The organism is Arthrobacter sp. NPDC080086, assembly GCF_040702285.1.
In genome coordinates this window covers 1-57,671 of record NZ_JBFBKP010000013.1, presented here as the reverse complement: position 1 = coordinate 57,671, position 57,671 = coordinate 1, and the positions used below count along the sequence as shown (strand labels likewise).

The 57,671-nt window shown below is 66.3% G+C and carries 46 protein-coding genes and 3 tRNA genes (1 of these 49 running past the window's edge); 27 read left to right on the top strand and 22 right to left on the bottom strand.

What is annotated here, in order from left to right:
* Positions 1-513, bottom strand: the beginning of a protein-coding gene (locus tag AB0305_RS07275; protein WP_364138096.1) for a CCA tRNA nucleotidyltransferase. It extends 954 nt beyond the left edge of the window; the window shows 513 of its 1,467 coding nt (coding positions 1-513); its start codon is at positions 511-513; its stop codon lies off the left edge, out of view.
* A 171-nt stretch (positions 514-684) separates the two neighbouring features.
* Here AB0305_RS07275 and AB0305_RS07270 point away from each other — a divergent pair, with 171 nt between their 5' ends.
* The 5 genes from AB0305_RS07270 to trxA all read left to right on the top strand — a co-directional run bounded on the left by AB0305_RS07270 (position 685) and on the right by trxA (position 6,626).
* Positions 685-1,236 (top strand): NUDIX hydrolase, encoded by a 552-nt coding sequence (locus AB0305_RS07270; RefSeq protein ID WP_290257121.1) that lies wholly within the window; start codon positions 685-687, stop codon positions 1,234-1,236.
* 59 nt (positions 1,237-1,295) lie between these two features.
* Positions 1,296-3,422: a murein biosynthesis integral membrane protein MurJ gene (murJ, locus tag AB0305_RS07265; protein ID WP_364138093.1), complete on the top strand. Its 2,127-nt coding sequence runs from the start codon at positions 1,296-1,298 to the stop codon at positions 3,420-3,422.
* Between the two features lie 169 nt (positions 3,423-3,591).
* The gene (locus tag AB0305_RS07260) at positions 3,592-5,142 is read left to right on the top strand and encodes an ABC transporter substrate-binding protein (RefSeq protein ID WP_364138090.1); all 1,551 of its coding nucleotides are present in this window, start codon (positions 3,592-3,594) and stop codon (positions 5,140-5,142) included.
* A gap of 161 nt (positions 5,143-5,303) precedes the next feature.
* A complete protein-coding gene (trxB, locus tag AB0305_RS07255; RefSeq protein ID WP_364138087.1) occupies positions 5,304-6,263 on the top strand; it encodes a thioredoxin-disulfide reductase in 960 nt (319 codons plus the stop codon).
* 36 nt (positions 6,264-6,299) lie between these two features.
* Entirely contained in the window at positions 6,300-6,626 is a 327-nt protein-coding gene (trxA, locus tag AB0305_RS07250; RefSeq protein ID WP_290257117.1) for a thioredoxin, read from the top strand.
* A gap of 5,425 nt (positions 6,627-12,051) precedes the next feature.
* Here the strand turns inward: trxA and AB0305_RS07245 are convergent.
* The 8 genes from AB0305_RS07245 to rpmH form a co-directional block, all read right to left on the bottom strand.
* Positions 12,052-13,320, bottom strand: a complete 1,269-nt coding sequence (locus AB0305_RS07245) for a ParB/RepB/Spo0J family partition protein (RefSeq protein ID WP_364138084.1) — start codon at positions 13,318-13,320, stop codon at positions 12,052-12,054.
* Between the two features lie 68 nt (positions 13,321-13,388).
* Positions 13,389-14,456, bottom strand: coding sequence for a ParA family protein (locus AB0305_RS07240; RefSeq protein WP_364138081.1), 1,068 nt, complete (start codon positions 14,454-14,456; stop codon positions 13,389-13,391).
* 85 nt (positions 14,457-14,541) lie between these two features.
* Complete coding sequence (gene rsmG / locus AB0305_RS07235) at positions 14,542-15,192, bottom strand: 16S rRNA (guanine(527)-N(7))-methyltransferase RsmG (RefSeq protein WP_290257309.1); 651 nt, start codon at positions 15,190-15,192, stop codon at positions 14,542-14,544.
* Positions 15,193-15,209: 17 nt separating this feature from the next.
* Positions 15,210-15,824: a R3H domain-containing nucleic acid-binding protein gene (locus AB0305_RS07230; protein ID WP_364138078.1), complete on the bottom strand. Its 615-nt coding sequence runs from the start codon at positions 15,822-15,824 to the stop codon at positions 15,210-15,212.
* Positions 15,824-16,798: a membrane protein insertase YidC gene (gene yidC / locus AB0305_RS07225; RefSeq protein WP_290257113.1), complete on the bottom strand. Its 975-nt coding sequence runs from the start codon at positions 16,796-16,798 to the stop codon at positions 15,824-15,826. The genes AB0305_RS07230 and yidC overlap by 1 nt, the downstream gene beginning before the upstream one ends.
* Positions 16,799-16,814: 16 nt before the next feature.
* The gene (gene yidD / locus AB0305_RS07220; protein WP_364138452.1) at positions 16,815-17,177 is read right to left on the bottom strand and encodes a membrane protein insertion efficiency factor YidD; all 363 of its coding nucleotides are present in this window, start codon (positions 17,175-17,177) and stop codon (positions 16,815-16,817) included.
* A gap of 37 nt (positions 17,178-17,214) precedes the next feature.
* On the bottom strand, positions 17,215-17,625 hold the full coding sequence (gene rnpA / locus AB0305_RS07215; protein WP_364138074.1) for a ribonuclease P protein component: 411 nt from the start codon (positions 17,623-17,625) through the stop codon (positions 17,215-17,217).
* 40 nt (positions 17,626-17,665) lie between these two features.
* On the bottom strand, positions 17,666-17,803 hold the full coding sequence (gene rpmH, locus AB0305_RS07210; protein ID WP_003800212.1) for a 50S ribosomal protein L34: 138 nt from the start codon (positions 17,801-17,803) through the stop codon (positions 17,666-17,668).
* 465 nt (positions 17,804-18,268) lie between these two features.
* On the opposite strand from rpmH, the gene dnaA reads away from it, so the two are divergent.
* From dnaA to AB0305_RS07150, 12 genes are all read left to right on the top strand, one after another.
* Complete coding sequence (gene dnaA / locus AB0305_RS07205; RefSeq protein WP_290257109.1) at positions 18,269-19,690, top strand: chromosomal replication initiator protein DnaA; 1,422 nt, start codon at positions 18,269-18,271, stop codon at positions 19,688-19,690.
* A gap of 570 nt (positions 19,691-20,260) precedes the next feature.
* Positions 20,261-21,385 carry a DNA polymerase III subunit beta gene (gene dnaN / locus AB0305_RS07200; RefSeq protein WP_290257108.1) on the top strand — a complete coding sequence of 375 codons (1,125 nt, stop codon included), beginning with the start codon at positions 20,261-20,263 and terminating at the stop codon, positions 21,383-21,385.
* A gap of 44 nt (positions 21,386-21,429) precedes the next feature.
* Positions 21,430-22,314: a phosphogluconate dehydrogenase (NAD(+)-dependent, decarboxylating) gene (gene gnd, locus AB0305_RS07195; RefSeq protein WP_290257107.1), complete on the top strand. Its 885-nt coding sequence runs from the start codon at positions 21,430-21,432 to the stop codon at positions 22,312-22,314.
* 22 nt (positions 22,315-22,336) lie between these two features.
* On the top strand, positions 22,337-23,569 hold the full coding sequence (gene recF, locus AB0305_RS07190) for a DNA replication/repair protein RecF (protein ID WP_364138070.1): 1,233 nt from the start codon (positions 22,337-22,339) through the stop codon (positions 23,567-23,569).
* Positions 23,562-24,119: a DciA family protein gene (locus tag AB0305_RS07185; RefSeq protein ID WP_364138067.1), complete on the top strand. Its 558-nt coding sequence runs from the start codon at positions 23,562-23,564 to the stop codon at positions 24,117-24,119. The genes recF and AB0305_RS07185 overlap by 8 nt, the downstream gene beginning before the upstream one ends.
* Positions 24,120-24,555: 436 nt before the next feature.
* The gene (gene gyrB / locus AB0305_RS07180; RefSeq protein WP_364138064.1) at positions 24,556-26,643 is read left to right on the top strand and encodes a DNA topoisomerase (ATP-hydrolyzing) subunit B; all 2,088 of its coding nucleotides are present in this window, start codon (positions 24,556-24,558) and stop codon (positions 26,641-26,643) included.
* Between the two features lie 59 nt (positions 26,644-26,702).
* On the top strand, positions 26,703-29,411 hold the full coding sequence (gyrA, locus tag AB0305_RS07175) for a DNA gyrase subunit A (RefSeq protein ID WP_364138061.1): 2,709 nt from the start codon (positions 26,703-26,705) through the stop codon (positions 29,409-29,411).
* Positions 29,408-30,049 (top strand): DUF3566 domain-containing protein, encoded by a 642-nt coding sequence (locus AB0305_RS07170; RefSeq protein WP_290257102.1) that lies wholly within the window; start codon positions 29,408-29,410, stop codon positions 30,047-30,049. The genes gyrA and AB0305_RS07170 overlap by 4 nt, the downstream gene beginning before the upstream one ends.
* A 98-nt stretch (positions 30,050-30,147) precedes the next feature.
* Positions 30,148-30,221: transfer RNA gene (locus AB0305_RS07165), tRNA-Ile, on the top strand.
* Positions 30,222-30,278: 57 nt separating this feature from the next.
* On the top strand, positions 30,279-30,395 hold the full coding sequence (locus AB0305_RS07160) for a DLW-39 family protein (protein ID WP_290257101.1): 117 nt from the start codon (positions 30,279-30,281) through the stop codon (positions 30,393-30,395).
* A 23-nt stretch (positions 30,396-30,418) separates the two neighbouring features.
* Positions 30,419-30,494: transfer RNA gene (locus AB0305_RS07155), tRNA-Ala, on the top strand.
* Positions 30,495-30,605: 111 nt separating this feature from the next.
* Positions 30,606-31,520, top strand: coding sequence for a DMT family transporter (locus AB0305_RS07150; RefSeq protein ID WP_364138057.1), 915 nt, complete (start codon positions 30,606-30,608; stop codon positions 31,518-31,520).
* Between the two features lie 22 nt (positions 31,521-31,542).
* Here AB0305_RS07150 and AB0305_RS07145 read toward each other — a convergent pair whose 3' ends face one another.
* Together AB0305_RS07145 and AB0305_RS07140 are read right to left on the bottom strand one after the other, a co-directional pair.
* Positions 31,543-32,418 (bottom strand): glycosyltransferase family 2 protein, encoded by an 876-nt coding sequence (locus tag AB0305_RS07145; protein ID WP_290257099.1) that lies wholly within the window; start codon positions 32,416-32,418, stop codon positions 31,543-31,545.
* 138 nt (positions 32,419-32,556) lie between these two features.
* The gene (locus tag AB0305_RS07140; RefSeq protein ID WP_290257098.1) at positions 32,557-33,555 is read right to left on the bottom strand and encodes a hypothetical protein; all 999 of its coding nucleotides are present in this window, start codon (positions 33,553-33,555) and stop codon (positions 32,557-32,559) included.
* Positions 33,556-33,709: 154 nt separating this feature from the next.
* Here AB0305_RS07140 and AB0305_RS07135 point away from each other — a divergent pair, with 154 nt between their 5' ends.
* Together AB0305_RS07135 and AB0305_RS07130 are read left to right on the top strand one after the other, a co-directional pair.
* Positions 33,710-34,255 carry a peptidylprolyl isomerase gene (locus AB0305_RS07135; RefSeq protein WP_290257097.1) on the top strand — a complete coding sequence of 182 codons (546 nt, stop codon included), beginning with the start codon at positions 33,710-33,712 and terminating at the stop codon, positions 34,253-34,255.
* A gap of 8 nt (positions 34,256-34,263) precedes the next feature.
* Positions 34,264-35,160, top strand: a complete 897-nt coding sequence (locus tag AB0305_RS07130) for a rhomboid family intramembrane serine protease (RefSeq protein ID WP_364138052.1) — start codon at positions 34,264-34,266, stop codon at positions 35,158-35,160.
* Between the two features lie 1,337 nt (positions 35,161-36,497).
* On the opposite strand, the gene AB0305_RS07125 is transcribed toward AB0305_RS07130, so the two are convergent.
* Complete coding sequence (locus tag AB0305_RS07125) at positions 36,498-37,130, bottom strand: DNA-3-methyladenine glycosylase I (RefSeq protein WP_364138049.1); 633 nt, start codon at positions 37,128-37,130, stop codon at positions 36,498-36,500.
* Positions 37,131-37,270: 140 nt separating this feature from the next.
* A complete protein-coding gene (locus AB0305_RS07120) occupies positions 37,271-37,522 on the bottom strand; it encodes a cell division protein CrgA (protein ID WP_290257094.1) in 252 nt (83 codons plus the stop codon).
* A gap of 273 nt (positions 37,523-37,795) precedes the next feature.
* Between AB0305_RS07120 and AB0305_RS07115 the strand changes: the two genes are divergently transcribed.
* Together AB0305_RS07115 and AB0305_RS07110 are read left to right on the top strand one after the other, a co-directional pair.
* Positions 37,796-38,503, top strand: a complete 708-nt coding sequence (locus AB0305_RS07115; RefSeq protein ID WP_364138046.1) for a class E sortase — start codon at positions 37,796-37,798, stop codon at positions 38,501-38,503.
* Positions 38,504-38,673: 170 nt separating this feature from the next.
* On the top strand, positions 38,674-39,315 hold the full coding sequence (locus AB0305_RS07110; RefSeq protein WP_364138043.1) for an aminodeoxychorismate/anthranilate synthase component II: 642 nt from the start codon (positions 38,674-38,676) through the stop codon (positions 39,313-39,315).
* A 27-nt stretch (positions 39,316-39,342) separates the two neighbouring features.
* Here the strand turns inward: AB0305_RS07110 and pknB are convergent, their stop codons facing one another.
* Genes pknB through AB0305_RS07075 form a run of 7 tightly spaced genes read right to left on the bottom strand, consistent with a single transcriptional unit; the run spans position 39,343 to position 48,994 of the window.
* Entirely contained in the window at positions 39,343-41,304 is a 1,962-nt protein-coding gene (pknB, locus tag AB0305_RS07105) for a Stk1 family PASTA domain-containing Ser/Thr kinase (RefSeq protein WP_364138041.1), read from the bottom strand.
* A gap of 6 nt (positions 41,305-41,310) precedes the next feature.
* Entirely contained in the window at positions 41,311-43,110 is a 1,800-nt protein-coding gene (locus AB0305_RS07100; RefSeq protein WP_364138039.1) for a protein kinase, read from the bottom strand.
* The gene (locus tag AB0305_RS07095; protein ID WP_364138037.1) at positions 43,107-44,564 is read right to left on the bottom strand and encodes a penicillin-binding protein 2; all 1,458 of its coding nucleotides are present in this window, start codon (positions 44,562-44,564) and stop codon (positions 43,107-43,109) included. The genes AB0305_RS07100 and AB0305_RS07095 overlap by 4 nt, the downstream gene beginning before the upstream one ends.
* Positions 44,561-46,024 (bottom strand): FtsW/RodA/SpoVE family cell cycle protein, encoded by a 1,464-nt coding sequence (locus tag AB0305_RS07090; protein WP_364138035.1) that lies wholly within the window; start codon positions 46,022-46,024, stop codon positions 44,561-44,563. Before AB0305_RS07090 ends, AB0305_RS07095 begins: the two co-directional genes overlap by 4 nt.
* Entirely contained in the window at positions 46,021-47,715 is a 1,695-nt protein-coding gene (locus tag AB0305_RS07085; RefSeq protein WP_364138449.1) for a PP2C family serine/threonine-protein phosphatase, read from the bottom strand. Before AB0305_RS07085 ends, AB0305_RS07090 begins: the two co-directional genes overlap by 4 nt.
* 59 nt (positions 47,716-47,774) lie before the next feature.
* Positions 47,775-48,257: an FHA domain-containing protein gene (locus tag AB0305_RS07080; RefSeq protein WP_290257087.1), complete on the bottom strand. Its 483-nt coding sequence runs from the start codon at positions 48,255-48,257 to the stop codon at positions 47,775-47,777.
* Positions 48,254-48,994 (bottom strand): DUF3662 and FHA domain-containing protein, encoded by a 741-nt coding sequence (locus AB0305_RS07075; RefSeq protein WP_364138033.1) that lies wholly within the window; start codon positions 48,992-48,994, stop codon positions 48,254-48,256. The genes AB0305_RS07080 and AB0305_RS07075 overlap by 4 nt, the downstream gene beginning before the upstream one ends.
* 420 nt (positions 48,995-49,414) lie before the next feature.
* On the opposite strand from AB0305_RS07075, the gene AB0305_RS07070 reads away from it, so the two are divergent.
* Positions 49,415-49,497, top strand: a tRNA-Leu gene (locus AB0305_RS07070).
* Between the two features lie 75 nt (positions 49,498-49,572).
* Here AB0305_RS07070 and AB0305_RS07065 read toward each other — a convergent pair.
* Positions 49,573-50,118: a hypothetical protein gene (locus tag AB0305_RS07065; protein WP_364138031.1), complete on the bottom strand. Its 546-nt coding sequence runs from the start codon at positions 50,116-50,118 to the stop codon at positions 49,573-49,575.
* A gap of 496 nt (positions 50,119-50,614) precedes the next feature.
* On the opposite strand from AB0305_RS07065, the gene AB0305_RS07060 reads away from it, so the two are divergent.
* A complete protein-coding gene (locus AB0305_RS07060) occupies positions 50,615-52,177 on the top strand; it encodes a CehA/McbA family metallohydrolase (RefSeq protein ID WP_364138029.1) in 1,563 nt (520 codons plus the stop codon).
* A gap of 19 nt (positions 52,178-52,196) precedes the next feature.
* On the opposite strand, the gene AB0305_RS07055 is transcribed toward AB0305_RS07060, so the two are convergent.
* Positions 52,197-52,883, bottom strand: a complete 687-nt coding sequence (locus tag AB0305_RS07055) for a TetR/AcrR family transcriptional regulator (protein WP_290257084.1) — start codon at positions 52,881-52,883, stop codon at positions 52,197-52,199.
* 181 nt (positions 52,884-53,064) lie between these two features.
* Between AB0305_RS07055 and AB0305_RS07050 the strand changes: the two genes are divergently transcribed.
* The 4 genes from AB0305_RS07050 to AB0305_RS07035 all read left to right on the top strand — a co-directional run bounded on the left by AB0305_RS07050 (position 53,065) and on the right by AB0305_RS07035 (position 57,540).
* Positions 53,065-54,438 (top strand): NAD(P)/FAD-dependent oxidoreductase, encoded by a 1,374-nt coding sequence (locus AB0305_RS07050; protein WP_364138027.1) that lies wholly within the window; start codon positions 53,065-53,067, stop codon positions 54,436-54,438.
* Between the two features lie 67 nt (positions 54,439-54,505).
* Positions 54,506-55,456: a universal stress protein gene (locus AB0305_RS07045; RefSeq protein ID WP_364138025.1), complete on the top strand. Its 951-nt coding sequence runs from the start codon at positions 54,506-54,508 to the stop codon at positions 55,454-55,456.
* Entirely contained in the window at positions 55,453-56,991 is a 1,539-nt protein-coding gene (locus tag AB0305_RS07040) for an APC family permease (RefSeq protein WP_364138023.1), read from the top strand. Before AB0305_RS07045 ends, AB0305_RS07040 begins: the two co-directional genes overlap by 4 nt.
* 66 nt (positions 56,992-57,057) lie before the next feature.
* Positions 57,058-57,540 (top strand): pyridoxamine 5'-phosphate oxidase family protein, encoded by a 483-nt coding sequence (locus AB0305_RS07035; protein ID WP_364138021.1) that lies wholly within the window; start codon positions 57,058-57,060, stop codon positions 57,538-57,540.
* Positions 57,541-57,671 lie beyond the last annotated feature (131 nt).

Genomic DNA, 57,671 nt, shown 5'->3' with positions numbered 1-57,671 from the left:
GTCGTCCGAGAAGGAATCCTCGGGCGACCCGGGCGTGGACAGCGTGGAGGCGTGCAGGTCCCGGACCCCGCCGAACGGGTCCACCAGTTCCATCGAGGGCAGCCGGAGGGCCATGGCGTTGATGGTGAAGTCGCGGCGCAGCAGGTCATCGGTCAGGGAGGATCCGAACGCCACCACAGGTTTCCGTGACTCGGGGTCGTAGGCCTCGGCGCGGTAGGTGGTGATCTCGATCTGGAAACCGGCCTTGCGCATCCCGATGGTCCCGAAGGCGCGTCCGATCTCCCAGAAGTTGTCGGCCCATTTCTTGATCAGCGCGACGGTCTGGTCCGGGGTGGCGTCGGTGGTGAAGTCCAGGTCCGGCGATTCACGGCCCAGGAAGAGGTCCCGGACCGGGCCGCCGACCAGGGAGAGTTCGTGGCCGGCGTCGGCAAAACGCCGCCCCAGCTCAAGGACCACCGGGTCAACCTGGAAATCGACGGGGTGGGACTCGGTCTGGTGATGTGGGTGCGACATAGTCTCTTAAGCTTGTCAGAAATCCCCGCCAGCACCACACCGGGACGGACCGGGGACACCGGCCCGTCCGCGGCGGCCCGCGGGGGCGGGCCGAATCCGATTTTCCCGCCGTCCACTTTCCCGTCACGTTTAGGTCATCAAGTCCGGGCAAGAGTAGTTAGAGTGGACTTTATGGCCCACCCCGTACCGAGCGCTCCCGGCAGGAGGACGAACGCACCGTTGCCCTCGGCAATCGGTGGCAACGTCGCGCCGGCGCAGCAGCACGCGGGCCAGGCCTCCCTGCCTACCGTGGAGGAAGTTTCCGCGGGCGGCGTCGTGGTGGATACATCCGACGCCGAACTGCGCGTGGCGATCATCGCCCGGCTCAACCGCGGCGGCCGCCTCGAGTGGTGCCTGCCGAAGGGCCACCCGGAAGGCAAGGAAAGCAACGAGGAAGCGGCCGTCCGCGAGATCGCCGAAGAGACCGGCATCGAGGGCAAGATCCTCGCCCCGCTGGGAAGCATCGACTACTGGTTCACCGTCAGCGGGCACCGGGTCCACAAGACGGTCCACCACTATCTGTTGCAGGCCACCGGCGGCGAACTGACCATTGAGAACGATCCCGACCAGGAAGCCGTGGACGTGGCGTGGGTGCCGCTGACGGAACTGGCGCGGAAATTGTCCTTCCCCAATGAGCGCCGCATCGCCGACCTCGCCCGCGAAGTCCTTCCCGACCACCGCTAGGACCACGTCCGTACGGGCCGCGGTTGCGCCTATTCGGCCGCCCGGGTGAGACGATGAGAATGATGTCTGCCGCCCAGCCCCAGCCCGAGAAGTCCGCACCCTCCGAAGCCGCCGCCCCCCAGGCCGCCCGCGCCGGAGAGGCCCGGTCCAGCGCCGTCATGGCCGCCGGGACCCTGGTCTCGCGGTTCCTCGGATTCGCCAAGACCTGGATGCTGGCGCTGGCCCTGGGCCTCGGCTCGACGGTCACCGACACGTTCATCAATGCCAACAACCTTCCCAACTTGATCTTCCTGTTGGTGGCCGGCGGCGTCTTCAACGCCGTCCTGGTCCCGCAGATCATCAAGGCCAGCAAGGGCCCGGACCGCGGCGCCGACTACATCAGCCGCCTGCTCACCCTGGCCGTCGTCGTGCTGTTGTCCCTGACGCTGGTGGTGACGCTGCTGGCGCCCACCGTGATTGACCTGACCACCCAGGGGTATTCACCGCAGCAGAAGTCCCTGGCCGTGGCGTTCGCGTTCTGGTGCCTGCCGCAGATCTTCTTCTACGGCCTCTATGCCCTGCTGACCCAGGTCCTGAACGCCAACGGCGCGTTCGGGCCCGCCATGTGGGCACCGATCCTGAACAACGTCGTCGCCATCGCCGGCCTCGGTATGTTCATCTGGATCCTCGGCACCAACGAGGCCAACCCGCACACGCTGGACAACTGGGGATCCTTCCAGACGTTGCTGGTGGCCGGGTTCTCCACCATCGGCGTCGTGGCGCAGACGGCCATCCTGATGATCCCCGTGCTGCGGCTCCGGCTGGGGCTGCGTCCCCGTTTCGGCTGGCGCGGGGTGGGGCTGGGACAGGCCGCCAAGCTCAGCGTGTGGACGCTGGCGACGGCGGCTGTGGGGCAGCTGGCCTTCCTCTACATCATGCGCATCGCGACCATCCCCGGCGCCGAACGCCTCCGGCTCCAGGCCGAAGGACAGACCGAGGCGGCCGCCACGCTTCCCGGCAACGCCGTGCTGGAGGTGGCCAGCCAGCTGTACCTGCTGCCGCACTCGATCATCGCCCTCTCGCTCGCCACGGTGCTCTTCAACCGGATGACCCGCGCCTCCCAGGACGGGGACCGGGCCGGACTCCGCCGCGCGCTCAGCCACGGCCTGCGCACCATGGCGGTGGCGACAGTCTTCGGTGCACTGGCCCTCTTCGCACTGGCCGGCCCGCTGGGCATGTTCTTCTCCGGCGGTGACCGGCAGGACGGGGTCATGCTGGCCCAGACCCTGACCATCCTGGCCCTCAGCACCCCGTTCATGAGCGCCAACTTCATGATGTCGCGGGTGTTCTACGCCAACGAGGACGCCCGCACCCCCTTCTACATCCAGCTGGTCCTGGCCCTGGTGAACGTGGTGGCGGCCTTCTTCATCCAGTTCCTGCCCTTCGACCGGATCATCTTCGCCATTGCACTCCTCTACACCGGCGGCAACATCCTCTCCGTGATCGTCAGCGCCGGCTTCCTTCGGCGGCTCCTGGGCCACCTGGACGGCCCGCGCGTCGCCAGTTCCTACATCAAGATGGGCTACGCGGCCCTCGGTTCGGCTATCGCCGGGACCGGCGCCCTCTGGCTGCTGGGCAGCTACAACCCGGACGGCTTCGCCTGGAGCGGCCGGATCGCCGCACTGGCGACCGTCGCCGTCGTCGGCCCCATCATGCTGGCCGTCTACTTCGTGCTGCTGCGGGTGCTGCGGGTGAGCGAGCTCCAGGACCTCCTGCAGCCGCTGCTGGGCAGGCTGCGCCGCCGCCCGGCCGCCGCGGGTGCGGCAGGCGCCGCAGGGACAGGGGCGGACGCCACGGGCGAGGCTGGTTCCGGCTCGGGCGAGGAAGTAGCCGGGGAGGTTCCGGCGGCACGGACCGCACCGGTCCGGACGGTCCCCCAGCGGGCCACCACCTCCCTGGACACCGGTCTCATCCCGCGGATCTCGGGAGAGTTCGATTCGGCGTCCTTCCGCGTGGGTCCGGACGTCCGCGAGGAGGACACCAGTGGCTGGGGCCCCGACGGCGGCTACCTCCCCGAGGAGGAACGGCCCGCCACGTCTCGGGGCGGGGCGGGCCAGACGGAGATTCCACTGCCGGGCCGCCGCACCTACCAGGGCGACCCCGGACGCAACCCGTACTTCCCGGACGGGCAGGGCAACAAAAAGTAAGCCGCACCCCGAACGGAGGCCGTGGTCACCGGGCGCAACACCAGCATCAGTTAGGATCGAAGACTAACAAGGGGAGTTGCAGACCTGGGGTCCACCGGCTTTACCGGGGGCCGGCGTTGACCGTTAACGTCACCGGGGCCGGCAGTTCCGGACAGCCTAGGAGGAACACGTGTCCCACCCGATCGATGTCGGATCAGTACTCGGCGGCCGCTACAAGGTGACCGCCACGGTTCTGACCTCGCATGACGAGGATCTGGTGCTGGACGGCGTGGACCAGGTGCTGAACCGTCCCGTGAGCATCCTCGTTGCTGGCCCGGGAAACGCCGACCAGGTGGCCCAGAGCGCCCGCGAGGTGGCCACCGGCGAACGCCCCGGACAGGTGCAGATCCTGGACCTCGGAGTCAGTGACGACGCCACCTACCTGATCACCAACCACACCTCCGCGGCGGACCTGCTGGACCTCGTGGTCAGCTCCAACCCGCCCTACGTGGAGCCGTTCTTCACCGACACGCTGGGCAGTGAGATCTTCGGCCAGGCCCGGTCGAACGAGCCCGAAACCTATGACGGCCTCTACGACGACGAGGAAGTCGACGCCGGCTACATCAACTACGGCGACCAGCAGCAGCGGCCAGCCACCCAGCCGGTGGTTCCGCCGCGGCAGGCCCCCGCCCCGCCGGCAGCAGCGCCGAAGACGGAGCACCGGGGAGCCGGAGCGGCCGCCGCCGCAGGTGTTGCCGGAGCAGCCGCAGGCGCGGCCGCCGCGAAGGCAGCGAAACCGTCGAAGGCCCCGAAGACCGCACCGCAGGACGCCGCGCCGCAGCCGACCGTGGCCAACCCGGTCCAGCCGGCACAGTCCGCGAAGTCCGCTCCGACGCCGTCGAACCCCAAGGTTTCCCTGTGGCAGGACGACGATTACGACGACGCCGTCCCGGACCAGCGCACGATGGCACGGGAGAAGTCCTCCGGCCCCGCAGCCGGCCGCGCCGCCGCAACCCTGCCCGCCTTTGCCCGCAAACCCGCCACGGACGGCCCGGGGGACTACGACGACGATGACGATGACGCACCTCGCCGCGAGCCCCGCTCCATGCGGTGGCTGGTCGGCGCGTTGCTGGCCGCCGTCCTGGTCATCGGCCTGATCTTCGCGGTCACCAACCTGGGCGGCCTCTTCAAGGGCGGCACACCGCAGGCAGCGAAGACGACCTCGACTTCCACCGGTACCCCCGAGCAGTCCGGCACGCCATCGACGAGCCAGAGTGCCCCGCCGGCCGCGGTTCCGCCGGCGATCGAATCCGTGTCCCGCCAGGGCAACTTCGACTTTGCGGCCACCTACGACGGCGACCTGGTCAAGACGTACGACGGCAACGCCGCCAGCTACTGGTCCGACATGGAATTCGCCACCGACGCCTGGGGCGGCTTCGCTCCGGACGGCGTCCCGCTGGTGGTCAAGCTCAAGGGCCAGGCCAAGGTCTCCTCCGTCACGCTCAGCCAGCTCGGTGCCTCCGGCGGCAACATCAGCGTCTACACCGCCGACCAGCCCTCGCTCGACGGCGCCAAGCTGGTGGGCAGCAACAGCTTCACCTCGCCGGAGTTGACGCTGCCGTTGCAGGAACCGGTGACCGCGCAGTACGTCATCATCCAGATCAAGAACCTGCCGAAGCTGGCCGCCCCGAAGACCCGCTACGGTTTCGGCCTGCGGCTCGCGGAGATCAAGGTCCAGTAGCCGTTCCGGGCCGTCCCGGCGGCTCCACACCGGTACCCTAGAAGGACGGGGCTAGGCCCCGTCCAAAGGCGTGCGCGGAATATTCACCCGGTGCGCTTAGTTGTGCCATGTGGCCGGCCAACCTGGCGGGTGCATCGACAAAGGAAGAGGTTCACCGTTCAGTGAGCAACGCAGAAAACACCGCGTCCGAAGTACGTGATGTCATCATCGTCGGCTCGGGGCCGGCCGGCTACACCGCCGCGGTGTACACGGCACGCGCCAACCTGAAGCCGCTGCTCCTGGCGGGCTCCGTCACCGCCGGTGGCGAACTGATGAATACCACCGACGTCGAGAACTACCCAGGGTTCCCCGAGGGCATCATGGGTCCTGACCTGATGGAGAACTTCGAGAAGCAGGCTGCCCGGTTCGGCACGGAGATCCAGTTCGAGGACGTCACAGAGCTGGACCTCGACGGCGACATCAAGACCGTCACCATTGCGACGGGGGAGACCTTCCGCGCACGGGCCATCATCCTGTCCACCGGGTCTGCCTACCGCGAACTGGGCCTGGCCAACGAGAAGCGCCTCTCCGGCCACGGCGTCAGCTGGTGTGCAACCTGCGACGGTTTCTTCTTCAAGGATCAGGACATCGCCGTGATCGGCGGTGGCGACTCCGCCATGGAAGAGGCTCTCTTCCTCACCAAGTTCGCCCGCTCCGTGACCGTGGTTCACCGCCGCGATACGCTGCGCGCCTCCAAGATCATGGCCGACCGAGCCCTGGCCCACGAGAAGATCAACTTCGTCTGGAACACCGGCGTCGAGGATGTCCTCGGCGGTGACAAGGTCACCGGACTCCGGGTGAAGAACCTGCTGGACGGCACCGAGTCCGAGCTGGCCGTTACCGGCGTCTTCGTCGCGATCGGCAACGATCCCCGCACTGACCTGGTCAAGGGCAAGCTGGATCTCACCCCGGAGGGCACCATCGCCGTCGAGGGCCGGTCCTCGAAGACCAGCGTCAAGGGTGTCTTCGCCGCCGGCGACGTCATCGACCCGACCTACCGCCAGGCCATCACCGCCTCCGGTTCCGGCTGTGTCGCGGCCGTCGACGTCGAGCACTACCTCGCAGACCTCCCGGTCGCCTAGAACAGCACGCTACCCCTCCACGAAAAGGACAAGGTTATGAGCAACGCAAAAGACGTAACAGACGCAAGCTTCAGCACTGATGTGCTCGCTTCCGACAAGCCAGTCATCGTCGACTTCTGGGCCGAATGGTGCGGCCCGTGCCGCAAGCTGGGCCCTATTCTGGACGAGATCTCGGTCGAGTACAGCGAAAAAGTCGACGTGGTCAAGGTTAACGTCGATGACAACCCGGCCATCGCGGCCGAATACGGCATCACCTCGATTCCGGCCGTCTACCTCTTCCAGGGTGGCGAAGTGAAGGGCAGCGTCATCGGCGCCCGCCCGAAGCAGTACTTCGAGAAGGAATTCGCGGACGTCCTGTCCTAGTTTCTCCTGACCGGCACTGGCCGGTCTCAGCACGGCGACGGCGGCTCTCCCCACTAGGGGAGCGCCGCCCTTTCGTTTCTGTTCCGATGAGAGAGATATCGCGGTTCGCGCGACTGTTTTCTCCTGGCTGCTTGGTTTCACTCAGCAGAGTGAGCGTTCTACCGGTTGGATATCAACCGAATACGAAGGTATATGCAGAGTAAATTTCCTTAGAGCCCCAGAAACCCAATGTCACGGGGGCTGCGTACTAGAGTCACCAGGAGTACCTCGACAAGCAGGTCAATTTTTTCGGTGAATCAAGGAATTGATCCATTTAGTTGTCCAACGCCTTGGCGTTATTACCCGTCCTGCGGAGTGCCGACACCGTCGTGTTTCACGTGAAACGTGCAGTAGCAGCACTGGGCTCCGGCGGATGAAAACCGACTCACCGCAACTGAAATTAGATTGCTGCGACCTTTCGGAGGAACCACTCGCCCGGAACTGGAGTGCCCATCCACTGTTTCACGTGAAACATGACATGTGCGTTCGCCTACTTTTCGAGACACCCTGAACTAGCTGTTGGCACCCTTGGCGGCATTCTCTGAGTCCCGCATCCCAAGGGAGAGTTCGCCGCAGAATGGATTCACGCTCAGCTGCCCTTGCGGTGAGGGCCCTGGATCGAAACGGCTGGACCGAATACGTGCATCTTGATCGGATTCGAAAGCCACCAGGAGGAGTGCTGATGCGGTTCCATCTGCTCCAGTCTCTAAAGAGATGATCAGGCCTCACAAAGAAGTGAAGCCGTGATTCAGCGACCGCAAACACTGCCAAGTCAACCACATTCAAAACACGGATCATCCCTCTTCTAGCTATTACGGTTTACATTCTTCTCTATCAGCTCTTGGACGCTCGACATTTCTCCCTAGTTCTTGCGTCAAGAGGGTAACCACCACCCATCTCCTCACACACGGCCAGTGTGTGCATCGCGGTTGCTTGCGCGGAGAGACGAGCCAATCCCTCTCAATAAACCTGTTTCACATGAAACGTTCAATGCCGGTAGCGGGATGCCTATGGAGGTAAACCTCCGGAGGCATGACATCAAAGCAACCAGATCGCGGTCGCAGGTACCGGGGATCAGGTTCCGGAGTGACGATGCTATTCAGACCAAGGCCTATCCTTGTTTCATGTGAAACCCTCACAACCCCTCCCAGTCTCCACCTTCACCCCAACCCTATGCCCAGGGGGGCGACGAGAGCGGCGGAACGAGCCTCCCAGCAGACGACGAGGGTGATGCGAGGCTCCTAGGCTTCGGATCCGCCTGTCGGCCTCGAAGCCGAAGGAGCAAGGAGGCCCATGGAGGCATGGCAGGGCGCTACCCAGGCTGAAGAGCCCATCCTCTACCTTGCCTCGGGTGCTACACCCATCCAGGCCCGATACTTCCCAGGGACCGTTAAAGTCGCGAGTTGTGGGCCGCCTCGACCTACAACGGTTCGCACATGACACCGGCAGTCAGGTGGAAGTGATCAGGTATTCAAACCGACAGCGGTAATGGTCAATTACGGGATGATCAGGTGAATTTGGGGAACTCCGGAGAGACCAGGTCAGAAGGACGAGTACGCCCAGGCACTTCGCGAATGGCGCCGGATCGGGGATTGGGAGGCATGAGCATTCGCGGCCGTCCTCCGCTGTTCCCGCCCTGCTGCGATGTAAAGGTGTTCGATGGACCCAAACATCTTCGTATCGATACCTAGCCTGTAGAGCCCTAGAGCCGATGGCGTCTATGAGTTCCTTGGGTACCCGATTCCCACCGGGGACCCACCTGACCATAGGGACCTACGCGAAAAATCCTGCTACGCGCCCGATTCAGGGAATGAACGGAACCACAGTGCGCTCTGGGGAGGACTGCAGGATGGTTCCATTCACGCCGAGCCGAGGTCGGTCGCTTGTCATCCCACCTGGGTGCCCATCACTCCCAAGGGTCGGCTGCGCCAGTTGGGCACGTAGTGTTCTCCTAGCGGCATCAGTGTGGGCCTGGCGCCCGCGCGAGGCACTCGTCCGTAGGGCCAGATCATCCTGAGCAACACACGACAAGCCCCCATGAGAGCGGCCGACTGCCATTCCGGGGAAGCCCGTCCTGGTCGTGGCTAACCCGAAGCGCCATGAACCTCAGCAGGACCGGCGCATCCCAACGGAACTTGCCTGAGCCCCAACGCACCGAACTGAGTATGCCGTCCCATATTAGGGGCCAAGCCTAACCACCTGGTGCTGGTCACTCTGGGACGCAGAGGAACCAGTTCGACCAATTGGCCTCAGAATTCATGGACATTGCCGTTACCAACTAGATTGCCGTCGCTCAGTCGACGGTACTGGCAACTCCCAACATAGACACAGGGGGAGTGCCGGTGCAGTTCCACCGGCAGCCCTAGCTGCGGATCCCTCAGCCCCGTGGAACAAAACCCTACGGCGCAAGTCGGCACATCAGCCCGCTGGCGAGGTGACAACGGTGGACATCACCCCGGACAGGGGCCAGCCTTCAATCACGATGTCCGTTCTCGAGCCTCTCCAAACGTGGATATCCACTGTGGCTATCCACAGCGATATCCACAGTCCATCGAGAGATTGCACACAGTCTTATCCACAGCCTCGCGATGCCTCATCAACAGTTCCCCTCGAGGGCGGGTCGGCCCGGATCAATCTCGCAGATGAGGAGAGGGCCGTCTCGTGGAGAAACGGAGTTGTTGGTTTTGTTAGATGGCCGGGCCACCGGCGGAAAGTTAACCCATTTGTGGCGAGATTTCGGCCAGTTCTGGGGATATTCGCCGGCACTCTGCCCGGCGGCAGTGTTTCACGTGAAACAAGCGCTGTCGCGCCTACTCCCACCGCTTACTTCACCCCAAGCAATATTCTCGGGTGCGCACATCTGAGACCATCTAGACCACGATGACCGCCGATCTTTCCACAAAGTTATCCACAACAATATCCACCGGCAAATTGGCTCTCAGAACCTGTGGTGATGGCTGCGAAGTTCGCTCTCGGCCGGTACCGATTCAACTCACTCACGCCGACCCTAAACCCTCACTCCCGGGCCCGGGGACTCAGTGGCGAACCACCGATCGCATCCACCCTTCGACTGGACACTGTTAGTCGTCGTTACCTGCTCACCGTCTTGCCGGTATCGACATTGGCCATGCCTGACAAACCCGACGAGCAACTCCCATCCAGATATCATCCGCCCCTGGCCACGGGTTCAGCCGCCGCGGGCAGGGGACCGGCTTCCGGGGTGTGGAGTCCGCCGTGTGGCCCGGCCGACCGCGTGCTTGGATCTGAGATGCGCACTCGGTTCTCCCCCGGCCGGCGTCCCCGAGCCGGCGTCCAGGGTCTGGGGGCCGGCATCTCGAGGCCCGCAATCCGCAGTCCGGCCTCCGGCGCCCGGGGGTCCAGGGTCCGGCTCTGGGTTTTGGTTTCGGAGCCCGGAGGTCCGAGGTGCGTCGTCGCAGGGGAGATTCTCCGACGCGCGGCCCGGAAAAGACCTTCCCTATTAGGTACTATCCGGCAAGCGATCATCTAGCCATGGGACTCCAGCGAGCATGTTGTCCCAGGCTGCCTGCTCTATGCGCCCCTTCGAACATCACCAGACGGGACTGGGCAGCTGACCCCGATACCTGGCGCTTGCCGCAGATCAGTACCGCACATGAGAACAAAAGGCCACGACCTCGCCACGGGCAGTTTGTACAAGCCACTGATGCACCCGCCGAGCCCATCGAGAGCACTTTGGCGAGAACAAGCAAGGGGAGTGCGGCACGGGACGAGAATCGGCTAGTCGGAAGATGCCCTGCGGGATCCGCTCTCGGTCGCTGAGGCAATCCTCAGTAGCCGGACCCCACTGATGCCGCAGTACACTAATCAGACTCGCGGTGGCACCCATAGGTTCAGGAGTGCACAACACTCAGGGTTGAGCGTCAAAGCGTGGACGAGCCCAGGAGCTCGCACACCTCCTTGAGCGCCCTACAGGCCCCAGTCTGAAGCCAGGTCGCCTCAGTGCTAGTGGTAGCGCCGTCGCTATCCCGGGAGACCCTCAGTAGGCGGCCCCGCCTCCGCGCCCGTGCGGCTTCTCGGCCCTCCGGTGGGGCCTGATGCCCGAGAACCCGACCCCCAGGACAATAGCGCCGAGCCGACGCAAACCGTTTCACGTGAAACATGTACACAGATCCATGATTGATTTGTAGGCTCCAGGCTTTTCATCCACGGCCTGTGCGCTTGTAGTCGAGACCTACCCTTCGCGGAACTCCGAGGTTGTCTGCGGAACGCAGAGATGTGGATCCACCTGTCCAAGGAGGCAACAGCCCATCGTGCCGGCAGACCTTTCGAAACCTTCAGGGAGGACCTACGTCGGAATATCGCGGCCGACGTCTCGGAACGTCCTGTCTTATCAAGCAAACCACTGATCAGGCTCATAGGCGCGGGCTTGTTTCACGTGAAACAGCATCGAAAACAGCAACCGCGAATAGAGACAAGCCGAAGGATGCCTTGGTTGCTGCCTCAGTATCTTGTGATCGCCGCTTCGGCCCCCTTACTTGAAAACGCCTAGGCGCCCCCAACAGGGGATGAGCACCCGAACAACAACAGTAAATCTGCCGCAGGCTACCGAGCGCGAATAGCGACCAATCACCCGGAAGCGCCTCAAGAAAACCAGACGCACACCTCGCCTCACAACTAGTTCAAAGCTAAGTGGCATGAGATGAGTCCTGCCGAGGCCACACAACGGGCGTTCGGCTGGCCAAACCGACGAATAAGGAATTGGGGTGGGGCCTAAAGTTGGACTGTAATCACCTCGAATGCGTCCGAAGACCCACCGTCGGCCGGGAACTCAATGCGCGCCAGGCAGGCTCGGGAGGCACCGTACAGCGCTGCAGAAGCAGGAAGGCGCCACCGCCCACGTCCAGCTCGAAGAGGGCTAGAAAGCGACATCCGGGGGATCTAAGCAGCCCTCTATGGTCATCATCATCCGGTGAACCCGCAATCCGGTCTGACGTCAGGACGTGGACTCCCGGGCCTGGCACGCAGCCGACGGGGCGTACCCAGACTCCCAGGCCCCTCGGCCGTGCGCCAAACACCGCACCGCGCCGCCGCACGCCCACAAAAGCGGCTCAGTTTGGGTGGCCTCATCCACCCACCCCGGTAGGCAAACCAGGACCACCCAACTTACTGCGTGCGCGTTGGCCGGTAGGTAAGACTCCTTGAACTGGCTGTGCCAACCGACGTGCCGCCGCTACCACCAGGGTGTCACCTTCAACATCGGTGAGGGTACGAACGAGGGATTCGCACCCAGTGTGGACGTCATGACCACCCAACAGCCACGAACACGTAGAGCAACCAGCCGGCGCTGGGCACACAAAAGAGGGCCCGTCTCACACGAAACGGACCCTCTTGAAGATGAATGAGAACCCTAGGTTGGATTGCCCGGCGTCAGCACATCCATGATGCGGTTCAGGTCTTCCACGCTGGCGAACTCGATGCTGACGCGTCCCTTGCGCGCACCGAGGGAGATCTTCACGTTGGTATCCAGACGGTCCGAGAGCGACGATGCCAGGTAGTCCAGACGTTCGTGCCGTGCACCGGGGCGGGGGATGTTGTTCTTGGCCGGGGCAGCGGGGCTCTGGTAGAGAGTGACGGCCTCCTCAGTGGCCCGGACAGACATGCCCTCGGCAACAATCTTCTGGGCCAGCCGTTCCATCGCGGCGGCGTCCGGAAGTGCCAGCAGGGCGCGGGCATGCCCGGCCGACAGCACACCGGCTCCAACACGGCGCTGTACCAACGGCGGGAGCTTCAGCAGACGCAGGGTGTTGGACACCTGCGGACGGGACCGGCCGATTCGGTCCGCCAACTGCTCGTGAGTGGTACCGAAGTCTTCCAGCAGCTGCTGGTATGCAGCGGCCTCTTCCAGCGGGTTGAGCTGGCTGCGGTGAAGGTTTTCAAGCAGTGCGTCCCGAAGGAGGTCATCATCGGTGGTGTCACGGACGATTGCGGGGATGGTTTCGAGGCCGGCGGCCTGTACTGCCCTCCACCGGCGTTCACCCATGACCAGCTCGTAGGGTTCTCCACCTTCTTCGGTTGAAGTTCGGACGACAATTGGCTGGAGGACGCCGATTTCACGAACGGAGTGAACGAGCTCCGCCATGTCGTCCTCATCAAAGACAGATCGCGGCTGTTTGCGGTTGGGGTGGATATCGCCGACCGGAATTTCAGCGAAGCGGACCCCGGGGACCGCAACCAGGTCCACGCCGTTATCGGCAGCCGGAAGCTCGGGCTCGGACTCTTCAAGCGCAGGGGCCTCGGCCGCCACCTTCGATGCGGCCGCACGATTCCGTCCGGACGTGCCCGGACCAGCCGGGGCGGCAGACTTACCCTTCGCCGCGGCGGCAGGCTTCCGGGTGGCTGCCTTAGTGGTCGTGTCCGACGGAGCCGGTCGGGACGTCGTCGTCTCCTCCGGCCCAGCAGATGTGGACGCAGCAGACTCGGGGGCAGCAGCATCAGGGGTTGCCTCTACCGGGGCTTCCTCGACAGCCGGCGCCTCGCCGGAGCGCTTGCTGGCCGGCGGGAAAAACAGATCCACGGGCCGGGACGGGGCCGCACCGTTTCCGGAGGCGTTAGCCGAGGCGGAACTTGGAATCAGTGCGCCAAGTCCGCGGCCCAGGCCGCGTCGCTTATCGCTCATGGATAAATCCCTCCATTGGAAGAGCGCGGCATGCTCCGGCTCTGGCTAGTGCAATTGTTGAGAAGATTCTAACGTTCGGCGATTTCAGCGGCGGCTTCCAAGTAGGACAGCGCGCCGCTGGACGACGGATCATAGGTCATGACCGTCTGCTGGTAACTGGGTGCCTCCGAAATGCGCACGGAGCGGGGAACCACGGCACTCAGAACCTGCTCGGGGAAGTGCTCACGAACCTCCGCGGCCACCTGGGCGGCGAGGTTGGTACGGCCGTCATACATGGTCAGCAGAATGGTCGAGACCACCAGGTCGGCATTGAGGTGCTTCTGGATCATCTCAATGTTCTTCAGCAGCTGGCTCAGACCTTCCAATGCGTAGTACTCGCACTGGATGGGAATGAGGACTTCACTGGCGGCACAGAAAGCATTGACCGTCAGGAGACCAAGGCTCGGCGGGCAGTCAATGAAGATGTAGTCCAGCCGCTCCTCGCCGTTCTTGGCGCGTTCCTTGGCGTAGACGTCGATCGCCCGGCGGAGCCGCTGCTCCCGTGCCACCAGGCTGACGAGCTCGATCTCGGCTCCGGCCAGGTGGATGGTGGCCGGTGCACAGATCAGCTTGGCGATGTCCGGGCACGGTGCGACAACGTCCTGCAACGGAACATCGTTGATAAGCACGTCGTAGATGCTGTCGACATCGGCATGGTGTTCGATGCCAAGGGCGGTGGAGGCGTTGCCCTGCGGGTCGATGTCGATGACAAGCACGTTGAGCCCGGCCGCGGCCAGCGCTGCGGCGATGTTCACCGTGGTGGTGGTCTTGCCGACGCCGCCCTTCTGGTTGGACACGGTGAAGATGCGGGTCTTCTCCGGCTTTGGCAGTTGCCGGCCCAGGAGGCGCTCCCGGCGTTTGTTTTCGTGGGCGAGTTCCCGTGCAATCGGGCTGGAGTCATCAATCGAATCCAGTACATTGCCGGTAGACATCGCCGAGGTTTCACGTGAAACCGACGAGGAAGATGAGCTGCTTGCAACCAAAGAAGGTTTGCTTATGGCGGAGGAATGAGAGGCAGCAGGCGCCATGAACGATCGTGCAGACCCCAGGGACACAAACGGCGGAATCCGTTGCGCGGAGGCTTCGCTACTGCTCACTTGACACTCTCACTCTCGCTCGGCGTTGACTGCCGCTAACTAGCCTAACCTCTTACCCCTCAACACAGCGGGCGCCGGGCGGACGCTACGCCTTCTTTAGGGGCTTATTCACTACGATGCGGACCACGGTGGTGGGCTCCTCAAGGAGATCCTCCCCGACAACCACGACGGACGTGTCCACGCCCCCCAGTTTGCGGATGGTCTTTGCGGCTTTTTCGATCTCTTCACCGGCGCTGCGGCCCTTGATGGCCACGACTTCACCCTTGCCCTGGAGCAGCGGGATAGTAAGCCCGGCCAAGTTGGTCAGGGCGGATACCGCGCGCGCGGTGACCACGTCGGCGTCGACCTGTCCCACGGCCAGCTCGGCACGGGTGCGCATCACCGTGACGTTGTCCAGACCGAGGTCATCGACCACTTCCTGCAACCAGATCACGCGCCGCTCCAGCGGCTCGATGAGTGTCAGTTCAAGGTCCGGACGGGCGATGGCCAGGCATAGCCCCGGGAGCCCGGCTCCGCTGCCGACGTCGGCCACGTGTTTGCCGGGCGCAATCTCACGTTCGATCACGGCACAGTTCAGCACGTGCCGGCTCCACAGTCGGGGCACCTCACGCGGGCCGATCAGGCCGCGTTCGGTACCGGACGTGGCGAGGTGCTCCACATAGCGCCGGGCCAGGTCCAGCCGGTCACCAAAAATCGCTTCGGCGGCCTTGAGTTCGGCCGCGGTAATCTCCACCATCATGCTGCTCTGCGGAGTCACTCTGCGGAGACAACGATGTGCCGCTGGGCACCCTCGCCCTCGGACTCGCTGACGAAGCCTAGGTCCGCGACGGCGTCATGCACGATTTTGCGCTCGTAAGCGCTCATCGGCTTCAGCGCCACCGGACCACCGCTCTCCTTGACCGAAGCGATGGCATCCTCGGCAATCTGCTTCAGGTCGCCGGCACGGTCCGTGCGGTACCCGTTGATGTCCAGGACCAGCCGGGAGCGGTTCTCCGTGGCGGCGAGGACGGCCAGACGGGTCAGTTCTTGCAGGGCCTCCAGCACCTCACCGTCGCGGCCCACGAGGTTCTCCAGGCCGGAGTTGTCCTCCTCGGCCACGATCGAGATGTAGGTCCGGCCGTTGCGCACCTCGATGTCGATGTCACCGTCGATATCCGCGATGTCCAGGAGTTCCTCGAGGTAGTCGGCGGCGACGTCGCCTTCCTCCTCCAAGCGGCTGGCGGTGTTGCTCTTGCCCGCGGGCTGGCCGGCTTCGGTATCCGTGGCTTCCGGGGCTTCAGCATCGTTGCTGGGCGCGGCCTCGTCGCGGACGTCTTCCTGGGACAGCGGCTCGGCGGCAATGGCGTGGTCGGTGCTCTCGGCAGGCATTACTTCCTCTTCCTGTTCTTGCGCTGGGGCTGGACGCGCTGGCTCTTGGCGACGGCGGCGCTGGCAGCGGCTTCCGCCTCTGCCTCGGCGTCGGCCTTCTTCGCACCCAGCAGGGGCAGGTTGGGCAGGCCCTTGGCGGCACGGCGCTCGGCCAGGGCCTTGGCGGCGGGGGAACCGGGGGTGGGCATGCGGCGGATCACAAAGAACTGCTGGCCCATGGTCCACAGGTTGGTGGTGGTCCAGTAGATGAGGACACCGATGGGGAAGTTGATGCCACCGACGCCGAAGACCAGCGGCAGGATATAGAGCATCATCTTCTGCTGACGCATGAAGGGGCTGGCCATGGCGTCTTCAGACATGTTCTTGGCCATGATCTGCTTCTGCGTGATGAACTGCGAGGCGGTCATCGCCAGGATCATGACGATCGAGAGGATCCAGACTGCGGTCTGGTTTCCGCCGCCGCCGTGGAGCAGCGAGGCGGACAACGGAGCACCGAAGATGCTGGATTCGTCGAACTGCCGGACCTGGTCGATGTTCATCGCGCCGATGCCCGTGCCTCCGGCCTTGGCGGAGCTGATGCCGGAGAGAACCTGGAAGAGGGCGAAGAAGAACGGCATCTGGATCAGCATGGGGAGGCACGCGGAGAACGGGTTGGTCCCGTGCTTCTTGTACATCGCCATCTGTTCCTGCGCCATGGCCTGGCGGGAAAGCTGGTCGGTCTTGCCCTTGTACTTGTCCTGGAGCTTCTTCAGGTCCGGCTGCAGCAGCTGCATGCCGCGCTGGGCCTTGATCTGCTTGACGAAGACGGGGATCAGCGCGGCGCGGATGACCAGCACCAGGCCGATGATGGAGAGGGTCCAGGTCCAGCCGTTGGCTGCAGGCAGGCCAATGAAGCTCAGTCCGTCGTGGAAGCCGATCATGATGGCCGATACCAGCCACTTGAACGGGGCCAGAATTGCTCCAAAGATGTCCATACGTTATTCCTCTTCGTCAGGCCGCGGGGCGGCCTTCTCCATCAGACTGTGCCGCCAGGTACTTGTCCGGGTTGTTCAGCACGACAATTCGGGGGGTGTGGCCGGCGGGCCACTCCCGGTGACCGGCGGGGACATGGTCCACACCGCCGGAATTCCATGGGTGGCAACGCAGCAGCCGGCGTACCGCCAGCCAGGTGCCCTTGACCGCCCCATGGACCGTCACCGCTTCCAGCGCATAGGCGGAGCAGCTCGGAAAGAATCGGCAGACCTGGCCGTACAGCGGAGACACAACCTTGCGGTAGGCCATCAACAGCAGAATGATCAGGTTGCGGGGCAGGTGCCACAGCGCGCGGCCCAACCAGGCGGCGGCCGCGGACACGCGCGGTGCAGGACCGGGGACGACGGCGGCATCTCGATTACGCACGCGGTGTCCCTTCCTGTGGTGTCTCACTCGAAACCTTGGCAACGGCCTGCGGCGGGCGGCCGGCCAGCCGCTTGAGGGTTGCTCCCAAGGCGGCATCGTAGTCATTACGCAGGGTCTCCCAGCCGGCGGACGCCGACGCGGGCAGGGCCCTGACGACGATGGCAAATCCGACGGGATAAGTGCGCAGCGACAACGCACCGGCTTCTCTCAGTCTCCTCTTAACGAGGTTCCTGACAACAGCGTTCCCGACACTCTTGGAAACGATGAAGCCGATGCGGCTAGGTTGGCCGTCAGGTAAAGCTGCCGTATATAACACTAAGTTCCGGCGTCCATTGCGGACGCCGGAACGTACAGTTGTTGAAAAATCGGTAGAGGTCCTCAGACGGTTCCGGGTGGCTAGCACCGCTCAACTCGCAAAAGGGTGATGACCGATAAGTCAGTATTTACGCCGACAGTTCGGTGCGGCCCTTGCCACGACGGGCTGCCAGGATGGCGCGGCCGGCACGGGTACGCATACGAAGGCGGAAGCCGTGCTTCTTGGCTCGACGGCGGTTATTCGGCTGAAAAGTCCGCTTGCTCACGTTAGTTACTCCAGTGGATCAAAGGTGCGCCCACCCGATCAAAAAAGGGGAAGAACTGGCCGACGCTAAGTTTTGTATGTGCCGCTACCCCGCTCCCGGTGACGCAGGCGTCTGGGAGAGCTTCAATGAAGCGAAAAGCGGACACAAAGGACTTCACAACGTTAGGGGAAAAACGGCTGCAGAGTCAAACCGGAGGGGTCGCCGGCGATCATCCCCAGCTGTGGCTAACCTGCCCCCGGGCCTGTGGATGAAGCACATCACAGGCCCCCGGAGAGAACCACAACGGTGTAATTATCCACAGGTCAGTTCCCAGCTATCTTCTGGGCTTTTCATCCCCTAGAGTGTCCCAGTAGCCCATTATCCACTGTCTGTGTACAACCCTGTGGATTACGCCGGGACCACACATCGAGTCCCGGGCGGTGCGGCTGCGGTAACGCCAGCAAGCAAGGTTTGAGGAATTCATTGATGACGGTAGACGAAGCCGACCACGCCAACACCGTCGGGAGCTCCTGGCGCCGGGTGGTCAGCCTCCTGGAAAACGACCACCGGGTTACCCCCAGGCAGCGCGGTTTTGTCATCCTCGCCCAGGCACAGGGCCTCATCGGCTCCACACTGCTGGTGGCCGTTCCCAATGAACTCACCCGAGAGGTGCTCCAGACCCAGGTCAAGGAAGCCCTCGACGACGCACTGCGGGACGTCTTCTCCGACGAGATCCGCTGCGCAATCGACGTCGACACCGAACTGGTGCCCCTGCACGTCGAACCCGAGGCGGCACCGGAGCTGACCCGCACGGCCGATCCCGCCGTCGAACTCAAGCCGCAGCCAATGCTGCCGAGCACCTCACACGAATTCGGCCGGCTGAACCCGAAGTACGTCTTCGACACCTTCGTGATCGGTTCCTCCAACCGGTTCGCGCACGCGGCCGCCGTCGCCGTTGCCGAAGCCCCGGCCAAGGCCTACAACCCGCTGTTCATCTACGGTGACTCGGGCCTCGGCAAGACCCACCTGCTCCACGCGATCGGCCACTACGCCCGCCGCCTCTACAGCGGGATCCGCGTCCGCTACGTCAACTCCGAAGAGTTCACCAACGACTTCATCAACTCGATCCGCGACGACGAGGGCACCAGCTTCAAGACCACCTACCGGAACGTCGACGTCCTGCTGATCGACGACATCCAGTTCCTGGCCGGCAAGGACCGCACGCTCGAGGAGTTCTTCCACACCTTCAACGCCCTGCACAACAACAACAAGCAGGTGGTCATCACCTCGGACCAGCCGCCGAAACTGCTGGCCGGCTTCGAAGACCGGATGAAGTCCCGCTTCGAGTGGGGCCTGCTGACCGACATCCAGCCGCCGGAACTGGAAACCCGCATCGCGATCCTCCGCAAGAAGGCGCTCAGCGAAGGCCTCTCCGCCCCGGACGATGCCCTCGAATACATCGCCTCCAAGATCTCCAGCAACATCCGCGAACTCGAAGGCGCCCTGATCCGGGTGACCGCCTTCGCCAGCCTGAACCGGCAGCCGGTCGACGTTGCCCTCGCGGAGATGGTCCTCAAGGACCTGATCACCGACGACGGCGCCCAGGAGATCACCTCGGCGCAGATCCTGACCCAGACCGCGGACTACTTCAAGCTCACCATGGAGGAGCTCTGCAGCAAGTCCCGGACCCGGACCCTGGTCACAGCGCGCCAGATCGCCATGTACCTCTGCCGGGAGCTGACCGACATGTCGCTGCCCAAGATCGGCCAGGAGCTCGGCGGCCGGGACCACACCACGGTGATCCACGCCGACCGTAAGATCCGCGAACTGATGGCCGAACGCCGGGTGATCTACAACCAGGTCACCGAACTGACCAACCGGATCAAGCAGCAGCAGCGGAATTCCTAGCCCCGCATCCGCATACTCATACCTTATTAACAGGGGGCTGTGGACAAGCCTGTGGATAGTTAAGGGGACAACGGCGGTTAATGGGCTTAAAACCCTTAAGCCGCCTGTGGATCGACGAAACGGCCGAAAATCTTGTCCCCATCCACACCCTGTTTAAAACCGGACGGACCCACAGCTCATGAACAGGGCTTAACCGCGGATCTGCGGGCCGGGACCGGGTTATCCACAGTTTCCACAGCAGTTATTAACACTACTAATCCCAAGAAAATGAAATTCCCTCAAACAACAATCTCCCTCCACCCCACCACGGCCCGGTCCAGGCCGAACTGAGGGCCCGGCCGAAACCACAGCGATGTAAGCCGGGGATGGGAGAACCCGGATCTTGGGGCTAAGCTGTCTGCTGTGCGTCCGTCCCCGGTCCCACCGTGTCCCCGCGCCGTCCCGGCGCATCCGGGACACGTCGTCCGGGGAACCGCATGACCACCACAGACCAGCTCCGGCGGCGCCTTCGGCACCCGCCGGCCGGTCCGTTCCAGCGATGTCAGCAGCAATGAAAGGCGGCACCCTTCCGTGAAGTTCAGAGTCGAGCGGGATGTCCTGGCCGAGGCAGTGACCTGGACCGCCCGGTCCTTGTCTCCGCGGCCGCCTGTTCCGGTACTGTCCGGCCTGCTGCTCAAGGCCGAGGCGGGCACCGTGAGCCTCTCGAGCTTCGATTACGAAACCTCCGCCCGGCTGGAAATCCCGGCCGACATCAGCACCGAGGGCACCATCCTGGTTTCCGGCCGCCTGCTCGCCGACATCTGCCGCAGCCTGCCGTCCGCACCGGTTGACATCGAAACCGATGGCAACAAGGTGACGCTCTCCTGCCGCCGAAGCAGCTTCCACCTGGCCACCATGCCGGAAACCGAATACCCGCCGCTGCCGGCACTGCCCCCGATCAGCGGCACCGTCCCCGGCGACGCCTTCGCCCAGGCGGTGTCCCAGGTCATTATCGCGGCCAGCAAGGACGACACCCTGCCGATCCTGACCGGTGTCCGGATGGAGATCGAGGATGACCTGATCACCCTCCTGGCAACCGACCGCTACCGCCTCGCCATGCGCGAGGTTCCGTGGAAGCCCGCCACCCCGGGCATCTCCACCAGCGCACTCGTCAAGGCCAAGACCCTCAACGAGGTGGCCAAGACCCTTGGTGGCAGCGGCGACATCCACTTGGCCCTGGCCGACGACGACAGCCGGCTGATTGGCTTCGAAAGCGGCGGCCGCACCACCACCTCGCTGCTGGTCGACGGCGACTACCCGAAGATCCGTTCGCTGTTCCCGGACTCCACCCCGATTCACGCCACCGTCCAGACCCAGGAGCTGGTCGAGGCCGTGCGGCGTGTCTCCCTCGTGGCCGAGCGCAACACCCCGGTCCGCCTCGCGTTCACCCAGGGCCAGCTGCACCTCGACGCCGGTACCGGCGAGGACGCCCAGGCGTCCGAGGAACTCGAATCCCAGCTCACCGGTGAGGACATCACCGTGGCCTTCAACCCGCACTACCTGATCGAAGGCCTCAGCGTCATCGAGACGAAGTTCGTGCGTTTCTCCTTCACCACGGCACCGAAGCCGGCGATGATCACGGCCCAGAAAGACGCCGACGGCGAGGACCAGGACGACTATCGCTACCTGGTCATGCCCGTCCGCCTGCCGAACTGAGCCTCCCAGCTTTACCCGTACCACCGCGCAGAAAAGAGTTCCCCGTGCACATTGGATTGATCGGCCTTGGAAAAATGGGCTTCAACATGCGCGAAAGGCTGCGGAACGGCGGCATTGAGGTCACCGGTTTCGACCGCAACCCCGAGGTCACCGACGCAGCCACCATCGACGAACTGATCGCCGCGCTTCCGGCTCCCCGGCTGATCTGGGTCATGGTCCCCGCCGGAGACATCACCGACGCCGTCATCACCGAACTCGGCGACAAGCTCGAGGCCGGTGACCTGGTCATCGACGGCGGAAACTCCCGCTTCACCGAAGACCAGAAGCACGCGGCCGCGCTGGCCGCCAAGGGTGTCCACTTCGCCGACTGCGGCGTCTCCGGCGGTGTCTGGGGCCTGCAGAACGGCTACGGCCTGATGGCCGGCGGCGACGCCGCCGACATCGAGCGCGCCCTGCCGGTCTTCGATGCACTCCGTCCCGAAGGTGACCGGGCGGACAGCTTCGTCCACGTCGGCGGTGTCGGCGCCGGCCACTACGCGAAGATGGTCCACAACGGCATCGAGTACGGCCTGATGCAGGCTTACGCCGAGGGCTACGAACTCCTGGCCGCCAAGGACATCGTCACCGATCTGCCCGGCACTTTCCGCGCCTGGCAGAAGGGCACCGTAGTGCGCTCCTGGCTGCTCGACCTCATGGTCAAGGCCCTCGACGAGGACCCGGGGCTGGAGTCGATTTCCGATTACGTCGAGGATTCCGGTGAGGGCCGGTGGACCGTCGAAGAGGCCATCGCCAACGCCGTTCCCGCCCCCGCCATCACCGCCGCGCTGTTCGCCCGGTTCTCCTCCCGCGAGGACAGCTCCCCGGCGATGAAGATGGTCTCCGCGCTGCGGCACCAGTTCGGCGGACACGCCACCCGGCCCGCCAAGTAATTTCAGGGACCCTGACCCCGGCGTGTACCTAGAGAAGCTTTCGCTGACGGATTTCCGCAGCTACGCCCAGGTTGACCTGAGCCTCGAGCCCGGGGTCACGGTCCTTGTGGGGTCCAACGGCATCGGTAAGACCAACCTGATGGAAGCCATCGGGTACCTCGCCACGTTGAGCTCGCACCGGGTCAGTTCGGACGGCCCGCTGCTGCGCTTCGGCTCCGAACGGGCCATGATCCGGGCCCGCCTGGTCCGCGGCGAGCAGTCGACGGTGCTGGAGCTGGAGCTCAACGCCGGGCGGGCCAACCGTGCCCGGATCAACCGCAGCAACCCGGTCCGGGCCCGCGACATCCTGGGGATCTGCCAGACGGTGCTGTTTGCGCCCGAGGACCTGGCCCTGGTCAAGGGCGACCCGTCCAACCGGCGCCGCTTCCTCGACGAACTGCTGGTCAGCCTCATGCCGCGGCACGCCGCCACCCGCAGCGATTACGACCGGGTCCTGAAGCAGCGCAACGCGCTCCTCAAATCCGGCCGGGCGGGCAAGTTCACCGCCGGGCACGAGGCAACCCTGGATGTCTGGGACCAGCACATGGCCCGGGCCGGGGCCGAGCTGCTGCATGCGCGCCTGGAGCTGGTGGAACTGCTGCTGCCGCACCTGAAAAGTGCCTACGCCCAGCTCACGGACGGGTCCAAGGAAGCCGGCGCGGTGTACCGCTCCACGCTGGACGGAATCTTCGATGGCGACGGCGACGGCTACGATTCCGTGGCATCCGCTGTGGCCGCCGCACCGGCGGAACAGGACGAGGACCTGCGCCGCTTGACCGTGGAGGAACTCACCGAACGGTACATTCGCGCCTTTTCGGCGTCCCGCCGTCGTGAACTCGAACGGGGCATCTCCCTGGTGGGCCCGCACCGCGATGACCTGGACCTGACCCTCGGGCAGGCCCCCGCCAAGGGCTACGCCTCGCACGGCGAAACCTGGTCCATGTGCCTCTCGCTGCGGCTTGCCTCCTACTACGTCATGCTCGACGACGCCCGGACCGGCGGGTCGGCCCCCATCCTGATCCTCGACGACGTGTTTGCCGAACTCGACGTGCAGCGCCGGCGTAAACTGGCCGCTATAGTCTCCGGCGCGGAACAGGTCCTGGTGACCGCCGCCGTCGAAGGCGACATCCCGGCGGAACTCGCCGGCCGGCGGGTAAAGGTCATTCCGGGAGGCATCGATGAGCCGGACAAGCCACGAGTGACAGGCGATGAATAAGGACACCGACGGCGCGCTGCAGCCCGGCCGCGACCCCGACGACATCGACGCCGCCCAGGCGGCGCTCAATCGCATGCGTGACGCTGCGGCCGCGCGGGGCGAGATCCGGCGCAAGGCGCCGCCTAAGCCCGGAAGTACCCAGAAACCCGCCCGCGGCGCCGGCACCCGCGGCTTCAGCCAGTTCCATGGCAGCGGCCGGGACCCCCTGGGCCTGGGTAAGGTGGTGGGTCGGCTGGTCGCCGAACGCGGCTGGACCTCCCCGGTGGCAGTCGGCTCGGTCATGGCACAGTGGCCGGCGCTGGTCGGACCGGAAATCTCGGCACACTGCACCCCGGAAAGCTTCACCGACACCACCCTGCACGTCCGCTGCGACTCCACCGCCTGGGCCACCCAGCTGCGCCTGCTCAGCCTGAGCCTGCTGGAGAAGTTCCGCGTGGAACTCGGCGACGGCGTCGTCACCAGCATCCAGGTCCTCGGCCCCGCGGCCCCCAGCTGGCGGAAGGGTGCCCGCACCGTCAACGGCCGCGGCCCCCGGGACACCTACGGCTAGGCCGCACGCCGCGCCATACCCCTATGCCGTCCACCGGCACCGCCGCCCGAAGGTATGAAGCAGTTGTTCCAAGACCATTGAAAAATCCACAAACGGCGTGTAGGGCGCTCAGACGCCCCGGTTCGGTATAGGAACCCATCCGGAACACCCCGGGAGCATTCCAGGCGGGGCCAGTGGCCTCTCAACGGCAATTACACCCGCGTTTACCCCGCCAGAATGCGGGATTCGGCCCTATAACACGGTAGAATCAGGGAAGATAACTGGGCGCCGATGCAACGTCGACTGAGTCCGTTTCCGACGCGGTTTCTCCTGCGTGGAATCGGTCCCGGCCAGCCATGCCGCCGGCGCCGTCAGTGACGTGCCCGTTGGCAGCGGCTGTTTCCTTGGAGACGGCCGCGGCCGGCCTTCAACGAACATAGAGGAGTCGAAAGCGCCTGTGGCTAACGACAATGCAGAAATCCCGGCAGCGGACACCGCGGACGGAACCGGCCAGGCGGCCGCGCCCACCGAAACGGTCACTCCCCGCGAATACGGGGCCAGCGACATCACCGTTCTTGAGGGCCTGGAGGCGGTCCGGAAGCGTCCGGGCATGTACATCGGCTCCACCGGACCCCGGGGCCTGCACCACCTGGTGTACGAAGTGGTGGACAACTCGGTCGATGAGGCGCTGGCCGGGTACTGCACCCACATCGAGATCGTGCTGCAGGCCGACGGCGGCGTCAAGGTGGTCGACAACGGCCGCGGCATCCCCGTGGACATGCACCCCACCGAACACAAGCCCACGGTCGAGGTCGTCATGACCATCCTGCACGCCGGCGGCAAGTTCGGCGGCGGTGGATACGCGGTCTCGGGTGGCCTGCACGGCGTCGGCATCTCCGTGGTCAACGCTCTCTCCAGCCGCGTCAACACCGAGGTCCGCCGGCAGGGCCACGTCTGGCGGATGTCCTTCGCCGACGGCGGCAAGCCCCAGGGTGAGCTGGTCAAGGGCGAAGAGACCTCCGAGACCGGCACCACGCAGACGTTCTACCCGGACGGCAGCATCTTCGAGACCACGGAATTCGACTTCGAAACCCTCCGGGCCCGGTTCCAGCAGATGGCCTTCCTGAACAAGGGGCTCCGCATCACGCTGACCGACGAGCGCCGCGCCGCATCGGAGACCTCCATTGATGAGGACCTGAACCTCGACGCCGTCGAGACCGAGGGCGAGGTTCCGGCCGAATTCCACACCGTGGTCTATCAGTACGACGACGGCCTGCTGGACTATGTCAAGCACCTCAACTCCGGCAAGAAGGTCGACGTCGTCCACGAGGACGTCATCGCCTTCGAAACCGAGGACACCGAGCGGCACATCGCCTTGGAAATGGCGATGCAGTGGACCAACGCCTACTCCGAAAGCGTCCACACCTACGCCAACACCATCAACACCCACGAGGGTGGCACCCACGAAGAGGGTTTCCGCGCCGCGATGACCTCCCTGATCAACCGCTACGCGCGCGAAAAGGGAATTATCAAGGAAAAGGACGACAACCTCACCGGCGACGACATCCGTGAAGGCCTGACCGCCGTCATCTCGGTCAAGCTCTCCGAGCCGCAGTTCGAGGGCCAGACCAAGACCAAGCTGGGCAACTCCGAGGTCAGGGGCTTCGTCCAGCGCGTGGTCACCGACGGGCTCGGCGACTGGCTGGAGCGCAACCCCGGCCCGGCCCGCGACGTCATCCGCAAGGCCATCTCAGCGGCCCAGGCCCGCATGGCTGCCCGCAAGGCCCGCGACAACGCACGCCGCAAGAGCCCGCTGGAATCCTTCGGCATGCCCGGCAAACTCTCCGACTGCTCGTCTAAGGATCCGCAGAAGTGCGAGGTCTACATCGTGGAGGGTGACTCGGCAGGCGGCTCCGCCAAACGCGGCCGCAACCCCGAGACGCAGGCCATCCTGCCGCTGCGCGGCAAGATCCTGAACGTGGAACGGGCCCGCCTGGACAAGGCCCTCGGCAACGCCGAAGTCCAGTCCATGATCACCGCCTTCGGCACCGGCATCGGCGAGGATTTCGACTTGGCCAAGCTGCGGTACCACAAGATCGTGCTGATGGCCGATGCCGACGTCGACGGCCAGCACATCACCACGCTGCTGATGACCCTGCTGTTCCGCTACATGCGCCCGCTGATCGAGAACGGCTATGTCTACCTCGCCCAGCCCCCGCTGTACCGGATCAAGTGGTCCAACGCCCCGCACGACTACGTTTACAGCGACCGGGAACGCGACGCCAAGCTGGTGTCCGGCCAGGCCGCCGGCCGCCGCATCCCCAAGGACAACGGCATCCAGCGCTACAAGGGCCTCGGCGAGATGGACTACACCGAACTCTGGGACACCACCATGGACCCCGAGCATCGGACGCTGCTGCAGGTCACCATGGACGATGCCCTCGCGGCCGACCAGATCTTCTCGGTACTCATGGGCGAGGACGTAGAGTCCCGCCGAAACTTCATCCAGCAGAACGCCAAGGACGTTCGGTTCCTCGATATCTAGCGGCTTCGCCTCCTGCATATCCCGGAACCGATATATACCTGAAACGGAAAATACAGACTATGAGTGATGAAACACCGGAAGTTCCCGTCGAATCCGGCGCGGAGCCCGTGCTAGAAGGCAACGTCCTTGATACCGATGTGCTCACCGACCGCGTGGAGCAGGTGGACCTGCAGACCGAAATGCAGCGCTCCTACCTCGACTACGCCATGGCCGTCATCGTCGGCCGCGCCCTGCCGGATGTCCGCGACGGCCTGAAGCCGGTCCACCGGCGCGTGCTTTACGCGATGTTCGACGGCGGGTACCGCCCGGACCGCTCCTTCAACAAGTGCGCCCGCGTGGTCGGCGAGGTCATGGGCCAGTACCACCCCCACGGCGACACCGCGATCTACGACGCCCTGGTCCGCCTGATCCAGGACTGGACCATGCGCTACCCGCTGGCGCTGGGTCAGGGCAACTTCGGCTCGCCCGGCAACGACGGCGCCGCCGCCCCGCGGTACACCGAAACCAAGATGGCCCCGCTGGCCATGGAAATGGTCCGGGACATCGACGAGGAGACCGTCGACTTCCAGGACAACTACGACGGCAAGAACCAGGAACCGACCATCCTGCCGGCCCGCTTCCCGAACCTTCTGGTCAACGGGTCCTCGGGCATCGCCGTCGGCATGGCCACCAACATCCCGCCGCACAACCTTCGCGAGGTCGCCGACGGCGTGCAGTGGTACCTGGCCAACCCGACCGCCAGCCGCGAGGAACTGCTCGAGGAGCTGATCCAGCGAATCAAGGGCCCGGACTTCCCGACCGGCGCCACCATCCTGGGCCACAAGGGCATCGAGGACGCCTACCGGACCGGCCGCGGCTCCATCACCATGCGCGCCGTCGTTAACGTCGAGGAACTCCAGGGCCGCACCTGCCTGGTGGTCACCGAGCTGCCGTACCAGGCCAACCCGGACAACCTGGCGATCAAGATCGCCGAGCTGGTCAAGGACGGCAAGATCTCCGGCATCGCCGACCTCCGCGACGAGACCTCGGGCCGCACCGGCCAGCGCCTCGTGATCGTGCTCAAGCGCGACGCCGTCGCCAAGGTGGTGCTGAACAACCTCTACAAGCACACCCAGCTGCAGGACAACTTCGCGGCGAACATGCTGGCAATCGTGGACGGCGTGCCCCGCACGCTCAGCCTCGACGCCTTCATCCGCCACTGGGTTACGCACCAGATGGACGTCATCGCCCGCCGCACCCGGTACCGCCTGCGCAAGGCGGAGGAGGAAGCGCACATCCTGCGCGCCCTGCTCAAGGCCCTGGACGCTTTGGACGAGGTCATCGCCCTGATCCGCGCCTCCACCACCACCGAGGCCGCCCGCGACGGCCTGATGGAACTGCTGGAGATCGACGAACTGCAGGCCCGGGCCATCCTGGACATGCAGTTGCGCCGGCTCGCCGCCCTGGAACGCCAGAAGATCCAGGACCGGCACGCCGAACTCGAGGCCCTGATCTCCGAGTACAACGAGATCCTGGCCTCCGAGGCCCGCCAGCGGGAAATCATCAGCACCGAACTGGCCGAGATCGTGGCCAAGCACGGCGACGACCGCAAGACCAAGGTCCTGATGGGCTTCGACGGCGACATGTCGATCGAGGACCTCATTCCCGAAGAGGAAATGGTCGTCACCATCACCCGCGGCGGCTACGTCAAGCGCACCCGCAGCGACAACTACCGCTCCCAGCAGCGCGGCGGCAAGGGCATCAAGGGAGCCCAGCTGCGCGGCGACGACGTCGTCGAGCACTTCTTCGTCACCACCACCCACCACTGGCTGCTGTTCTTCACCAACCTGGGCCGCGTGTACCGGGCCAAGGCGTACGAACTGGTGGAGGCCGCCCGCGACGCCAAGGGCCAGCACGTGGCCAACCTGTTGGCGTTCCAGCCGGACGAGCACATCGCCCAGGTCCTGGACCTGCGCGACTACCAGCACGCCCCGTACCTGGTGCTCGCCACCAAGCGCGGCCTGGTGAAGAAGACCCGGCTCGAGGACTACGACACGAACCGGTCCGCCGGCGTCATCGCCATCAACCTGCGCGACGGCGACGAGCTCGTCTCGGCCCAGCTGGTCTCCGAGACCGATGACCTGATGCTGGTCTCCCGCAAGGGCCAGTCCATCCGGTTCACCGCCACCGACGAGGCGCTGCGCCCGATGGGCCGGGCAACCTCCGGCGTGACGGGCATGAAGTTCCGGGAGGACGACGAGCTGCTCGCGGCCGACGTCGTCCAGGACGGCTCGTTCGTCTTCATCGTCACCGAGGGCGGCTTCGCCAAGCGCACGGCCGTGGAGGAATACCGCCTCCAGGGCCGCGGCGGCCTCGGCATCAAGGTCGGCAAGTACCAGGAGGAGCGCGGACACCTGGTCGGCGCCCTGATCGTCCAGGAAGAGGACGAGGTCCTGGTGGTGATGGAAGGCGGCAAGGTGGTCCGCTCGTCCGTGGCCGGCGTGCCCGCCAAGGGCCGCGACACCATGGGCGTCATCTTCGCCAAGCCGGACAAGAACGACCGCATCATCGCCGTGGCCCGCAACAGCGAACGCGGCCTCGAATCCGAGGAAACAGCAGCCGAGGGCGACGCCGGAGATGAGGCTACGCTGCCGGATGACGTAACGTTGGCTGGAGAAAACGGAGCCCGCGAGGGGTCCGGAGACACAACATCAGTACCGGCCCCGGAGTCAGATGAGCCATCAGGGGATGCCGAGCTGGACGAAGACAACCCCGGAGGTAACCCGTGAGCAATTCCGACTCCTATCCCAAGTCGAGCAGTGGCCCCGGCAACGCACGGCAGCCGTCGGCGGCCCCCCGGGTGAATGCGCCGTCGCGTCCGCAGCAGCGTCCCGGCGTCGCGGGCTCCGGCCAGCGTCCCGCGGCCCCCGGCCAGCGGCCTTCCGTCCCCGGGCAGCGCCCCTCGGTCCCGGGCCAGCGTCCGGCCGGCCAGGCCAGCCGCCCGGAAACGGCCGGCGCGCGTCCCGGTCAGCCCGGACTAGTCAAGCCGGCCCCCAAGGCCAAGGTGCGCCGCGCCCGCCTGCTGGTGAGCAAGGTTGACCCGTGGTCCGTGCTGAAGATGTCCTTCCTGCTCTCGGTGGCCCTCGGCATCGTCACGGTGGTCGCCGCAATCGTGCTGTGGACCGTCCTGGACCTCACCGGCATCTTTGATCAGGTGGACGGCCTCCTCGGCACCCTGGCCGGGTCCGAGAGCGGCGGCTTCGAACTGAAGAAGGTAGCTTCGCTGGGCCAGGTGGCCTCCTTCGCGGTCATCATCGCCGTGATCAACGTGGTCCTGCTGACCGCCCTGTCGATGCTCTCCGCGGTGCTGTACAACATTGCTGCCACCCTGGTGGGCGGCATCGGTGTGACCCTCACGGACGACTAGAAATACCCGTTTTGCCCGTGATTTAGCGGGTAAATGCCTCGATTTGAGATCGGGCCGGGATGTGCTGTAAAGTCATATCTCGGCCCGATGAGGCATCGGGGCGTATAGCTCAGGCGGTTAGAGCGCTTCGCTGATAACGAAGAGGTCCCAGGTTCAAGTCCTGGTACGCCCACGGAACCTGTACTGGTTCTTGTAAAGGAACGCGCAAGCGGACCGGAACGGGGTGCATGTGAAGAAGTTGCTGGTAGTTGCAGCTACGCTCGCAGGCGTCCTGGTCTACAGGAAAGTGCAGGAAGCCGAAGCCCGGAAAGCAATCTGGAGCGAATCGACCGACACGGTCGACTAGCCGGATTGGCGGGTTGCTCCGATGGGGGCATGGCGCAATTGGTAGCGCACCTGCTTTGCAAGCAGGGGGTTCGGGGTTCGAGTCCCCGTGCCTCCACCATCGAGAAGTCCCGGTCAGCGGAAACGCCGGCCGGGACTTTTGCTTTAAGCCTCCCTTTCCCGGATTCCGTCACGGCACTGGCCACCGCTGTGCGCGCATTAGGGTTGAGGCGTGACCTTCCTTCTCGCCGCCCTGGGCGTCCTTGGTGTGGCCTCCTCCGGCCCCCTGATCGCCGCCACCCTGGGCGCCACCACCGTCAGCGCCCTCGCCATCGCGTTCTGGCGGAACGCCATCGGTGCCGTGGTGATGGCCGGGCCCGTGCTGGTCCGCCAGCCCCGGCAGTTCGGCCGCGTCACCGGCGCCGAGTTCCGCTGGTCCCTGGCGGCCGCCGTCGCTCTCGCCCTGCACTTCGCCTGCTTCATCACCTCCCTGCAGCTCACCTCCGTGGCCGCCGCCACCGCGCTGGTCTGCCTGCAGTCGGGCTGGATTGCCGTCTTCCAGCTGTTCCGCGGCGTCCGGCACGGCTGGCAGGTCCTGGCCGGGCTGGGCCTGGCTTTCGCGGGCGTGGTTGCCATTACCGGGTTCGATATGGGGACCTCCCCGCAGGCCCTCACCGGGGACCTTCTGGCCGTCGCCGGCGGGATGCTGGCCGGCGTCTACACCCTCGCCGGCGGCAAGGCACGGCAGACCATGAGCACGGGTGTCTACACCAGCCTCTGCTACGGCATGTGTGCCGCTGTCGTCGCCGTCCTGGCGCTGGCCAGCGGACAGCCCCTGGGCGGCTTCGAGGCGGCCGGCTGGCTGGGCATCTTCGCCATCACCGTCTGCGCCCAGCTGGTGGGCCACACGGCCTTCAACCACCTGCTGGCCACCATGAGCCCGCTGCTGGTGTCCATGATCATCCTGCTCGAAATCCCGGGTGCCGCCCTGCTGGCGGCGGCGTTCCTGGGTGAGAAGCTGCCCGCCGGAACCTACGTTGGGCTGGCCATGATCCTGGTGGGACTCGCCGTCGTGGTCCTCGGCCAGCGCCGCTCACGCGCCGTGCGCCGCAGTGCCGCCCGTCTTGCTGAGCTCGGCACGGACTAGCCCGTTCGGAATTAACTGCGGGTTACTGGCCCCCGCGGCGTACCGGCTGGGCCGTGTTCACGGTGTGCAGGGCACGCAGCAGCTTGGCCGGGAAGTACACCGAGAAGAAGACCACCATGGGGGCCTTGAGCGCCATCTTCTTGACGTTGTGGGCCTTGTAGGTCCGGTCGAAGCGGGTGACGTAGTACCGGTAGTCGCGCGGCGAGTCCTCGAGCCGTCGTGCGGACATCCCGGAGATCATCTGCGGCCAGTACTGTATCCGGAGCTCGTGGTCGGCAAGGTGCAGGGACAGGTCGATGTCCTCGTGCATCTCGTCCCGCTCATCCCGGCAGGTTTCGTCCTTGATGGTTTCCCAGGCCGAGCGGCGCAGGGCCATGTTGGAGCCGAACAGGAAGTGGTACTGGTGCTTGGCGAGCTTGAGCATCAGCTGCCGCATTTTGTCGTCGGCCTTGAGCCCGAAGCGGCGCATCGGCATGTCGTAGTAGACCACCGGGCCGGTCGCGGCTGCGACTGAGGGGTCGGCGAAAGCCTTCTGGACCTGCTCCACCCAGTCCGGCTCCAGGACCGAGTCGGCGTCGATCCGTCCGAGCACATCGCCGGTTGCATGGTTCAGGCCGAAGTTCCGCGTGGGAATCAGGCCTTGGTCACTGTCCTGGCTCATGAGCAGGATCCGGCTCTCCGGGTATTCCAGCTGCATCTGCGCGACGATTTCGGCGGTCCGGTCCTTGGACATGTTGTCCACGACGATGATCTCCTGCGCCGGAACCGACTGGTAGACGGCAGCGATGAGACACTGCCGGATCACGCTTTCCTCGTTGTACGCCGGGATGACGATGGAGACGGCAGGCGGCAGCGCTGCATCGTCGGGGGAACCCAGCTGGGACTCTTCGCGTGACATCCCCCCAAATTTAGCATCCGGGCGGGTTGGGACCCCGGGCTGGTCGGCACAGATCGGAATAACAAAGGGAGGGCCCCGCCCGTGGCGGTGACCCTCCCTGTGTGGCCGCGGCCGCCAACTGGACGGCGGCAGCGGTGCTTACTTGGTCTTGCCCTCGTCGTTCAGGCTGGCCGCAATGTTGTTCATCGCGGTCTTGGCGTCCGTGGCGACCTTCTTATTGGCATCGGACTTCTCGGCCTCCTTGGCCGCTTCGTCAGCCTTGCTGGCGGCGGCGTCGGTGGCTTCCTTGGCGGCGTCGCCGACCTTGGACGCTGCGTCACCAAGCTTGTCGGCGGCGGCGGAGGAAGCGGAACTGACGGCGTCGGCGGCCTTGGAGGCAGCGTGCTTCGCCTCTTCCTTGACCTCGGTGACCGTGGTGGCCGGAACCGGTGCCGGCGTGGCGGGCTTCACCGGGCTGGGGGTCTTCCACGGGTCTTCGACCGGCTTGGACGCCTTCCAGGCGGCGACGCCGGCGGCAACGGCGGCGGTGATGATGCCGAAGATCAGGAATCCGCGGTGCTTGGGCTTCTGCTGCTTGGCGACCTCGCCGGTCACCGCGCGGCTGGCCTCGGAGGCGGCGGCCTTGATCTGCTTGCCGGCAGCCTGTGCCTGCTCCTGCACGTTCTGTACGACGCCGGAGTCAGCGAGACGCTGGGCGACGGCGTCGACGTGGGCCGGTGCGCCCTCAAGGGTGCGGTGAACGGCGTCGGACGCGGCACCGATCTGGTCCGAGAGCTTCGGCAGGTACTCAACCACGACGCGGTCACGCGCGTTGGCGATCACCGGGGTGGCCTTGTCCAGCGCGTCGTGCAGCCGCGGGGTGGCGGCGTCGACGGCATCGTGGATCTTCGGCGCAAGCTGCGCCAGACCGTCCTGGATGCGGGGAGTGACGGTGGCGACGCCGTCGGCCAGGTTGTGGGCCGCAGACTTCAGGCCCTCCTGGATCTTCGGGGAAGCGGTATCCAGGCCCTGCTGCAAGCGCGGAACGGCCCAGTCAACGGCTGCCTCCACCCGGGGGGTGGCCCAGTCCTTGGCGTTTTCCACGGCGCTGGACACCGAGTGCTCCAGCTCACGGGCAATACGATCCGTTTTCTTCACAACTACCTCCCGATTAATGTGACGGTTCTGCAGTTAGCCTACGTGGCCGGAACTCCACCGGCTATTCTCGGCCCTTATTTCGCGGCGATTTCACCCAGCGCGGAACTCAGCCCGCGCCCCTGTACGCCGGAGGCCGCCGTGGAAGAATAGGCCCATGACTGCCATCGCAACTGCAAAAGCAACCATCCACACCAGCATGGGCGACATTGTCGTCAACCTCTTCGGCAACCACGCGCCGAAGACCGTGGACAACTTCGTTGGCCTCGCCACCGGTGAGAAGGCCTGGACCCACCCGGAGACGGGCGAGGACAAGACCGGCACGCCGCTGTACAACGGCACGATCTTCCACCGCATCATCAAGGACTTCATGATCCAGGCCGGCGATCCGCTGGGCCGCGGCATCGGCGGACCGGGCTACAAGTTCGACGACGAGATCCACCCGGAACTGAACTTCAACGAGCCCTACAAGCTTGCCATGGCCAACGCCGGCATCCAGATGGGCCGCGGCACCAACGGCTCCCAGTTCTTCATCACCACCATCCCCACCGGCTGGCTGCAGGGTAAGCACAGCATCTTTGGTGAGGTGGCCGACGAGGAGTCGAAGAAGGTTGTCGACGCCATCGAGGGTGTCCGCACCGGCATGGGCGACCGTCCGGTTGAAGACGTCGTCATCAACAGCATCGACGTCGAAAAGCTCTAGCCTCCGCCATGAGCTACGGAATCCCGTCGGCCGAGCCGTCCGCTGACGTGCCGGTATGCCCCCGCCACCCCGACCGGCCCGCCTACGTGCGGTGCCAGCGGTGTGGGCGTCCGGCATGCCCCGACTGCCAGCGGGCGGCCGCCGTCGGATTCCAATGCGTTGACTGTGTCAACGAAGCCCAGCGCTCCGCGCCGCAGGTCCGCTCCGCCTTCGGCGGGGTGGCCGCGGCAGGCCGGCCGCTGGCGACCCTGGGCATCATCGCCGCCTGTGCCGTTCTCTATGTCCTGCAGTGGATCGTGCCGAACGACTGGGTCTATCAGAACCTGGCCTTCGCCACGGTCTACGCCACCCCCGAGTTCGGGGCGTTCGAACCCTGGCGGATGCTGACCTCCGCGTTCCTGCACTCCCAGGGCTTCATCCTCCACATCTTGCTGAACATGTACATGCTGTGGATCTTTGGCCAGGCGCTGGAGCCCCTGCTGGGGCGGATCCGCTTCCTGGCCCTCTACCTGATCTCCGCCGTCGGCGGTTCGGTCGGTTACTACCTGCTCACCCCGGCGTACGTCCCCGGCCAGCAACTGGCCGGTGTGGTCGGCGCCTCCGGGGCCATCTTCGGCCTCTTTGGCGCCACGCTGGTGGTGCAGCGCCGCCGCGGCGGCGACACCCGGCAACTCTGGGTCCTGATAGCAATCAACGCCGTCATCGGATTCGTGGTGCCGCAGATCGCCTGGCAGGCACATCTCGGCGGCTTGGTCACCGGTGCCCTCTGCGCGGCGGCCATCGCCTACGTGCCCCGCGGCCAGCGGCAGGGCGTCCTGCAGTTCCTGGGCCTTCTCGTGGTGGTGGGCCTGCTGGTCGCCGCCACCGCCGTCCGCGCCGCCACCACAGCCGCCCTGCCGGTGTAGCTGCGGCCGGGCTGGGTCCAGCTTCGGCTCCTGTTGCGGCTCCCGCTGCCTCCACACCCTCTCTTGCGCGTCGGTTTCGGACAGGCGCGCCGCATCCTCTCTTGCGCGCCGATTTCGGACAGGCGCACCCCACTCTCTTTCTCGCACCCATTTCAGACAAGCGCCCCCGAGGCCCGGCATGCGCTGGTCCGAAATCGCAGCGGTCTCAGCGATGCCTCTCTGCTGACGACAGGTTCGACAGCCTTTGTTGCCAGAGTCCGGGCTGTGCGGCCCCACCGTCCCGGTACCGGACTCCGCTGCTGATTACAGGGCTGTGGATCAATTCCTGCCTCTCCACCCTCCCGGCGCTGTCCCTGTGCCTGGGAACCCTCCCCTTCTCGCGGCGGTTTCGGACCGCGGCACTTCGGACCCGGGGTGCGATGGTCCGGAAGCGTAGCGGATCCGCGGTCGGGTGCGGGTGGGCAACAGGAGGGACAGACGCGGCACAAGCCGGGCGGCCGCTTTTCCACAGGGCTTATCCACACTGTTGGTAACTTACAGCCCTGTAGTTCAAGAACGAGGATGCGCTCGAGCCGCCCGTGCTGGCGGAATTAAGCCACTTGGTAACAGTTACACACCGGCTCCTCCACAGCTGTGGATAACTCTTGGGGAATCCAGTGTGGGTAAGTGGACAACTTGTGGGCGTGCAAGCCCGATTTAAGCCGGAATCCACCGAAGTGACCCTGACCTGGACGTATAGATCAGATTTATAGCGGTTATGCACAGACTTTTTCACAGTGTTAATAACTCGACAGCCTAGTTACTCTCCGGTCGGCCCCGCCTCTACGGCCCAGTTGTCGCCGCAATCGAGGGCAGCGTCACCGTTATCCCCACTTGTGGATAACTTGTGGGTACTCGACGTGGATAAAGCGCCCGGGGTGATGGGTTGGCTGGCAGGCGGCTAGTGAGGCCAAGCAGACTAACCGGTGACCACCTGTGGGGATCACGTGGATCTCCGAGATCCTGCTGCTCCGACGCATGCACGGCTTTCTCATCGCCGCTAACAAACCTCGTGCCTTATCCACAGCCGTTTCCACAGTGTTAATAACTCACAGTCCTGTAAGTCGGTGGACGTAATTCGCAGTCGGACCCCCTCAAGCCCGCCAGCAGGCCCGAATTTGCGGGATGGTCGAGGTTATCCACTCACTGGATCCACAGCCTGTGGATAACTTTGTGATTCTTGTGCACAGCTGGGGATGAAGAAAGGGAGCGATTTCAGTGCCGAGCGGCCGCGTTGGAAGCACGGGAGAAACGCTTGAGGTGGCGGCGTCGGAGCGCCCAGGCCACGCGGAGACCCTCTACCGGGGCCACACTCCGGAGCTGCCCCGGCGGTGGCTGTCCATGAGGTGGGTGTCGACCATGCCGATCGCCTCCATCAGGGCGAACATCGTCGTCGGGCCTACGAAGGCGAAGCCGCGCTTGCGGAGGGCCTTCGAGAGGGCCACCGACTCGGGCGACGTGGTGGGGATCTGGTGCAACGCCGTCGGCTCCGGCGTCGACTCCGGTTGGAAGCCCCACACAAAGTTCACCAGCCCGCCGTCGTTCCGCAGCTCAACGGTGGCGCGGGCATTCGTAATCGCGGCCTGGATCTTGAGCCGGTTGCGGACGATCCCGGCATCCTGCATCAGCCGCTCGACGTCGCTCTCCGTGAACTCTGCAACGGTGTCCGGGTGGAAGTCGGCAAAAGCCGTCCGGAAGGCCGGGCGCTTCCGCAGGATGGTTGCCCAGGACAGGCCTGCCTGGAACGCCTCGAGGCTGATCCTCTCGTAGAGGCCCTGTTCATCGCGGACCGGGAGGCCCCACTCGGTGTCGTAATAGTCCCGGAGCATGGGATCGGAGGAGGCCCACACGGGGCGGGCCAGGCCGTCGTCGCCGATGACCGTTCCGCCGGTTGCCGTGGCGCCGGTGGTGGCGAGGGGTTCGGTACTCATGGGATTCTCCTGTCCGGGATGATTCCGAGCCTAGCGGGAGCCGCTGACGTTATAGCCGGGAAAGAATGGCGCCGGAGGAAGCCCGGCCTTAAACCAACGGACCGGCACACAGGGTGCCGGTCCGGAAGGTCGAAAAGGGGCTAGGAGCGCCAGCGGGTGGTCATCAGGAACCCGACGATGGCGATGCCGAAGCCGGCGATGATGTTGCCTGCGCCCCAGTCCTTGACCGGCAGAGTGCCTTCGCTGATGTAAAACGTGATGATCCACAGCAGGCCGATGATCATCAGGCCGAACATCACCGGCTTGAACCACACCGGGTTCGGCTTGTAGGCCTCCGCGGCGCGAGTCTGCTCGGGTGCGGCAGACCTCTTTCGGGGCTTCGACTCGGGCACGGGTCCTCCTTGGCGGGCGGCTGACGATGCGCGAACGGCGACTTGATATCCTGCAAAAAGAAAAGCCGGCGGACAACGCAATCGTGGACGGGTTTAAATCCCCACAATTCTAGCTGTTATTCAGAACACAACCGCGCGGACGCCGCGGATGCCCAGGGAGGAATCACGGTGCTGCTGCAGAAAGCGGAGTCCGGACACCCTTCAGACGCACCGGGCGCGTCGGCCACGCGCGCAACGCCAAAGGACCAAGGGCGCCGCTCCCCGGGCCGTTGGGTGCTGCTGATTGGCGGAGAACTGCTGGTCACCGCCGGTGTGGTGCTCCTCCTGTTCGTCGCGTGGGAGCTCTGGTGGACCAACGTCGACGCCGATTCCCGCCAGCAGGCCGCCGTCGCCGAGTTCGCCCGTTCCCTCGACGGGCCCGCGGCCCCGCCAGCCTCCGCTGCCGCGCCGGATCCCGGACCGCCGCTGGTCGCCGGGGAGCCTGCACCCGGCAGCACGATCGGCGTCGTCTATATCCCGCGTTTTGGTGAGACCTACACCCGGCCTATGGTGCAGGGAACGACGACGGCGGTGCTGGATTCCCTGGGCCTCGGCCACTACGAGGGGACGGCTATGCCGGGCGGCGTGGGCAACGTGGCCCTCGCCGGCCACCGGCAGACCCACGGGGCCGTGCTGGACGCCATCGACAGCCTGGTCCCCGGCGACCGGATCTACATCCAGACCCGCGACGGCTACTACACCTACGTGTTCCGGAACAGCCGGATTGTCCTGCCCACGGCCGTGGACGTGCTGCTTCCGGTGCCCTCCCAGCCCGGAGTGGCCCCGCGGGACCGGTACCTCACCCTCACCAGCTGCAATCCCCGGTTCGGCTCTCAGGAGCGTTTCGTCGCCTATTCGACCATGGAGGGCTGGCAGCCGGCGTCCGCCGGACCACCCGCAGAGATCGCCGCCCAGGTGGCGCGGACCAGAGGGGGCAGCTGAGACATGTACACCTGGATTTTCCGCCACCTCCCCGGCCCCCTCTGGCTGCGCATCGTCACAGCGTTGGTGCTGCTGGCCGGGGTACTGATATTGATGGTTCAGTACCTTTTCCCGTGGATGGCGCAATTCGGCCCATTCACAGATTCAACGATTGGCACGGCACGGCACCCATGAGCGCAACCAAGATCCTGGTCGTGGATAACTACGACAGCTTCGTCTACACCCTGGTGGGCTACCTTCAGGAGCTCGGCGCGGAGACCACGGTGGTCCGCAACGACGACGTCACGCTCGCCGAGGCGATTGAGATGGCGGAGGCGCGCGACGGCGTGCTGATTTCCCCAGGCCCCGGTGCCCCCGCCGAAGCCGGCGTCTGCATCGACCTGATCAAGTGGTGCGGGGAGCACAGCAAGCCCATGCTCGGAGTCTGCCTGGGCCACCAGGCCCTGGCCGAGGCCTACGGCGGGACCGTCACCCACGCCCCCGAGCTGATGCACGGCAAGACCTCGCTGGTGGAACACCAAGGCGGCAGCGTCTTCGCCGGGCTCCCCTCGCCGTTTACCGCCACCCGCTACCACTCCCTGGCCGCGGTTCGCGAGAGTATCCCGGCAGAGCTGGAAATCACCGCGGAGACCGGCACCGGCGTCGTCATGGGCCTGCAACACCGCTCCGCACCGCTCTGCGGTGTCCAGTTCCACCCCGAATCGGTCCTGACCGAAGGCGGCTACCTGATGCTGGGAAACTGGCTTGAGTCCCTCGGCATGGCCGGCGCCGCCGAGCGCGCTGCCGTGCTGAGCCCGCTGATCAAGCACTGACCCGCACGGTCCGGCACTAACCCACGGTCAGAGGCCGCCGAGGAGCCCGCCGGAACTGTTGTTGCCGGAGTCCTTGCCCGTTTTGGTGGGCGTCGGGGTGGGCGTGGGCGTCGGTGTTGGCGCGGGTGCCTTGGCCACGGTCACGGTGATGGTCTTGCCTTGCTCCACGGTGGAGTCCGCGGCGTCGCTCTGGCCCGTGACCTTGCCCGGTTCGACCTGGGAGTTCTCCACCTCGGTGACATTGGCGTTTAGGCCCGCATTCTTCAGTGCGGCCTCCGCCTCGGCCCGCGGCAGGCCGACGAGCTGGGGAACCGCCACCTTGCCGGTGGAGACGACGATCTCGACCGTGCTTCCCACCGCCACGCTCTGGCCGGGCGCGGGGTTGGTGGTGATGACAATCCCGGCAGGAACGGTGGCGCTGTTATTCAGCGTGGTCTTTGGCGCGCCCGTCAGTCCGGTCCGCCGCAGCACGTCGCGGGCGTCCGCCTCGGTCCGGCCGGGCAGGTCCGCGGGAATCTTGATGACGCTGGGTCCCTCGGAGATATTCAGCGTGATGTCCGAGTTCCGCTCCAGGCTGCTGCCTGCCGACGGCACGGTTCCCACCGCGGTTCCCTTGGGAATGGTCTCGTGCTGAACGCGGCTGATCTGCGGCTTGAAACCAACGTTGTAGAGCTTCTGCAACGCCTCGGATTCACTAAGGGATGCCACAGACGGCACGTCGACCTTCGCCACCGGCGCCGGCTGCTGGTTGACCATGTTGTACAACCACAGTCCGCCACCGGCCAGGACCAGCAGGGTGAAAATGATCAGCGTCGCAATCCACATCCGGCGGCGGGACTTCTGCTGGCTGCTGGGCTCGCGTTCGGCTGGCAGGTCCAGCGGCATGCCGCCGCTGTCGGGAACCTCGAGGGCACCGACCGCAGCCCCGCCGTCGTCGTGCCCGTCCAGGGACAGGCGCCCGGTGGGGGCATCGTCAAGGAATTTCGCGCCCGTCAGGGCGAACGCCGCCGTGGGCACGTCGGCCGGGGACTCGACCGTGTTCGTCGGGTCGGTGGGTGCCTCGCTGCTGGGCAGGGCCGCGACGCCGACGCCGTTGCGTGCCGCGCGCAGCGCCTGACGGAACGCGGACGCGTCCTGGAAGCGGTCTGCCCGGTTCTTCTGCAGCGCCTTCGCCAGCACGCTGTCCAAGGCCGGAGAGACCTCCGGGTTGAGGCTGCTGGCCGGCTCCGCGATCTCCCGCACGTGCTGGTACGCGACGGACACCGGGCTGTCGCCAACGAACGGCGGCCGTCCCGTCAGCATCTCGTACAGCAGGCAGCCCGCCGAATACAGGTCACTCCGGGCGTCCACCGTCTCGCCGCGGGCCTGCTCGGGAGACAGGTACTGGGCGGTCCCCACCACGGCCTGCGTCTGGGTCATGGTGGCCGAGGAATCAGCCATGGCACGGGCGATGCCGAAGTCCATCACCTTGACGCTGTTAGTGTCCGGGCAGTACATGACGTTGGCCGGCTTGATGTCCCGGTGCACAATACCGGCCTGGTGGCTGTACTCCAGCGCGGACAGCACGCCCAGCGCGAAGTCGACGGCCTGGTCGATGGTGACGTCCTTGGCGCGGATCAGGTCGCGGATGGTCCTGCCGTCCACGAACTCCATCACGATGTACGGGACCCTGACCTGATCGTCGTGGCCGCCGGGGACGGGATGGTCCCCGGTGTCGAAGACGGCCACGATCGAGGGATGGTTCAGCGCCGCGACGGCCTGCGCCTCGCGTTTGAACCGGGCCTGGAACTGCGGGTCGCGGGCCAGGTCCGGCCGCAGCAGCTTGATTGCGACGGTCCGGCCCAGCCGGGTGTCGAGCCCCCGGTACACGTCCGCCATGCCGCCGCGGCCGATCAGCTCACCCAGCTCATAGCGCCCGCTGAGGACGCGCCGGGTGCTCGCCGTGCCGCTGTCCTCCCGGTGCGAAGGAGTTCGGGGTGAGGTGGTCACAACGGCCTACTTGGTGGGGGTGGGGCTCGGGGACGGGGTCTGCGCCGCCGGGGCGGCAGCCAGGTGGTAGGTCACGACCGACCCGGCCTGGACCTGGGTTCCGGACGCCGGCTCGGAGCTGACAAACGTCCCCTCCTGCTGGTTCTTGGTGCCCGGCAGTGGGTCGCCCTTCTGCCAGCGCAGACCGGCGGCCTCGATGGCCTGCTGCACCGACGTTTCGCTGGCGCCCTGCTTGAACTGGGGCACCGCGACCATCTGGGGACCGGATGAGTACGTCACCGTGATCACGTCACCGCGCTGCACCGGTCCGGAGGGGTTGATGTCCGTGACGGTGCCGGGCGTGGACGGATCCGCTACCTGGTTGCCCTTGACCTGCAGCCCCATTCCGATCAGCTGGCTGCGCACGTCGTTGTACTGCCGTCCCAAATATGACTCCGGCACCAGGTTGATGGCAGGCGGCGTGGACACCGTGGGCGTCGCCGAGCTGACGGTCGGCGTCGGCGTGGGGGTCGACGACGTCGGTGCCGCCGTCGTGGACGCCGGCTTCGACGTCGTGGCGGTGGAGGACGGGAACAGGCTGCCGGCCTGCGAGACCACGATCCCGACCAGGGCGAAGAGCACCAGCAGGATCAGGGCGATCAGCGGCCAGGTCCACGGGCTGCGGCCGCGGCGCTTCGGCTCCTCCTCCGGCTCATAGCCGTCGTAGTCCTCCTCGTCCTCCTCCGGCAGCCAGTTGCGTTCGGCGGCCAGGGCGTCGGCCCGGTTCAGGGCATTGCGCGCGCCGTAGCCGCTGGCGGCCGCGGCACCGGCGGCCAGCCCCGCGGCGGCGCCGGCACCGGCGGCCCCGACGACGGGCAGGGCCGAGGTGCGGTTGTCCCCGCCGATCACGCCGGTAGCGGCGGTCTGGACGCTCGTGGGAGCGGTGACGGGACCGTTGGTGTCCTCGAAGAGCAGCATGCCGGGGACCGCTGCGTGCGCGGCGGCGATGTCACCGTTGCGGATTGCGTCCGCTGCTTCGGCCAGCTTGATAGCGTCGGCCGGGCGGTTCTTTGGATCCTTGGCGAGCATGGACATCAGCAGCGCCCGGACCGGGCGCGGCAGGGTGTCCGGCAGCGGCGGCGGGGCGTCGTTGACCTGGGCCAGGGCGATGGCGATCTGCGATTCGCCCGAGAACGGCCGGTGGCCGGTCAGGCATTCGTAACCGATGACGCCCAGGGAGTAGATGTCCGAGGCGCCGGTGGCCGTCTGCCCGGTGGCCTGCTCCGGGGCCAGGTACTGGGCGGTGCCCATCACCTGGCCCGTCTGGGTGAGGGGAACCTGGTCCGCCAGGCGGGCGATGCCGAAGTCCGTGACCTTGACCCGGCCGTCCGGCGTGATCAGCAGGTTTCCGGGCTTGATGTCGCGGTGTACCAGGCCCTGGGCGTGGGCCACCGACAGCGCCCGCGCGGTCTGCGAAATCATCGACAGGGTCCGCTCCGGCGAGAGCACCTGCTCGTGCTCGATGATGCTGCTCAGCGGCTGGCCGGGCACCAGTTCCATCACCAGGTAGGCCGAGCCCTCCTCCTCGCCGTAGTCGAAGACGTTGGCGATGCCGACGTGGTTGAGCAGGGCGGTGTGCCGAGCCTCGGCCCGGAACCGCTGCAGGAAACCGGGGTCGCCGGTGTATTCCTCCTTGAGGACCTTGATCGCGACGATCCGGCCGAGGATTAGATCCTTGGCCTTCCAGACCTCGCCCATACCGCCGATCGCAATCCGGGTGGTCAGCTGGAATCTGCCGCCGAGGGTGATACCCGATGAAGGCCTCACTTGTTCAACACCGCCTCAAAAATCTTCTTCGCATTAGGACTGGTTAGCTGTGCTCCGGTGGTGATGTCCACGCCTTGCATGACGATGGTGACAGCCACTTGCGGGTCATTGGCCGGGGCGAACCCGGTAAACCACGAGTTGTTCTTCCCGTCGCCGAGTTCCGCGGTGCCGGTCTTGCCGGCCACCTGGACGCCCGGAACGGCCGCGCCCTTGGCGATGCCGTCGCTGACCACGCTGGCCATCCACTCGCTGATCTGCCGGGCGATCTCCGGCGTCGTGGAGGTCCGCAGTGACTCCGGCTTCGGTTCGTTGATGATCCGCAGATCGGGGGCCCGGAGGGTCTTGATCAGGTTCGGTTTCATTTCGACGCCGCCGTTGGCGATCGCCGAGGTCATCAGGTTGATCTGCAACGGGGTGGCCCGCACGTCGCGCTGGCCGATCGCGGACTGCGCCAGGCCGGCGTCGTCCAGCGGTTCGGTCGGGAAGAAGCTCTTCGCCGAGTCCAGCTTCAGCTGGTCGCCGAAGTCCTGGCCGAAGCCGAACTTGGCCGCCTGGTCCGCGATGGCCTTCTGGCCCAGGTCGAGTGCGATCTTGGCGAAGGGGGTGTTGCAGGACTGCTGCAGGGCGAACGCGAAGGACGCCGTATCCCTGGTGTAGCAGTTGCCGCCGGCGTAGTTCGGCAACTTGTACTGGATGCCGGGAAACGGCAGCTCCGCCGGGTTGGGCAGTTCGCTGTCCTTGTTGTACTTCCCGGAGCCCAGGGCGGCGGCGGTGTCGATGATCTTGAACACCGAGCCGGGTGCCAGCAGCGCGCCGGTGGGGCCGCTGACCGACTGGTTCAGGTTGATGCCCGGGATCTTGTTCAACGCCGTGATGTTCGCGGCCTCGGCGTCGCTGTCCTGCGTCGCCACGAGGTTCGGGTTGTAGGACGGCTTGGACACCATCGCCAGGATGGCGCCGGTCTTCGGGTTGGTCACCACGATCGAGCCGCGCTGGCCGTCCGGAATCAGGTCGTAGGCGAGTTTCTGGATCTTCGGATCCAGGGTCAGCTCCACCGAGGCGCCCTTGGGCTGGTTGCCCAGGAAGAGCTGGCCGACGCGGTCCAGGAACAGCTGGTCCGAGCTGCCGGCGAGCTGCTCATTCATGGCCAGCTCCATGCCGGTCAGGCCATAGTTCCGGGAGAAGTAGCCGGTGACGCCCGCGTAGAGCTCCGGCTGCGTGTAGGTGCGCTGGAACTGGCAGCTTTCACTGCCCGGCACGGACTGGGCGATCGGGGTGCCGCCGACGATGATGGCGCCCCGGTCGTTGCAGTAGTTCTGGATCAGTGTGCGGGTGTTCCAGGCGTTGGCCTTCAGTTCGTCGGCGCCAACCACCTGCACGTAGCTCAGGGCCCCGAAGATCAGCGCGAACATGGCGATCGCGGCGATCCAGGAGTTTCGGATGGCCTGGTTCACAGGGAGGTCACCGCCTCGGTCGGAGCGTCTGGACTGGAAGGTTTGCCGGGCCGGGGCGCGGGGGCGGCCGCGGGCTTCGGCGGGACGGCCGGTGCGTCGGCGCGGGTCTCGGGAGCCTGGCCCGGCGGCAGCGGCGTGGTGTCGACCGGGCCGCGGGCGGTGTGCGAGATCATCAGCAGCAGCCCCACGATGATCCAGTTCGCCAGCAGCGACGAACCGCCGGCGGCCAGGAACGGCGTGGTGAGGCCCGTGAGCGGGATCAACCGGGTGACGCCGCCGATGACGACGAAGCACTGAAGCGCGACGGCGAAGGACAGGCCCGTGGCCAGCAGCTTCCCGAACGCGTCCCGGGTGCCCAGGGCGGCGCGGAAGCCGCGGGTGAAGAGCAGCAGGTACATGAGCACGATTGCGAACAGTCCGATCAGGCCCAGTTCCTCACCGAAGGAGGCGACGATCATGTCGCTGTTGGCGAAGGGGACCAGGTTGGGCCGGCCCTGGCCCAGGCCGGTGCCGACGAGGCCGCCGTTGGCCATGCCGAAGAGACCCTCGACAATCTGGCGGCTGCCGCCGAACTCGCGGCCGTAGACCTCCTCCGTGAACGCGTTCCACCAGCCGTCGATCCGGAGCGCCACGTGGGAGAAGACCTTGGCGGCAGCGAACCCGCCGGCCACCATCAGGACGACGCCGATGATGACCCAGCTGATCCGGCTGGTGGCGACGTAGATCATCACCAGGAACAGGCCGAAGAACAGGATGGAGGTGCCCAGGTCGCGCTGGAAGATCAGCACGCCGATGCTGACCAGCCAGGCCGTGATCATCGGGCCCATGTCCTTGATGCGGGGGAACTGCACGGGGCCGACCTTGCGGCCGGCGAGCAGGATGAGGTCCCGGTTCGAGGAAAGATACCCGGCGAAGAATATGGCGAGGGTGATCTTGGCGACCTCGCCGGGCTGGAAGGTCATCGAGCCCAGCTTGATCCAGACGCTGGCGCCGAGCACCTCGCCGGCGGAGATGCCGGGGACCAGGGGGAGGACCAGCAGCACCGCACTCGCGGCGAGTGAGATGTAGGTAAACCGCCGCAGCAGGCGGTGGTCCTTGAGGAAGAATACGACGGCGATGGCGACGGCCATGGCCACCAGCGTCCACCGGAGCTGGTTGTTGCCGGTGTCCTCGCCGACGCGGTCGAGGCGGTGGATCATGGCCAGGCCCAGGCCGTTGAGGGCAATGACCAGCGGAAGTATTACCGGATCGGCATACTTGGCCCGGAACCGCAGCACCAGGTGGAAGGCCAGGGCGGCGGCGGTCAGCAGCCCGGACTGGAACCAGAAGTCTGTGTCGAAGGCCTTTTGCCGGTCCACACCCACGAGTGCGTTGGCGCCGATGCCGACCAGGAGAGCCAGGATCAGCAGGACCAATTCGACGTTGCGACGGGGCTTGGGCGTGGGATCGATGGGGGTCATTTTGATCCCTCGCAGTTGGGTGTGGGGGTGGGCCGGGCGGAGCCGGACGGCGCCGGGGCGGCCGCGGAGCCGGACGGCGAAGCGGTCGCCTGCCCGCTGGGGCTGGCCGATCCGGTGGGGCTGACCGTGCCGGTGGGGCTGGGGCTGGGGGAGGGCGTCAGGCACTCATCGGCGGGGGAGGTCAGGCCTGTGCGTTCCAGGTTCTTCACGATCCGCTGCGCGTCGTACAGGTCCCGGGCCGGGACGGTCTGGCGGACGCGCTGCTGGGAGAACTCGGGCAGGTCGGACATCTTGATGTCGGTGACCGTCTCCAGGGTGGAGAGCGGAATCGGCCCCAGCTGCTGGGAGACGCCGTTGAAGATGGCCACGTGCTGGTTGTGTTCCCCGATGTAGTACCGGGTCTGGGTCCAGGCGTAGCCCAGCCACAGTCCGAGCCCCAGCACGATCGCGATGGCGGCGGCTATCGAGATGGTCAGCCAGCGGCGGCGCTTGACCGGCGGCTTGATCTCGTCGGTTTCCTCGCGGGCCGGATCGGCCTTGTGGGTAAGGACGGTTGCGGCGCGTCGGGCCACGGTGCGGCCGGCGATCGACGGAATGGATCCGCTCTCGGCGGCGGAGGCGGCGGCACCGACGAGTTCGTGCGGGCGGCTGGACAGTTCCTCGCGCAGCACCTCGGCGGAGAGATGCTCGCCGAGGTTGGGGTCGGTGGCCGGGGACGGCTCGTCCGCGGGCTTTCCGGCGTCGCCGTCCTTGACCCCGTCGCCGGTGGTGTTTTTGGAACCGGGCATGCTGGCCGCGTAGGTGCTGCCGGCCGCATCGGTTTCCGCGGTGGCTGACGCACCGGCGGCTGCGCCGGCAGCAGGCTTGGCGGAGGGCTTGCCGGCGTCGGTCGTCTCGGCGGGGGGCTGCACGGTGGCGGACACGGCTCGGGGCAGCACCACCTCAACTGCGGCGGTGTTGACGTCGTCACCGGTCTGCTCGGCGATGTCGAGCACCACCACGGTCACGTTGTCCGGGGAACCCGCCTCGAGGGTGAGGTCCACCAGCGTTTCGGCGCATTCGCGCAGGCTCTTCGTCTCGCGGATGGTCCGTTCCACTACGTGGCCAGCCACGTAGTTCAGGCCGTCCGAGCAGAGCAGCCAGCGTTCCCCGGGCTGGACGTCGAGGATGTCCAGGTCGAGTTCGGGGCTGGCGTCCACGTCGCCCAGGACGCGCATCAGGACGTTCTTGTGCGGGTGGGTTTCGGCTTCCTCCGGGCGGAGGCGGCCCTCGTCGATGAGCCGCTGCACGAAGGTGTGGTCCACGCTGACCTGCTCGAAGACCCCGTTACGCAGCCGGTAGGCACGGGAGTCGCCGATGTGGGCGAAGTGCAGCTTGCCGCCGGCCAGCAGGAGGGCGGTCACGGTGGTGCCCATGCCGGCGAGCTTCGGGTTCATGTGGACCAGCTCGGAGAGCAGGGAGTTGGCCGTCTGGATCTCGTCGGCCAGGACGGTGTCCGCCTCGCCGGCCGCGGTGTCGTAATCGTCGCGGTCCAGGTGGATCATGTCCAGCACGGTCGCGGCGGAGGCGACGTCACCGCCGGCGTGGCCGCCCATGCCGTCCGCGACGACGGCGAGGTGCCGGCCGACGTAGGCGGAGTCGTCGTTCTTGGAGCGGACGCGGCCGACGTCGGAGCGCGCGGCGTAGCGCATGATGAGCGGCCGCTCCTGGGCAGATGCCTGGTTCGCGGGGGTTTGGGTAGCAGCCACGGCTACGGCCTCAATTCAATGACCGTCTTGCCGATTCGCACGGGGACACCCAGCTCCACCGGGAGGGCCCGGGTCAGCTGCTGCTCTGCGAGATAAGTGCCGTTGGTGGAACCGAGGTCCTCGATGAACCAGCGGCTGCCCTGCGGGAACAGGCGGGCGTGCCGGCCGGAGGCATAGTCGTCCTCGAGGACCAGGGTGGCTTCCTGCGCGCGGCCCAGCAGGATGGGGCTGGCCGCCAGCGGCAGGGTGGTGCCCTTGAGGGGACCCTCCGTCACCACGAGCTGGCGGGCCTGCTGCTTCACCGGCGCCGGTGCGGGCTCGGCCAGGGAGGGGTTGCGTCGTACCTGCCGGGCCGTGGGGGCACCGGCGGCGGCCTTCCGGCCGATCATCAGGTCGCGCCGCATGGCCGAGACAATGCTGAAGATGAGGACCCAGAGCAGGATGAGGAAGCCAAACCGCAGGGCCGTGATGGTCAGTTCGCTCACGGGCGGCCGCCCTGGCTGGGGGGCAGAAGGCGGAAGATGATCTTGGTCCGTCCCATGGTGATGGTGGCGCCGTCGGAGAGTTCCGCGGAGCCGACTACTTTGTGTCCGTCGACGTAGCTGCCGTTGGTGGAACCCAGGTCGATGGCCTGGGCCGTGCCGTGGCCGGTCCGGATTTCCAGGTGCCGGCGTGAGACGCCCGTGTCATCGATCAGGATGTCCGCCTCCGAGGAGCGGCCGAGGACGACCGAGGGCGCATTCAGCGAATACCGCTGGCCGTTGATGTCGAGCACCGGCTGCAGGTTCGCCGCGGGCTGGCGTGACGGCGTGACCGGCATCGGCGTGGGCCCGGCGGCCGGGGCCCCACCGGACTTTTCGGTTCGGGAGCTGATGTCGAAGTCGCCTGCCTTGCGGTCGCCGTCGTGGCGGAAGCTGATCCGCACGGGACCCTGCAGGGTGTAGCCCTGGCTGCGGACGTGGTTGATGACGACGTCGCACAGTTCTTCGGCCAGCGGGGTTCCCCATTCCTGGGCCCGTTCGAAATCGTCTCCGCTTAGCAGTACATCGAAGACGTTGGGGGCCAGGGTGCGGCCGGCGGCGATGGTGATGGCCTTATCGTCCACCTCGCGGCGGAGGTGGCTGGCGATCTCGACCGGCTCTACCCGCGCCCGGGAACCGGTGGAGAAGACGCCGCGGACGGCCTTTTCAATGCCGCGCTCGACCTTGTCTAGCAAGCCCATGGTCCCTCTCCTTTCCTGACAGCTGCGGGGCAGCGTTTTGTTCCGGAACTCGGTTTCCAACTAACGCGGGAGTCCACCGGGATCGGGCACTCCTACATCAGATACTACTGTCCATGGCTGGGAATGGCCTTAATGCGGCCCGCCGTCGGGGCTGTTATTCCCAGGGTCGCCACCGGCGCTGACGTGGGCGGACGCCCGGGAGGGCGGCAGTGTGACGGCGGCCGGACGGGGCGGGCAGCCGCCCGGCCGCGGGCCAGGAAAGCGGGTGTGCGGCGGTCGAAAATGGCCCCTTGGGACGCCTCCAGGAGGGGCTGAAACGGCCGATTAGTGTTTTCCCGCAGGTGTCCGTTATGCTTGATCTCGCTGCTTTCACGAGGCGGAGGTTCCGGAAACGGACTACTGCCGAGCGGAAGAAGTTGCGCGCGAGTGGCGGAACGGCAGACGCGCTGGCTTCAGGTGCCAGTGTCCGAAAGGGCGTGGGGGTTCAAATCCCCCCTCGCGCACGCATAAAAGAACCCCGGTCTTAGGACCGGGGTTCTTTTTGTCTCTACCCACGCGTAGCGGCTCGGGCGTGACTCCTACGGAGAGACGGTCAGGGACGCGACTGGCTGGAGGATTGGGTTGGTGACGGTGACCTTGATCGGGCCTGGGGCCACATCGAAATTCACGAAACCCCGGTTCTTGTCGCCGACGGCAACTGGACTGGAGCCGATGATGCCGTCGCCGAATATCGCGATGTCAGCCTTGCGGCCGTCTGCGTCTTTGGCGTCGAAATACATCGGATTGGAGCTCGTCGTGCCCTTCTCGGTCTCCCAGAGGACGTCCAGCTGCAGGAACTTACCGTTCTTGGACTTCGGGGCGAACTGGTTGGTGCTGATCGAATCAACGAACTTGGCCGAGAGAATGGTGATCTTGGCGACGTTGCCATTGCCCATGTCCGCGGTGAACGGTGTGCCGACGGTCGGCTCGGCGGCCTTGGCATCGGCGGGTGCTGCGGCGGCCGCGGGGGCTGCGTTAGTGGAACCGTTGGGGCTGGGGGCCGAGGATGCGGTAGTGGATCCGCCGCAGCCGGCGAGGAGGAGGGGGACGACGATGAGCGCTGTGAGCGCCGGGTTCTTCTTCATGGTTTGCTTTCTGTCCGCGAAATGTTGATGGCGGAGCACCAAAAGAAAAACAGCGTCCCCCAACGGGGTGAAATTACCCCCGCATAGGTTTCCCGGACAGGGTCCGAAGGCCCGGAATCAGACGAAGGACCCCGGAGCCCCGGAGGCACTATCGCCCTCTCCTTGGCCAGGATCACGACGTCGAGCTGGGGGCGATCGCGGTCGCTCCATGGGCGCCCGGGGCCACAGGACTAGCTTCTTTCCGTTGGCCAGTTCGTCCTTCTTGTGGGCAAAGGTTCTGTTCCGATCCGGCGGCAATAGAGGTGGCGCGACGTGCTGAAGTCAGAGACTCTTCGAAGTCAGACTATGTGAATGGAAAAATGCGCTTGCCGAGGCGCAGGTGCGGCCAGCTCCGCTACTGCCCCGGACACCCGACGGCGGTATTCCCAGCGGACGTTCACATCCCGGCCAACCCGTGCCCCCCGGGAGTTCAGCTGCCGCCGTGAGCATGGTCCGCGTGACTTCACCATGCAAGGCCCACGAGGCCATCACCCCCGCTCTTTCTCCCAGCCGCAGAGGCTTCCTCGCCGCCGCCATGACCGGCGCGGCCCTGACGCTGGCCCCCATGAACTTCGCGGCCGCCGCCGACGGCAGCGCCACCACCAAAACCCTCACTGGCCACCTCGATCCCGGTGCCGCCGACTTCGTCTACCTGCCGGTCGAGGTCCCCGCCGGGGTCAACAAGATCAGCGTCAGCTACAGCTACAGCAAGCCCTCCGTCGCCGCCGGCCTGCTGAACAACGCCTGCGACATCGGCGTCTTCGACGAGAAGGGCACCGCGCTCTCCGGCAAGGGATTCCGTGGCTGGTCCGGCGGATTCCGGACCGAATTCTTCATCAGCGCCGCCGAGGCCACCCCCGGCTACCTGCCCGGCCCCGTGGGAAAGGGCACCTGGAACATCGCGCTCGGCCCCTACCAGGTGGCCGAACAGGGCATGGACTACACCGTCACTGTCACCCTGGACTTCGGCCCGGACGCCGCACCCTACCGTCCGCAATATCCGCCGCAGCAGGTGGCCGGCAAGGGGCCGGGCTGGTACCGCGGCGACGCGCATCTCCACACCGTCTACTCCGACGGCAAGCGGACTCCCGGGGAAGTCGCCGCGGGTGCCCGTGCCGGCCGCCTGGACTTCATGATCAGCACCGACCACAACACCCCGGCCTCACACGGCGCCTGGGGCCCGCTGGCCGGCAACGACCTCCTGATCCTCACCGGTGAGGAGGTCACCACCCGCAACGGCCACTACCTGGCGCTGGGGCTGGAACCGGGCGACTGGATCGACTGGCGCTACCGCGCCCGGGACAAGGGCTTCGAGCAGGAGGCGCAGCACATCCACGCCTCCGGCGGCCTGGTGGTCCCCGCCCACCCCTACTGCCCCTACGTGGCCTGCCGCTGGAAGTTCGGCTACGACGACGCCGACGCCGTGGAGGTCTGGACCGGCCCGTGGACCGCCGATGACGAGTACGCCATCAACACCTGGGACTCGATGCTGGCCCAGTCGGCCCGCACCGGCGGCCGCTGGCTGCCCGCCATGGGCAACAGCGACGCCCACAGCGCACCGCAGGTGATCGGCTTCCCGCACAATGTGGTCTACGCGAAGGCGCTGTCCCGGGACGGCGTGCTGGAAGGCATCCGCAACGGGCGCAGCTGGATCGCCGAGTCCGCGGACATCACCGTTGACTTCGGCGTCGCCGTCGGCGGCCGCACCGCCGGCGTGGGCGAGCGGATCGCGGCGGCACCGGACGCGCGGGTCACCGTCACGGCCAAGGTCTCCGGCGTCGCCAACGGCGTGGTCCGGTTCATCACCGACGAGGGCCAGACCCAGCAGTTCGCCCTGCCCGCCTCCGGGATGGGCACCTGCACCTGGCTGACGACGCCGCAGCTCGCGGCATACATCCGGGTGGAGGTCCGGCACCCGCTGCCCGACGGGACGGCCAGCAACGGGACGGCGATGGGCACCACGCTCCAGCTCGGTCCCATGGCGGCGCTGACCAACCCGGTTTTCCTCGACGCCAAGTAGCCCGCCCGGAAGGCTGCGCCTAGGACCTCAGGGCGCCGAAGCCCGCGATCAGCGCCTCAAGGCCCAGGCTGAAGGCGGTGTCCGCCTGGTTGGCGTAGCCTTCCGTGCCGAGGCTGGCGACGGCGGCCGTGAAGTTCGGCGTCGACGCGGCCAGGCTGCCGGCGTCGAAGATGTCCGCCGGCGCCGTGACGTCGTAAGCCGAACCGAAGATAAAGGACTCCAGCGCCACGATGGCCGCGACAATCCGGTCCTGCGGGAAGCCCGCGCGGCGGAAACCGGCGCTGACCGCCTCGTACATGGCCAGGGTCTTCGGCGCGTCCGCCACCGGCAGCACGGCAATGACCGGAATCAGCGGCGTGTGGCGGGAGAACACGTCCCGGTAGCTCCAGGCCCACTCCCGTACGGCCTGCTCCCACGGCAGGGTCTCGAACGCCGAGACGTCGACGAACGAGGTCAGGTGGTCCTGCACCAGCACCAGCACCTCGCGCTTGGAGGCGACGTGGTTGTACAGGGCCGACGGCGCCACGTTCAGCGTCTTCGCGAGGGCGGCCATGGTGAACCCGTCGTAGCCGCTCTTGCGCACCAGTTGCAGGGCCGCGGCGGTGATGCCGTCCTGGTCCAGGACCGCGGCGGCGGGGCGGCCGACGCGGCGGCGCGAGACCGCCGGGCGGTGCGGTTCCGTGGTGGCGTTGCTGGCTGCCGGCATGCCCTGCCCTTCTCTTCCTGCGGATCCGGGAGGCTCCCGGCGGGTGTCCTCTGGATTATTCCACCGACGGCAACCTTGCGCCGAGGTCTTCCCTCCGCGCCCCTCCGGCGTTATAGTCGTCACTAAATGAATGGCATTCATTTAGTGGTCCGCATCACTCAGCGGACCCGGAGAGGACATCATGCTGGAATTTGACCGCGACGTCGCCATCGTAGGAGCGGGCCCCGCGGGCCTGACCGCGGCCCGCGAACTGCGGAAGGCCGGGCTGAGCGTGGCCGTGCTGGAGGCCCGCGACCGCGTGGGCGGCCGGACCTGGACCAACACCATCGACGGCGCCATGCTGGAAATCGGCGGCCAGTGGGTCTCCCCGGACCAGACCGCCCTCCTGGAACTGCTGGACGAACTCGGGCTCGAAACCTACGACCGCTACCGCGACGGCCAGGCCGTCTACCTCGGAGCCGACGGCAAGCGCACCCTCTACACCGGGGAAACCTTCCCGGTCAGCGAGACGACGGCGGCCGAGATGGCCAAGCTGACCGACCTGCTGGACACCCTCGCCGCCGAGATCGGCCCCACCGAGCCGTGGGCCCACCCCAAGGCCCGCGAGCTGGACACCATCTCCTTCCACCACTGGCTCCGCCAGAACTCCACCGACGAGGAAGCCTGCAACAACATCGGCCTCTTCATCGCCGGCGGCATGCTCACCAAGCCGGCACACGCGTTCTCCGCCCTGCAGGCCGTGCTGATGGCAGCGTCGGCCGGCTCCTTCACCCACCTCACCGACGAGGACTTCATCCTGGACAAGCGCGTGGTGGGCGGCATGCAGCAGGTCTCCGTGCTCCAGGCGGCGGAACTGGGCGACGACGTCGTCCTCTCCAGCCCTGTGCGCAGCATCACCTGGGCGGACGACACCGCCACCGTGGTTTCCGACCGTGCCACCGTCACCGCGCGCTACGTCATCATGGCCGTCCCGCCGAACCTGTACTCCCGCGTCTCCTACAACCCCCCGCTGCCGCGCCGCCAGCACCAGATGCACCAGCACCAGTCCCTGGGCCTGGTCATCAAGGTCCACGCCGTCTACAGCTCGCCGTTCTGGCGCGAGGAGGGCCTCTCCGGCACCTGCTTCGGCGCCGACGCCCTGGTCCAGGAGGTCTACGACAACACCAACCACGAGGACCCCCGCGGGACCCTGGTGGGCTTCGTCTCGGACGAGAAGGCGGACGCCATGTTCGAACTCAGCGCCGAGGACCGCCGCCGCGCCATCCTCGAATCGATCGCCGGGTTCCTGGGCCCGAAGGCGCTGGAGCCGGAGGTCTACTACGAATCCGACTGGGGCTCGGAAGAGTGGACCCGCGGAGCCTATGCCGCCAGCTACGACTTGGGCGGCCTGCACCGCTACGGCAAGGACCAGCACGCCCCCGTCGGTCCCATCCACTGGGCCTCCTCCGACCTCGCGGCCGAGGGATACCAGCACGTCGACGGCGCCATCCGGATGGGCCGCCAGGTGGCAGCCCGCATCGTCGCCGCCGCCGACCGGCTCCCGGCCGGCCGCTGATCCGGCGCGCCACCCCGTGACCCAGCTTGTGACCCAGTCCAGCACCCAACCAGAGAGGTCGGTCAGTATGCGATATGTAGTGGGATATTCCGCGAACGCCAGAGGCCGCGACGCCGTCAACCTGGCCGTCTCCCTGGCCCGCGGCCGCGGCGCCGCCCTGGACCTCGTCGTCGCCATTCCGGAGGCCGCGCCGTTCAACGCCGCGCACGCCCCCGCCGCCGGCTACGACAACTACCTGCACCAACAGGCGCAGGAATGGCTCGACGAGGGGCTGCGGCTGATCCCCGCGGACGTGCCCGCCTCGGCGCATATCCGCAGCGGAGAATCGGACGCCCAGACCCTGATCGATGCCTGCGACGAGTTCGGCGCCGACATGCTGGTCATCGGCGCCACCAGCAACGGGCTGTTTAAGCGGTTCACCGTGGGCTCCGTGGCCGGCGCCCTGCTGCACGCCGCCACCGTACCGGTGGCCCTGGCGCCGCACGGCTACCACCGGCGCGAAGCGCTGACCCGGGTCAGCTGCGGGCTGGGCGACCGGCCCGGCGCCGAGGAACTGCTGGATTACGCGGTGTCGATGGCCACCAACCGGCACGTCCCGCTGCGCGTCGTCTCGCTGCTCACCCTCGACGAGGGCGACTCGGCCGAGGCCGCGGAAGCCGCCCGAGCGTACGCCGCCCGGCACCTCGCCGCCGCCCTGCCGTCCGCCGGCACTGCGGGGGAGTCCGGCAGCCCAGGCGCCGACGGCGGGCCCGCCGCGGCCGCCCACCCCTCCGACGTCGTCGTGGCCCAGGGCCGCAGCGTCGAGGAGGCCGTGGACCGGCTCGACTGGGAGGACGGCGAAATCCTGCTGATCGGCTCCAGCCGGCTGGCCCGGCACCGCTCCATCTTCCTGGGCAGCACCGCCAACCGGATCCTGCGCGCCCTGCCGGTTCCCATGATCGTGGTCCCCAGCGACTACGAGCTCAAGAGCCCGTCCCATTCACCGTCGAATGACCCATCCCGAGAGGCACAAGCATGAGCATCAAACACGCGACGTCCGGCGCCGCCGGCACCGTGCAGCAGCACGGTCTGAGCGAGAAGGGCCTGAAGGCCGGCTCGGTGGGCCTGATCGGGGCCGTGGTCATCGGCGTTTCCTGCATCGCCCCCGCCTACACCCTCACCGCCGCGCTCGGCCCCACCGTCTCCGAGGTGGGCGTCCACCTGCCGGCGATCTTCCTGGTCGGCTTCATCCCCATGCTGCTGGTGGCCCTGGGCTACCGCGAGCTGAACAACGCCATGCCCGACGCCGGCACCTCCTTCACCTGGGCCTCCCGGGCGTTCGGACCTTGGATCGGCTGGATGGGCGGCTGGGGCCTGATCGCGGCCACCATCATCGTGCTTTCCAACCTGGCCGCCGTCGCCGTCGACTTCTTCTATCTGATGCTCGCCCAGATCTTCAACAACCCCGAACTGGGCGACCTGACCAAGGTGCTGCCGCTGAACATCGCCACCACCCTGGTCTTCATCGCCCTTGCCTGCTGGATCTCCTACCGCGGCATGGAAACCACCAAGACCGTGCAGTACGTCCTGGTGGGCTTCCAGCTGCTGGTGCTGGGCTGGTTCGCCATTGCGGCGTTCAGCCACGTGGCCAACGGCACCGCCTTCGACGCCACCGCGATCGCCCCGGACTGGTTCAACCCGTTCGCCGTCGAATCCTTCTCCGCCTTCGCCGCCGGCGTCTCACTCTCGATCTTCATTTACTGGGGCTGGGACGTCACCCTGACGATGAACGAGGAAACCCGCAACCCGGAGAAGACGCCGGGCCGCGCCGCCACCGTCACCGTCCTGGTGATCGTGATCATCTACATGACGGTCGCACTGGCCACCCTGGCGTTCGCCGGCGTCGGCGAGGAAGGCCTGGGTGCCGGCAACCCCGAGAACCAGGGCAGCATCTTCGCGATCCTCGCCGGACCGGTCATGGGCCCCTTCGCGATCCTGATGTCCCTGGCCATCCTCAGCAGCTCCGCGGCCTCCCTGCAGTCCACCTTCGTCTCGCCGGCCCGCACGCTGCTCTCGATGGGCCACTACCGGGCGCTGCCGGCAAAGTTCGGCACCATCAGCCCCAGCTACAAGTCCCCGAGCTTCGCCACGATCGCCTCCGCGGCCGCGGCCGCCGGCTTCTACGTCATCACCCGCACCCTGTCCGAGAACGCCCTCTGGGACACCATCACCGCGCTGGGCATGATGATCTGCTTCTACTACGGCATCACCGCCCTGGCCTGCGTCTGGTTCTTCCGCGCCCAGGCGTTCCGCGGTGCGCACTCGTTCTTTTTCAAGTTCCTGGCACCCCTGCTGGGCGGCGTGATCCTGCTGGTCATGTTCGTCAAGACCGCCTACGACTCGATGGACCCCGAGTACGGCTCCGGCTCCTCGATCGGCGGCCTGGGCCTGGTGTTCATCCTGGGAATGGGCGTGATCCTGCTGGGCGTGGTCCTGATGCTGGTGATGGCCAGGCTGCGGCCGGAGTTCTTCCGCGGCCAGGTACTCTCCCGCGGACGGCAGCTTGAAAACTAAGCACCCTTATCAATAGGCTGGCGGCAGGAGGACTTCCCTCCGGACTTCTCAAGACGAGGTGAGCACATGTCGGACGCGCAGGACATCAGCAAGGTGACGGACATCATCAACCATTCCCGGATTGGAATGTTCACCACCATCAACGAAAAGAACGCCCTGGTCAGCCGTCCGCTGGCGGTCCAGGACGTGGAGAACGACGGCGACATGTGGTTCTTCACGTCGCAGGACACCTCCCAGGTGGCCCACGTGAAGGCCAACCCCGCCGTGAACGTCTCCTTCGGCAAGGGCACCGAGTGGGTTTCCGTGGCCGGGACCGCGGAGATCGTCACCGACCGCCAGGCGATCCGCGACCGCTGGAACCAGGCCGTCGAGGCCTGGTTCCCGGACGGCCCGGAAACCCCCGGCGTGGTCCTGCTGCGGGTCGACTCGGACTCCGCCGAGTACTGGACCAGCCCGGGCGGCACCGCGGCCACCGTGCTGCAGTGGGTCAAATCCAAGGTCACCAACAGCCGGATGAGCGTGGGCGAGAGCGGCACCGTCGAGCTCTAGCTCTTACGGCCCCGAACCACGACGGCGGGCGGTCCGGTCTGATGACCGGGGCGCCCCCCCGCGGTTGGGTCAGATGGCGCGAATTAGAAGGCGGTTTACCCGGTGTGCCAGGTGAATGAGTCGGAAGCCGG

Excerpts from the sequence above, each read along its gene's own strand:
- AB0305_RS07270 (WP_290257121.1), top strand. The coding sequence starts at position 685 with ATGGCCCACCCCGTACCGAGCGCTCCCGGCAGGAGGACGAACGCACCG.
- murJ (WP_364138093.1), top strand. The coding sequence starts at position 1,296 with ATGATGTCTGCCGCCCAGCCCCAGCCCGAGAAGTCCGCACCCTCCGAA.
- trxA (WP_290257117.1), top strand. The coding sequence starts at position 6,300 with ATGAGCAACGCAAAAGACGTAACAGACGCAAGCTTCAGCACTGATGTG.
- AB0305_RS07245 (WP_364138084.1), bottom strand. The coding sequence starts at position 13,320 with ATGAGCGATAAGCGACGCGGCCTGGGCCGCGGACTTGGCGCACTGATT.
- rsmG (WP_290257309.1), bottom strand. The coding sequence starts at position 15,192 with ATGGTGGAGATTACCGCGGCCGAACTCAAGGCCGCCGAAGCGATTTTT.
- AB0305_RS07230 (WP_364138078.1), bottom strand. The coding sequence starts at position 15,824 with ATGCCTGCCGAGAGCACCGACCACGCCATTGCCGCCGAGCCGCTGTCC.
- yidC (WP_290257113.1), bottom strand. The coding sequence starts at position 16,798 with ATGGACATCTTTGGAGCAATTCTGGCCCCGTTCAAGTGGCTGGTATCG.
- dnaA (WP_290257109.1), top strand. The coding sequence starts at position 18,269 with ATGACGGTAGACGAAGCCGACCACGCCAACACCGTCGGGAGCTCCTGG.
- AB0305_RS07185 (WP_364138067.1), top strand. The coding sequence starts at position 23,562 with ATGAATAAGGACACCGACGGCGCGCTGCAGCCCGGCCGCGACCCCGAC.
- gyrA (WP_364138061.1), top strand. The coding sequence starts at position 26,703 with ATGAGTGATGAAACACCGGAAGTTCCCGTCGAATCCGGCGCGGAGCCC.
- AB0305_RS07145 (WP_290257099.1), bottom strand. The coding sequence starts at position 32,418 with ATGTCACGCGAAGAGTCCCAGCTGGGTTCCCCCGACGATGCAGCGCTG.
- AB0305_RS07135 (WP_290257097.1), top strand. The coding sequence starts at position 33,710 with ATGACTGCCATCGCAACTGCAAAAGCAACCATCCACACCAGCATGGGC.
- AB0305_RS07130 (WP_364138052.1), top strand. The coding sequence starts at position 34,264 with ATGAGCTACGGAATCCCGTCGGCCGAGCCGTCCGCTGACGTGCCGGTA.
- AB0305_RS07125 (WP_364138049.1), bottom strand. The coding sequence starts at position 37,130 with ATGAGTACCGAACCCCTCGCCACCACCGGCGCCACGGCAACCGGCGGA.
- AB0305_RS07110 (WP_364138043.1), top strand. The coding sequence starts at position 38,674 with ATGAGCGCAACCAAGATCCTGGTCGTGGATAACTACGACAGCTTCGTC.
- AB0305_RS07090 (WP_364138035.1), bottom strand. The coding sequence starts at position 46,024 with ATGACCCCCATCGATCCCACGCCCAAGCCCCGTCGCAACGTCGAATTG.
- AB0305_RS07085 (WP_364138449.1), bottom strand. The coding sequence starts at position 47,715 with ATGCGCTACGCCGCGCGCTCCGACGTCGGCCGCGTCCGCTCCAAGAAC.
- AB0305_RS07075 (WP_364138033.1), bottom strand. The coding sequence starts at position 48,994 with ATGGGCTTGCTAGACAAGGTCGAGCGCGGCATTGAAAAGGCCGTCCGC.
- AB0305_RS07065 (WP_364138031.1), bottom strand. The coding sequence starts at position 50,118 with ATGAAGAAGAACCCGGCGCTCACAGCGCTCATCGTCGTCCCCCTCCTC.
- AB0305_RS07055 (WP_290257084.1), bottom strand. The coding sequence starts at position 52,883 with ATGCCGGCAGCCAGCAACGCCACCACGGAACCGCACCGCCCGGCGGTC.
- AB0305_RS07050 (WP_364138027.1), top strand. The coding sequence starts at position 53,065 with ATGCTGGAATTTGACCGCGACGTCGCCATCGTAGGAGCGGGCCCCGCG.
- AB0305_RS07045 (WP_364138025.1), top strand. The coding sequence starts at position 54,506 with ATGCGATATGTAGTGGGATATTCCGCGAACGCCAGAGGCCGCGACGCC.
- AB0305_RS07040 (WP_364138023.1), top strand. The coding sequence starts at position 55,453 with ATGAGCATCAAACACGCGACGTCCGGCGCCGCCGGCACCGTGCAGCAG.
- AB0305_RS07035 (WP_364138021.1), top strand. The coding sequence starts at position 57,058 with ATGTCGGACGCGCAGGACATCAGCAAGGTGACGGACATCATCAACCAT.